The organism is Micromonospora alfalfae, from assembly GCF_022230925.1.
Classification (GTDB): Bacteria; Actinomycetota; Actinomycetes; order Mycobacteriales; family Micromonosporaceae; genus Micromonospora; species Micromonospora alfalfae.
Genome location: NZ_JAKKFH010000062.1, coordinates 173015 through 230685 on the forward strand (window position 1 = coordinate 173015; position 57671 = coordinate 230685).

The window sequence follows — 57671 nt, forward strand, 5'->3', positions numbered from 1 at the left end:
CAAGGGGCCGGTGGCGGCACACGCCGACGCCGGCGCAGGGTTGTTGAGCACCACCGCCACGGGTAGCCCACACAGCAGCAACGCGGCCACGATCACCACGCCGAGCCCGATCCATCCGCGGTTCACCGCGCCGCAGCCTCCTCGCGGACGCCGAGCGTGGCCACCAGCCACCGGGCGTCGCTGCGCACACAGACCACCCGCAACACCCCGGCGTCGGTGCTGACATCGACGTCGACCCGCTGCGCCGTGGCCGCCGCCGCCCGGCCCGCGCCAGTAACCCGGGCGGCGGGCACGTTGGCCGGCTCCACCGTGGCGAGCAGATCGGCGTAGGCGGGAACGGCGTAGGGACGCACCCCTGCCAACCAGCTTTCGGCGGGCAGGTCAGGGCGGGCCCAGGCCCGCACGAACCTCAGCGCGGTGGTCACCGCCGCCGGATCGGCCGTGCCTGGCGTGGCCGGCAAGACGCCGTCGGGATCCGCAGCCAGCGTCTCGGCCTGCGCCGCACCTTCGGGATGGGGGCCGGTGGCAGGCGTGTTACCACTCGCAGCGGGACCGCTCCCGGCACACGCGCTGAGCAGCAGCGTGGCAGCTCCCGCGATGGTCGCCCTGACGAAACGTGGTGTCACTGCCGCTCCTCGGGCGGGACCGGCTCGGCTGGCGACCGAAGCGCGGCGTTGAGTTGCTGTCCCAGCAGGCGCACCTGGTGGTGGATCTCCACGAGCTGCGGGCGCGCTTGCGGCTGGCCAGCCACGACCTCGACCAGAGCGTCGATGTCGTGGCGCAGCTGCTCCAGGCCGACGCCGATGCGGGCTAGCGGAGCGCTGGCGGTGCGCACGGTGACACTCATTCGTCGACGTCGCGGGTGTAGTCCCCGTCGAGGTGCCCGTCGCTGGCCCAGTCCAGCTCCGTCTCGCGCCGCGTCGTCTCGTCCAACTCTGTCCATTGCTGCCTTTCCTCCTGTTGGTCGTCGCGCCGGTCGTAGCGCGCGTTGTGTATTTCGGCGATGTAGTCCTGGAGCGAGTCGACGCCCTCGCGCAGCCCGAACAAGGCGGCCTCGAAGCGTTGCCAGTCCCAGACGTTGGTGACCTCTGCCGGCTGAGTCATGTCGTCCCTCCTTCTGAGCGCGCCGGCGCCGCATGCTGCCGAGCTTCGATGTCGCCGGTGACGGCCTGTTCGGCGTCGTCGGGCCATGGCGCGGACCAGACGGCGTCGGTGCTGCGGGGTGTGTGGTGCCCGTGCCGACAGCGGGTGCTGTCCCATGCCTGCCACCGGTGCCGGGCCCGGTGCAGCGCCTCATGCCAGCGCAGCGGCGCGTCCGGGTCGGCTTTGCCGGAGTACGCGTGGTGCCAGGACACGCTGAGCGCGGTCAGCTCCTCGACCAGGGCCGGGTGTGCTGGCCAGCACGCGCCGAGGTCCTGGGCGAGGCCGTAGCGGTCGACGAGCCACCGCGTCCAGGCGATCAGCCACGCCCACAGTTGCCGCGCGGCATCGGCGTCCACGTTCCGCCAGTAGTGGCCCGCCGGCGCCCATGCCGCGTCACCGTCGATCGCCTCGACGCGTTCACCGAGCGCGACGTGCGCCTCGGCGAGGCGTTCTACGCTGACACGCAGCGAGTCGATGAGTTCGGCAAGCTCAGCGATCGCCCGCTGCTCTCCCGACGCCTCGGCCGGGACATCGAACAGGAACGCGCGGTCGGTCATCAGCGGCGCCGCCCTTCGAGTCGGGCGGTAAACGCGGCCTGGGCGGACTTGAAACGATCGGCGTCGGGGCGCTCCCACCACGCCGGTTGCACGACTTCGACCGGTGGCATGTTGCCGAGCAACACCAGGGCGTGGCCGGTCGGCAGGGTCCGCAACTCGGCGAGATCGAGCAGGTTCTCCCGTCGAGCGTTCTCCTGCACGCTGGCGCGTCCTCCGCCCCAACTGGCCGCCGACGACAGCTCCTGCACCTGCCCGAGCAGCGACTGCGCGTCCTTGAGGGCCGCCACGTCCTGCGTGCCGCCCATCACGAAGCGGGCGTTCGCGCCGTCGCGCAGGGCTTGCCCACCGTCGCGGCCCCACCGCTCCTCCAATTGGTGGGTGTTCTGGCAAGAGATCGACAAGGCGATACCAGCGCCCCCGCCCTCAGAGGCCAGTGCGGGCAGCGACGGCAACGGCGCGATGTTCGTGATTTCGTCGCCGATCAGGTACAGGCAGGGCTCTACCCGTCCGCCCGGTGCGACGAAGGAGCGTTGCAGGGTGCGGTAGATGATGTCCTCGGCGATCGCGCTGAACAGCGGCGCGACCAGCGACTGCCCGCTGCGGGTGCCGACCAGATAAAGGGTGCCGGTCTCATCCAGCCACTGCTCGGGCTGGAACTGCTCGCCGCGCGGTGGGGAGCAGGCGCGCAAGATCCGGGCGTTGCTGAATGGATCCAGGGCTCCGAAGACGACCGACTGAATACTCTCGCGGCCACGGCCAGTGGACTCGCGGTGGAATGCCAACCGGTCGGCCCACGCCGTTTGCTGGTGATGGCGCAGGATCCGCTCGGCCCGCGGGTCGCTGGGGTTGGCCGCCCAACTGGCTACGTCGGTCAGGGTGGCCTTTTCATCAAGAGCGGCGGCGTGCAGCAGACCGCGGATGATCGATGCCGCCTGATCCTGGAAGTATTGACCGTTCTCTACATCACCCTTGAGGCCGGCACCGGCGGCGAAGCCCTTCGCGCGCAGCGCCGCGATGTCGGGATCGTGCGCCCCCTCGATCGGCGACCACCGCAGCCGGGGCAGTCCAGGTACCTGCTCCTGCGGTTCGAAGATCCATGTCGGACCAACCTCGGCGCGCAGGTAGTAGGTGACCGCCGCGACGTCGAGGCGGGTGGAGGTGGAGATCACTGCCCCTCGGGCGTCGGCGACCCGGGGCACGATGTAGCGCGACGTCTTGTTGGCGAACCGGGCGGCTCCGGCGAGGAGCTCGGTGTACTCGTTGGCGAGGTACAGCGGCTCCCCGGTTAGCGCGTGGTGCCCCAGGAACCGCGCCACCTCCAACGGGTCCTGACGGCGCTGGGCCTTTGCGTGCGCGCTCTCGGGGCGGTCGGTCGCTCGAATGGTCAGGCCAGGCCGAAGGATGTCGACGCGCCGAAGCACCGCCGACGCGGTCACCACCCGGTCAAGGTCCTTTCGGCCGGCGAACCCTCGCCGCTGCACCCGCCGCTGTACGAGCCGGACCGCCGGCATGCCAAGGCCAGCGAAGGCTCCAATGAACAGGCCGAACCACAGCACGTACAGCAGCGCGGTCGGGGGCAGGTCCGCCCGGGCCGCAGTGGGCCATGCCGCCGCCGGGTCGCCGCCGTTGAGGATCATCCGCCCGGCAATGCCGGGCGCGTCCGTCGGCGAGGTGTTCGGCCACGCGGCGTGGGTGAGCACGCCACCGACCTGCCCGGCCAGCCACAGAGTGAAGGTGCCCAGCAGCGTGCAGAACACGGCAATGCCCAGCAGAACCAGCCGGGCCAGGATGTCGGCGCGGGGCATGCCGCGGCGCGGCAGCCGGCTTCCGGGGGACATCAGCGAGCCGGCCATCAGCGCACCTGCCCCACCGCGGCGGACTCCCGCGCCTCGTACTCGGAGTCGGTCAGCTCCCGCGGTTCGTTCTCGGGGTTGTCGCGCATCCGGCTGTCGGTGTCGACCATGGCCTGCTCGACGCTGGAGAGCTGGTGCTTGACGACGTAGGAGCGCAGCCCGACCTTCCACAACCCGACACCACGGCGCAGGTGCAGCAGCAGATCTGTCTCCACATCGGTGGTGCCCAAGAATTCGCGGGCGGCGTCCAGCGAGCCCGGCGCCTGCCGGTAGGAGACCCGCACACCGGTGTCCTCGATGAGGCCCCGGGCGATGCGGACCTGCTCGGAGTCGGCGCTGCCACTGGCTGCTAAGTCCGAAAATCGGTGAAACGCCAGGATGTTCTCCGTGCCCAGCGCCCGGGCCAGCTTCATCTGCTCGCGCATCCGCCGTATCAGGCCGAGGTGACGGGTGATCAGCGCGAACTCGTCGTACAGGCACACCCTCGGTGGGGCGTCGGGGCGGGTGAGTTCCGCCTCCAGCCACGACTGGGCGCAGGTCATCGCCATCGCCGTCATCTGATCGGAGGTCCGCACCGCCCGCAGGTCGAGGATCGCCCCCGGCTGTTCGAAGTCCACCGTCAGCGTCGCAGCAGTCGGTGCGTCGAAGATTCCGCCGAGGACGCCGGTGATCAGCCGCTCTAGCGCGAGGCGGACCCGACGGCTATCGACGGCGAACTGGTCGATGTCGTAGTTCACTCCGGCAAGGCGGTGCGCCCATGCCTGCGGGTCACCCATCGCCGCGAGGACCAGCGACAGGGTCGGAGTGGCCAGCCGTTCGGCGCTGGTGCCGTCGTCGCTGTGGGTCACGGCGTCGAGGGCGTATTCGATCAGCGAGCGCTCTGCCTCGCTGAGGGCGCCGCCGAGTTGGATCTCTAGCAGCCCTTCGAGCAGCAGCAGCCGGCGGGCCCGTTGGATCTGCAGCCACTCCGGCTCGCCCTGCCCCGGCTGGCGGCGGATGCCCGCGAGGGGGTTCATCACGACACCCGCGCCGGGGCCGACGCGCACCGGCTGGATCCCGGCAGCGTCGGCGAGGGCGTCGTACTCGCCCTTGACGTCGACGACGAAGAATCGGGTGCCGAACGGGATCCCCCGGAATGCGATGCTCTTGAGCAGCGACGACTTCGCCGAGCCGATCTCGCCGGTGACCACCATGTTCGGTGCGCTAAGCAGCCCTGCCCGGTACAACTCCCGCATCGAGAACACGAACCCCGTCCGGGAGTACACCTCCTGACCGATGAGTGGTCCGTCCACCCCGAGGCCGGGGTCGGCGACGAACGGGTACACGCTGCACAGCTGCGCGCTGGTGGTCACCAGCGGCGGTAGCCGCAGCCGCCAGAACGCCCGCCCGGCGGCCCGGCCCAGCGCACCGCGCCCGTCAACCGGCGGTGCGCCCAGCAGCCGCTCCGATGTTCGGCGCAGAGCGCGCTGCTCGCGTTCCAGTTCAGCCTGCGCCGCCGCGAGATCCCGCCGGTCCGCGGACTGTGCGATGCGGTGCGCGAGCGATCCTTCTCGTTGCACCCGTGCGCGGCTCACGCGAACCATCCCCGCATTGGCTTGAGCCCGCGGGCCAAGGGAAGCGCCCCGGCGATGAAGCCCTGATCCTGTTCGCCGTAGAGCACCACCGCCTGGCAGCCGGTGCGGCCCAGCACCCGTTTGATCGCCCGCACGTCATGGCGGAGTTGTTCTTCGCTGTCGGCGGTGACGGTGACGAGGATCGCGTAGCGGTAGCGCACGTGCCCGGCCGCCTGCTCCCGGTCGACCTGCTCCACCGAGCGGGCCTCCTCGTCCTCCCGGGCGGTGCGAACCAAGCGCATCTTGCGTTTGGTGATCTCGTCGCCGGCGCGGGCGACCTTGTCCCGGCGGGTCGCCAATTGGGCGAGCTGCGCCGGTACCGGCTCGGCGATGACCGTGACCGCGCGTCGACCGACGGTGCGGGTGAACAGGGCGGTCATCCACGTCATCGCGACCGGTTGACGCGGCATCTCGTAGACCCACAGGCTCTGGGAGAACCCGGAGTCGTGGCGGTAGGACGACCAGCCGATATTCTCGGCGGCAATCGGCCCGGCCATGTGCGGTGCCACTCCAGGCGTGGCCGAAGCCCGCATGTCCACGTGCGGCTGGTCCTCGGGGTCGAACTGGGTGCGCAGCACCGCCGCGTACTCCCGGGGCGTCAACCAGCCGACGGTGTCGACGCCGGCCTCCGCGACCGCGGCCTGCACCCCGCCGATCTTGTCGAGCACGACGGTGGCGATGGCCGCGTCGGTGCCGCCCGCGTCGGTGATCTCCGCCGATAGCTTCTTGGTGTCGAACACGACGCTGAGGTACACCTCGTGGCGCTGCGTCGACGGCGCCGCCGCGGCGGTCAGTTCCGCCAGCGATCGGTACGCGCGAGTGTCGGTGTCGACCGCTTTCTGCACCAGGTAGCGCTGCGCCCGGTTACCGGAGTCCGGAACCGCACGGGCCGTCAGCGCCCACCTGGCCAGACCACTGTCGGCGTACTCGGTGCCCAGCAGGTTTAGCACGTCCGCCCACGCGGCCAGGCGCTGCTGTTGCACCGACGTGTCGGCCAGGACCAGGTTGCTGCCCGCGCAGAGCAGGGCGGCAGTGACGGTGCCCTCACGGCGGTGGTGCAGTAGCCCCACCTCGGTCAATCCGTCGGCGGCCACCGCCGGCAGCCAGCGGTAGCCGGCGGCAGGACCGGGCAGATGCAGATGCGTGCTGCCCGGGGTGGCGGCGAAGGCACCACCACGGTAGCGATCCTGACGGGCGGCGCGCTGCGCCAGCGCCCCGGCGACGATGGGCGCCCACTCGGTGACCCGCCGCCCGCGTAGCCGCAGCAGGCCTACCGTGAGCAGGAGCAGCGCCGCGAGCAGCATGCCACCGGCAGCGCCCTGCCGGCCGGTCGCGAGCAGGTTCGCGGCGACGACTAGGCAGATCACGCCGGCGACAGCCGTGCCGATCTGCCCTGCCGAGAAGCCCATGATCGAGCCACGCGTGGACCGCGGCGGAAACTGGAACTGGGTCACCTGGACTCCTCACCTAGACCGGGACGATGGGTACTTCGGCGGCGCCACCCGCAGCGGCGCCCCCCGCGCGACCTGCCCCGGCACCGGAGGCGGCACCGCCCTGCGAAGGCTGGCCCGAGCTGGACGGCCCGGCTGAGCCGGCTGCTGGGCTGTGCCCGGACGTCTCTGGCGTCGGAGCCGCCGGGGACGGCGAGCTGGCGGCAGAAGGTGCACCGGTCGGGGTGGCAGCGCCCCCGCCGCTCGTGGCCTGCGGGGCGTCCTCGCCCTGCGAGCTGCCGGCTGCCGCGCCGGTGGCCTTCTCTCCGATGGCGTTCGGTGTGACCGGCAGCGCGGGCTGCCCGCTGGCGTCTCCGGGCGCGGTGAGCTGCCCCTCGGCCACATCGGTTTGAGCGGTGCGGGAGTCGCGCTCGATCCCCTCAGCTTCTTGGGCGTTCTCTCCGCCGTCGTGTTCAGCCCCCGGTTCACCGCTCGGCTTTCCGACCTGGTCGCCGTCGCCGCTTCCTTGCAGCGCTTCCACCGCCTCGGGAACGGCGCTGGGCCGCGTGCCGAGCGGGCCAGCACCACTGGTGGGGTTTGTCGGAATCGCGTCGGCGTTGCCCTGCATCAGAGATGCGGCGTCTGGGCTGTCGCCTCCACCGCTGAGCGGATCGGCCAGGCGGCGGGCGGCGGCGTCCATACCGACCGCGCCGGCAGCGGAGGTCAGGAAGCCTCGGGCGTCGACGTCGGCCAGGTAGCCGTCCCACATGCTCGTCAGCCGCAGCAGAATCCACGGCGCGAGCACCATCAGGATGATCATGAACATGCCGCGCAGCACGTTGAGGACGTTGTCGCTCTCGTAGGTGCTGCGTGTGCCGTAGATCCACAGGGCGGCGATGAAGAACTTCGAGCTGGCCAGGGCGTTGCAGGTCCAGAACCACTTACGGCCCCAGGAGCGCGTCTCGGCCATCACCTGACCGGTCATCGCCATGGCCCCGAACAACGCTGCCCCGGCGGCCAGCAGGGAGCGGAACAACAGCATCACGAACACCAATACCAGCCCGATCACGCTGATCACCGCGACGACGAAGGCCAGCAGGATCGTGCTGGTGTCCGCGGTGAGCGCGTTGAGCGCGTCCACCCACATGCTCGGCTGCCAGTCGCGTTCCTGATTGCGGGCGATCAGCGCCACGGTCGCCTCGTCCCACGCGGCCATCAGGATGTAGGCGATGCCGCCGGCGAAGGCGATCCCGAACATCGCGCGCACCAACCCGCCGAGGGTGGCCAGGGGCCCGGGGCCGTTCATGCGCAATCCGTTGATCGCCGTGGAGATGAGGAAGATGAGCAGCACCATCAAGATCAGTACGCCGGAGATGTCGTTGTAGACGTCGTAGAACGGCTCGTCCGGCACGGCGGAGGACTGTTCGAACACCACCTCGGCCAGCTTGCTCAACGCCCAGGCGAAACCTGCCACGGCAATGTCGGCCAAGCCCTCGAACCCGGACCGAACGATATCCTTGGCCTTCTCGTCGACTCTGCAGCTCACACTGAGTTTGCAGCCCTCGGGCTTGACGGACGAGAACGGCAGCAGCGACGTACGCAACGCTTCGCATCGATTTTTCTTGGCGGTCCACCGTTCGGCGTTGCCCGCGTCCTCGGCGGCGCTGTCGGCGAACCGCTCGCACCTCACGGGCGAAGCGCCGTCTTTCGGAAACTGATCGTCGAGCACCGACGCCGTGTCCGCCGGCGGCGGTGACTGCAGGGTGAGCGACACCGCGTCGCAGCGTTCCTGCTCTACAGCACCGACAGCCTTACCGCAGTCGGTGATCCACCCGTCGCCGGACTCCCATTCAGCCCACCGCAGGCACCAGTTCACCTGCGGTCTCGCCTGCTCCTGGCCAGGTCCTGACGACTGCCCGTTAGACGACGACGCTGGGCACGGCTTGCCCGGGGCGGACGTCGGTGCGGGTGCTGCCGCAGCAGATTGCGCTGGCACTACCGCGCAGACCAAGGTCAGCACGCTGATCGCCACGCCGATCCCCCGCCAGGAAGCGTTGACCCAGGACATGAGATCAGACCGTCCCCGGCACCCACGAGCGACCGCTGAGCACGTCGAGCAGCGGCTGAGTGTCGCGCGGACCGCCGTCGCGTCGGGTGCCGCGCTGATCAGGCGGAGGTACCGGCAACGGCCGCTGCGCGGCCACCACACGCCAACGGTCGAGCGTCCAGCGCACCGTCACCGACTGGACGTACCAGCCACCCGCCAAACCCGCCTCCGGGCCGGCGACCACACCATCGGTCGCTGACCCGCTGAGCGCGCAGAGCAACAGCCGCGCCGTGACCTCGGCGCCCTGCTGCACCCGTGCGTCAACGTCCGCGTCGGGCACCCACACTCGGGCAGCCACGGTCTGGGAGATCCCCTCACCGTCGGCCGACGGTGAGCCGCCGCCCATCATCTCGGCCACCGCCGGGCCCGAACCGTCGACTGCGATCGTGTCCACCAGCGCCTGCCGCTCGACGTCCGGGCGGCCCGCCGCGGCGGACACCGCCACCACGTACGCCGCCGCCGCGTCACCGGCGCCGCGAGGCGTGCCAGCGAAGCCAACCGGCACTCCCCGGACGAGACGGTCGCCGTAGCGCTCAGGCGCACTCGACTCGGGCGCACTCCGCTCGGGTGCGCTCGCCCGGCCCGCAACGAAGACCGCCGCCCCGGCAACCACCACGCAGAGAACCAGCGACACTACGGCCGATCCGCGTCCGCCGTCGGTTGCCTTGTAAGTTGCTCCCCGCACGCGGGGCACCCCCTAAATCTCGCTCAACAGGAAGCCGATGATCGATGTCGCCGAACCCACGACGATCGCCACGAGGCCCGCCTTCCACATCATCGATTTGCCTCGATCGCTGATGATGTGCGCGCCGAAGATCGGTCCGATGCCGAACGCGATCGCGCCGGCCGCGAGACCAGCGACGGCGGAAATCACGCCAAGGAACAGCGCGGCGTTTGCCAACTTGTAGAACAAGTCCGAACGCGGCACCGCCGCCGGGTCAGGGCTGATCCGACCGAAGTCGAAGCCCCCGGACGGCGTCGGCGTCGGCGTCGGATCAGGCGCCAGCGCGGCCACCACCGAAGGTGCCCGCACCGTCATCACGGCAGCTACCCAATGCACGATCACAACTAGTTCCTCCCCCGTGTGAAGTCACCGTCCTCAGGCGACAGAAGCCCTCTCGCGTGATGGACCAGGATCAGCGGGGCAGTGTTCGACGACGATCGAGGCGACCTCTGTCAGCGCGGTCCGCGTGGTCTTGCTCAACGACCGCGGATCGAGCGGGTCGGGGCGTGCGAGCACCGGATCGAAGGGAACCCGCACGAGATGCGTCGCCGCCTTTCGCGCCAGGTGCTCGACCGCGCGAACCTCGCGAGCGGTGGAGTGTGTGGTCGTCATGACCACCACCACCGCCGACTCCGCCACCTGATCGAGTCCCGCAGCGCGAAGATGCGCCAGCAACCGCATGGTGTGCTGCAACGCATCAACGGTCGCGCGGGTCACCAACACCGGCACCGTCGACCACCCCAACGCCCGCCAGGTCGGCGTGTTGTCCGCCGCAGGGAGATCCAGCAACGCCATGGTGTAAACCGACCGCAAATGGCCGATCACACCGAACGTCTCCGGCCAGGTAGTTGGACGCCGCTGCGCCGTCATCTTGCTCTCACCGACCAGAACGCGCAGGTCAGTCGGCCCTCGCTGCATCAACCCTTCAGCGACCAGAGGGTCAGCCAGCCGCTCCTCCGCAGCCACCGCGTCCCACGTCGATGCGGAGTTGCCCCGGGCCACACGGTGGCCCAGCCCACCCCACGCACGGCCGGTTGCGTCCATCGCCACGATCGGAGCAGGGCTGGCAAGCGCCAGCACACCACCGAGCGCCGCCGTGAGCGTCGATCGTCCGACACCGCCGTCCGCAGACGACAGGGCCACCAAGGGACACCCCGCCCGCAGCGACGCCGCACGCAGCCACAGCGACTCCACCTGACCGCCGCCGCCGAACTCGCGGGGAATCTCCCGCGGCGCCCGCTCTGCTTCCCGCGACCACCACGGGCCGCTCTTCGCAGTCGCAGCTGGCACGACAGATCGGCCGGGTCCGCCTGGCGGAGCGGGTGATGCCCGCTCCGCCAGTGCCCTCCACTCGCCGGTCTCCGGCACCTCCGAAGAGGTCCCGGAGCCGGCGAGGTGGCCTGATCGGTCAGTCGATAAATCTGACACGTCCGCCTCCCCCGAGGGCTTGCCGCACAGCACTGGCCAGCGACGGCAGGACGCTGCCGCAGGCCGGTCCCCCGTTACTGTCACGACCTGGACGTCGACCACACGATCAGGCCAAATCGGAGTCCGCTTCGCCACAGGGCGTCACGTCCTCACGAACGCATCGCGGGCCTCGCAACCCCTCCGTGGAGGCCGACCGATGCGCTACCCTCAACCGACCAAAGTTGGCGCGAGTCCAACTTTGTGTGGATCGGGCACTGAGAGTCAAGCACAGATCACGGCAGGGTTCCACACAAACTTGGATGTATGGCCAACTTTAGTTGGATTGTGGGGTCACGATGGGACAGAACGAGGAGCCACCAGGCGGGCCAGGCTCAGCGCTGATCAGCCAACGGCTTCAGTCGCTGTACAAGAACCATCGCCCAAACCGTCCCTACAACGACACCGAGGTGGCGGAAGCCCTCAAAGCCAAGGGATACGGCACCTCAGGGGAGACCCTCCGACGGCTACGGACCGGCGAACACGCCAATCCGAAGGCATCGACGCTGACAGCCTTGGCCGAGTTCTTCGGCGTCGGTGCGGGCTACTTCCTTGACCCGGAGCCGGTCAGCGCGAAGGTACAAGTAATGACGCGCTCCATCGAACAACTATCCGACGGGGCAAAGGAAGGCATCGACGCGATCATCCAAAGCACTTTGAGGATGGAGCAAGCCGCGCGGGAGGCCGCCCAACTCGCCGCCGAGCAAGCCCGGCGAGACGCACACTGATCTTCGCTGCCCAGGACGCCGTGCCGACAGGGATGTTCGCCACGACCTGGCTCAGGTCGTCGTGGACGATGCGAATCGTCGGATGGTCACCGGCGTGCAGCTCCAACTCGGCGAGGAGCTTGGCGCTGCTGTCGACCGCGAGGATGCTCGGATAACCCATCCTGGCCAGTGCGACCGACTGCAAACCCGAGCCGCAGCCGAGGTCGACCGCGAGGCCGGTGCCGTTCGGGCCGGCGACGCCCGCTCGACGGAGAGCATCGAACTGCTCCTCGACGAGGGTCATGTAGGGCGCACCGAAGATCCAGGTGTAGTGGTCGGCGAGAAAGCCGCCATAGTGCGGGTTCATCAGCGCTCCACCCTGCTTGGCAGTTGGCCTTAAGTACTTCAACGATGAGGAACGGACCAGCCCCCGGCGACGGGACCGCATTCCCCCGCGCAGGGGAGGAGGAGCCGCTCGCCGGTGTCGAGGCCACGCTCCTACCCATCCGGGGGGCGGGCGCGGCGCAAGGGAGTGGGGTCCACGGACCAGAGCAGGCGGCGCCACCAGGGGCGGGCGGAGCGCAGGGTGGCCACCTAGACAGTGGACACTTCCGCGGCGCGAGCGGCCTCGTCGGCTGTCGCGACGCCGGGAGCGAAGCCCGCCTGATTGAGCAGTGCCGCCAACACGTCGACGGCCGGCGCGACGCCGGTTGTGCCGCCGCCGGTCGCAGCCGCTCGGGCATCGGCGAGGGCCTGGCGGGCGTGCCCGGCCACCTCGATCGCGGCTAGATCGTCCCCCCACCTGTCGACCGGCGCGGCGAACCAACCCAAACTGGCCGACTCGCCCGCAGCAACAATCTGGCCCGGCAATCCCACGCCCTCGCCTGCACCGCGACGCCCCGCCGCGCGCCTGCGGCGACTGCGGGCTACCCGTCTGCAGTTGTCAACCTGCTCGAATCACGAACCGAACCAACCAATGGTGGCCGCATCTCCACGTACGCCAAAGCCGCAGGTCACCGTCGCCGCCGACACCTCGAAGGCGCATGACAAGCAGGTGCACGCCTGGCCAGAGCTGAGGTTCATCGCTAGCGTCACGAGGCTCCGACGCCAGACGGCGTCAAGAGCCACCAGTAACGCCACGGCCGGAAGGGGCGTATTGCATGGTAGATCGATGGGCCGTAGAGCGTGCAGTTCGAGACGCTGACTGTTGCCTTAGCCCTTCCGGGCGCCACCTTATCCTGACGCTCTTGACCTGGACCGATACCGCAACCGCAGTGATCCCTCCGCAATTCTCGCCGAGCTTGACAGACCTGGAACGTGCGACAGGTTTGGCCCGCTCCACGATCGGAGTCTGGCTGAATCGACTTGAGAAATTGGGCTGGGTCATCCGGTTCAGGCCAAAAGTGGAAGACGCTCGCCGCAGAAAAGCACGAACCGCCTATCGCCTTCGAGTTCCCACCGGCTCAGGGGTTGGTACGGCCACAGCACCACCGCTAGTCCGGCAGCCGGACAGATCTAGTACGGCTGCCGGACTGGGTCCAAACAACAAACATCGTCCCACCGCGCGAAGCTCATCGAACACCCGCCCAAGTCACTCCTACACCCCAGGAGCCAATGGCTACTGCTCTTATCCCGATTGCGGCAAGTCCGCACCGCTCCATTGAGCAGATGAAACGGTCGTTCGGAACACCGCCAAGGCGGACGCTAATGACTTGCGGAGTCTTACCTTCTTCGAGATCATTGTCAGCCGTCTCCGACGGCGTGCCAGAAGTCGTAGTCGAGCATCACTACGCAGACCGCCGTGGGAGTGACCGACACGGCGACCAATGGGACCCAGTCCGCAAGCCATCCAGCACCAGACAGAAGCGGGCATACCAGGTCGAATCCGACTACGGCCGCCAGTCCAAGAGCAGGGGGAACGCAGTGCTCAAGCTTCAATTTGCCGAGTCGATGCGCGAGCCTGCGGGATCCTGCCATAGACCTCGTTCATGAGGCGTAATAGGTGATCAGCAGCGTGTAGCACTCCCGCAGGCTTCTGACGCTCAGGGAAGTTCCGGCTTGCCCATGTATTAAGCGCGACTGCGGCGAACGTCGAGAGCTGAGCGAGAAAGGCCATAGGATGCTCGATCTGATTATCCGCTGACCGATGACTAGAAAGCATCTCCGTCAACCGGTAAATAAAATTGAACCGTTCAGTGAAGTCCGGATGCGTTGCGGCGCTATCAAGTTCCACCCAAGAGTCAGTGACATGCGCATGTGTAACTAGCGCAAGGGTCGCCCCCGCCACGGCCCTGTAAATGTCGGGAAATTGAGGCGTGCCATCCAATGCCTGCGCAACAATCAGATAGGCCAGAATATCGGCTTGAAGTTCCTCGCGTTGCGACTGATTGAACTGAGACATCATGTGAAAGGCACCCAGTTGTTCGATCGCTTCGTCAACCGCAACCTTGGCCTTTCGCTTGTCTCGTCGAGAGACGGTATGCCCCAGAAGGTGGTGAGCCAACTCGTGCGCGATTACGAAAGACTCGGCCGCGTCGACCATATCCTCCTGCAACATCTCCCGACCCTTGGCCCAGCGAGCGGCGACAGGGTTAGCAGCTACCAACAGTCGCCTGTCCGCCCAATCAGATCGCGCAGTATCGAGCTGCTCCCAAGGCTCGGCGAATCGCTTGTCGAGTTCATGCACCATAGATTCGAGTCCAGGACGCTTCGCCGCAACATCCCCCACGAACGATTTGAGATTGTGAAAGAACTCATCGTAGGCGGCGGCATACGCGCTCAAGGTGAAGGAATACTGGACATTGATTTCTATCACCCCAGCCTTACGTTCAGTCCAAGCCATCGCGTTCAGGTCACCCTTAAGCACTCTACCCACGAAGAGGTTATTCGCCAGCGCTCGCCACTCACCGGGGACCGATTCGATCAATTGCTCGATGGTGATCGTCAACTGTGGGCAGTTCGACCGGTCCGGCCTCCACTCCAACGCCCGCTCTAGGACATTATCGTCGACCGGGAGAGGTCGATTCGCGTAACGGAAAAGATGAATCCAAAAGTTCAACTCCTGCGGCATTTTGTGTTCGTGAAAGAACTTGCCCCGAGAGTTCTTCAGAGTAGCCACAAGGCATCACCTTACCGACCATCCTTGATAGGACCTAGACAACGACACGCGTTCGAGTCTAGCTAATCCTCTTATGTCTGTTTACCCACTGGGTGCGCCTACCAGGCTGCGGCAAGCGCCCGTTTTACCTCTCAGCATGCCTCCCCGGACACCTCCACTAGTGAACGCCTGCAAGAATATGGCGTGGCCGGATTCGACTTTCAGTTCACGTACACCGAAGTCCAGGAGCCCATCGTTCGGGTATGCCAGGCTGCGGCCAGAGCACGCGCACGAAGGCTTGGGATCTCATGTCGGTGGAGAACTCTCGATGACCGCCATATCCTCGCAACGGTTGACGGAAACTCTCGACGCACCGACCTACTCGGGTACCGTCTGGAGCGCGATCTTCCATTAGGACGCCCAACTAACGGTCGAGTCCCAACTTGTACCTCCATGCCGCCGACAGATCCCACGGTGGGGTCCGGCCCTGCAAGACCGGGCCCCACCAGATGACTAGGCTAGAGGGTGCGGCTCATTGGTAAGCGCTGACACGGCAGCGGCGATTTCCTGCGGTGTTGCTTTCACGTAGGTGGCTGTAGTGCCAGCGTCGCCGCCGCTCTCCGAATGGCCAGCATAGGCTCGCGCGATAGCGTAGCCAAAGTTCCTTTCCACCCATGTCAAAGTAGTGTGACGTAACCAGTGGGTGCTGATCTGTTGCACGTAGACCCACGGCAGGTGCTCGCCGATGCGCACCCACAGATGGTCGTAACGCCGGCGCGTGATGGGCGCACCGTCCCGATAGCGCAGCAGCTGCCCCGCCGCCGTCGCGCCCCGCTCCTCAGCATGGCGCTGCAGGTATCTCATCAGCGTGGGGGAAACTGGTTGCCAACGCACCGAGTCCCCCTTCTCTCGCAGCAGAATCAAACATTGGTCCGGGTCAAGGTCAACCGGACGGAGCGCCAGAGCTCCACCGCGCCGACACGCCGTTTCGGTGTGCAGCCGCAAGAGCAAGGTGTCGAGGGCCGGATCGTTGCCTGTGCTGGCCGCAACCTCGTTTATCTCGGCCAGCCGCGTGTCCGCCACCGCCCGACGCGTGCTTGGTAGACGCCGCGGCTTCGCCACCTTCAAAGCAGGGTTGTCAGCCTCTGCGATGAAACCATCGGCTACTGCCCTTTTGTAGAGACACCGCAAGGCGGCAATCAGATGCTCCGCCGCGCTTCGGCCTCCGCGGGCATTCCGCCGAGCCACAACGTGCGCCTTGACGTACTCCGCCAACTTCTCAATTTCCGACGGCGTGGGCTCGTCGAGCCTGCGTTGCCCCCAGTGTTCCACCACACGGTTCCAGTAGGAGCCATAGGCACGTTTCGTACCTTCCGAGACCGCAGCCGCCACCACGGGAACGTATTCGGCGAAGGTCGGCGACGGAGGCCGAGCCACGGCGGCCTCCAGAAGGTCGGCAGGCGAGATGCCCATCCGAGCAAGAAGGAGCCGAGCCGCTGCCACCTCAGCTTGACTCGCCGATGCGTCACTCATGCTCGCCCCCGAAGACCGCATCGTGAGCCTGCCCGATCATCTCGTCGAGCTTTGCAGGCGGATGAACCACCAGGCGGTTGCTGGCTGGTTCAGCCACGATGAGTACGCGGTCGCCGGCGGCGAGGCCGCACCATTGACGGACCACTGCCGGCAGTCGGATGTGGCCTTCCTTCGTTACCTTGAAGACGCCTTGCTTGTCAGCTGATACGACGATCAGCCCTCGACGCTCCCGAATGCTCAGTCGCAATCCGGGGGTCCACTGGAGTTCCTTCATCGCGCACCGGTCGGCGATCCGACCACGCGAGTCGAGCGTCGCCACACCATAGACAGCTGCGCTGCTTCGCGTGGCGGCAAGACTCGGAAGTGGTAGCGGAGGACGCCTCATGGACGCCGAGGGGGAGCCAGAAGCAACGCGCACGCCAGGTGCCAGACCGGGCAGAGCAACGGCGGGAATCACTGACGAGCCGCCGCGCGTCATCGCGGAGTTCGTCCGGCGCTGGTCACTGAGAGTAGTGCCAGACGGAGTGTCTGATGGGTTTCGGCGGTGGTCAAGCATCCTTGACCACCGCTACGTCTACGTCGCACATATGAGACGTACTGGTGTCCGAGGGGGGACTTGAACCCCCACACCCTATACGGGTACTAGCACCTCAAGCTAGCGCGTCTGCCATTCCGCCACCCGGACCTGCACGTTCAGCCTACCTTGCCGACCAGATGATCTTTCCATCCGGTGGTTGGCACTGTGGGCCGCACGGGGAGTTACTGTACACGCCGCTCGTGGATCATGCACATTGCCTTCCGGCGCCTCCCCCGGGCCGCTTCCGCCGCTGCGCAAGCCGCCTCAAAACGGCCACTCCGGCACACCGTCGGAGCGTGTCCGGGTAGCGTCCGGCGGCCCTGTGACGGCAGCATTGCCACGTGTCCCATCCCTCCCCCCTGGCAGCCGCCCAGCACCGAGCCCTCGCCCTGCGCGCCGCGGGCGATCTCAGCGCCGCCCGGCAACTGCTCGCGGAGGCCGTCGAATCCGCTCCCCCGCCGTACGGTGCCGACCATCCCGAGGTGCTGCACACCGCGCATCTGCTGGCGCGGCTGCACCGGGAGGGGGACGATCCGCTCGCCGCCCGCCGGGTGTTGGAGGAGGCGTTCGCGGCGGGCGAGCGGCGCTGGGAGCACTCTGACCCGCTGATGCTCGCGCTCGCCTTCGAGCTCGCGGAGGTGGCGGAGGAACTCGGCAACCGGCACGAGGCCCGCCGCAACTACACCCGCGTCGCCACCGCCGGTCCCGCCGCGCTGGGGGAGAACCACCCGGCGGTACGCGCAGCCCGCGACTACCTCGGCCCACTCCCGTCGACGTCGGGCGAGCAGCACCCCACGCCGACACCCGGTCCGGTCCCGGTGACCGAGCCCGGTGCCCGGTCGGCGCTCTCCGGCCCCACCCTGTCGCTGGCGACCCTCGCCGCGATGCGGCCCTCCGCCGGTGGCCCGCCGCCCGCCGTCTCACCCTGGGCGCCGCAACCGCCGGCCGCACCCCGACAAACCCCTCCAGCGGTACGCGCACCAGCCACACCCACGTCGCCCGGCCACGCCACCCCGGCACCGGTCCCAGCCCCTCGGGCGACGCCCGTTCAGCCGGCAGCTTCCTCGATCGCGCCAGTCTCGATCGCGCCAGTGCAGCCCGGCCCGCCGACAGCCCCACCCAGACCCGCGACTCCGCCCCGCCCGCTCGCCGACGCGCCACGGCCGGCGAATGCGATGCCACCCCGTCAACGTCCCGACGAGCAACCGTCCGGACCGGCCCGGCCAGCGGTGGGTCCGGTGCCCCGGCCGAGGGCTGAAGGCCCGCCGACGACGCCGGCCGCGCAGGGGTCACCAGACCGACCGCCGTCCGGGCCGGCCGTGGCACCACGTCAACGGGTGGGTGACCACGCGACCCCGCCGGTGGCCGACGTGCCGCCCCCGCCGTCGACCCCGACTGCCCCGGCGTCGACCGCCCCGCCGACGACACCGGCGGTGCCGGCACCTCGCTGGGACAACCCCACGATCCAGGTACGGCAGATCGAGCCACTGCTCGCCGAGGAAGCCGCCCGAGCCGTCGACCGGCCAACCGCTCCGAGCGAATCGCACAATGTGTCCGGCGCCGAGGCGTCATCATCGGGCAGGCCCTCTCATACCCTTGGCCAGCCGGGGCCGGCGTACCCGGTGAGCGGACCACCGACCCAGCCCATCGGCGCCCCGCCGGTGACCCCGCCTCCGATCTCCGCGCCCCCCAGCCAGCCGTATCCGGTCTCGGGACCACCGGCCCAGCCATACCCGGTCTCGGGACCACCGGCCCAGCCGTACCCGGTCTCCGCACCACCCGGCCCCGCATCGCCCGGCCATGCTCAACCCGTGTCCGGACCACCCGGGCACACCTACCCCGTGTCCGCGCCACCCGGCTACGCCCAGCCCGTGTCCGGACCACCCGGGCACACCTACCCCGTGTCCGCGCCACCCGGCTACGCCCAACCCGTGTCCGGACCACCCGGGCACACCTACCCGGTGTCCGCGCCGCCGGGTTTCGGGCCGCCCGCCTCAGGGCCGCCGTACGGACCACCAGTCTCCGCGCCTCCGGTGAGCGCGCCACCAGTGCCGCCCTGGGGGTTGACCGCGCCACCCTGGAGCAGCAGCGCCCCATCACAGCCCCTGCCCACTCCAGGCACCGACTCCCCCGCACAGACCACGACGCCTACGCCGACCACGGCGGCTGCGGAGGCCGGCACCGCTGGGCAGCACACGCCCGCTGGGCAGCACACGCCCCCTGGGCAGAGCAAGCCCGTCGGGCAGCACACGCCCGGCGGGCAGACCATGATGGACGCGGGCGGCACCGGTGCGGACGGTGATTCCGGGCTGGGCATCCTCGACGCCCCGGTGGTGCCGCCCCAGCGGGCCCCGAGCACGATGTCCGACCAGACCGTGGTGCTGCCGTCAGTTCCGGCGGATGGCAGCCCGGCTGCGGGCGAGGCCAGTCTGGGCTGGCGAGCCGCGGCCCAGCCCGCTCCAACGGTCACCCCGGCAGGCACCGTCGTCGCGCAAACGCACTTCACGGCCGCCCAGGCACACCCGAGCATCGCTCAGGCGAGCCCGATGGCCGGGCAGTCGAGCCCCGTCGCGCAGCCGGTCTGGTCACCGGGCGTCGGCGCGGACCCGACGCTGGTGCCGCCGGCCGCACCGCCGCCGGCCCAGCAGTACCACCACCAGCCACCCCCGGCGCCGTACCCGACCCAGGACCAACACCAGGCGCCGTACCCGGCCCACGACCAATACCAGGCCCCGTACCCGGCCCACGACCAGCACCAGGCGCCGTACCCGGGTCAGCAGTACCACCCGGTCCCGGACGCGTACCGGGCGGCGTACACCGATGATGGTGGGTCGACGGGCCGCAACCGGGCGGCGGTGATCGGCGCGGTCGTGGCCGCCGGGGTGGCCGTCGTGGCGGTGGCGGGCCTGGGCGCGGTGATGCTGACCCGCGACGATCCGCCGCCGGCCGGGACCGCGCCGACGGCGGCGGCGCCGACGGCTGCCGGGCTTCCGCCGGGCGACCTGAAGTTGCGCGACGATTCGGCCACGATCACGTTGACCTGGACGGACCCGACCGGTGGCGCGGTGCCGTTCATGGTCGCCGCCGGGCGGACCGGGCAGGCCCTGGGCGTGATCGCCACGGTGGACCCGGGCCGGACCAGCTACACGGTCAACGGATTGAACTCCCGAGTGGATCACTGTTTCACCGTGTTGGCGGTCTACTCCACTGACAGCTTTGCGACTTCCGCGCAGGTCTGCACCGCGCGGGAGCGCCAAGCCACACCAAGTGGGGAGCCCTCCGGCCGACCGTCGCCGCGCTGAGCCGAGCCGGAACCGCGCCGAGGCGAGCGGAAACCGGGCTGAGCTGGAGGTCCACAACGCACACTCTCGGTATCCACAGGGGTGACGGTGCGGGTTCCCCCGCCACCACCAGCGCCATATGATGGCACCCGGCTCAGGGCAGGGGTCACCGGAAGGCGCGCCACCTGCCACGACTCAGGGGAGGCAGCCGGCTGTGGCCAGCATCGACGACGCCGTACCGACCGAGGCCCCCCGCTCCCGGTCACGGCTGCGCGGCGGGCTGGTGACCGTCGGCACGGTGGCCGCGCTGCTGGCCGCCATGGGGTTGACAGTCCTCGGGTTGGGTGCGGCGGACAACGCGGTGGCCAACTACGACGCGAGTTCCTGGCTGTGGAGCGCGGCGCGCAGCGAGCTGGCCCGGGTCAACGGGGTCACCGCCCGGGTGGACACCCGCACCGAGATCCCCGGTGCCCGGCAGCACCCGATGCAGATCACCCAGACCGACCGGCTGCTGATCCTGCGGGACCTTCAAACCGGGCAGATCAGCTCACTGGATCTGGCCACCCTCCAGCTCAGCGCGACCACCCGGACCACCCCTGGCCTGGGCGTCAGTGTGGCCCTGCACGAGGACTCGGCGTTCGTCGTCGACGCCGTGCAGGGCATCGTGCGCCAGCTCGACCCGCGATCGTTGACCCCGGTCGGCGAGCCGGTTCGCTATCCGCCGGGCATCGCCGGCGGCACCTTCGACGGTAAGGGTCGACTCTGGATCGCGGTGCCCAGCCAGGGCACTGTCTCGGCGATCACCGCCGCCAAGCTGCCGTCCGCGCCGGCTTCGGCCGCGCCCGCGGGCGCCGGGCTCAGCCCGCAGCGGGTCGAGTCGTACGACGTCGCCGACGCCAGCCACGAGCTGGTGGTCTCCACCCTGGACGACGGGGTGGCGGTGCTCGACCGCACGGCCGGGAAGCTGGTGCGGGTGCAGCGCGGTGAGGTGCACCCGACGGCGTTGACGCTGTCCGGCCCGGCGGCGCTGCCCGCGCGCACCAGCGGTCCACGGGTGCCGGTGACGGTGACCGCCGACCGGCGGGTGCTGCTGGTGGGTGACGGTGGGCAGGAGAGCGCGTTCACGGTGCCGGGTGAGGGGGATCGGCTCAGCGCGGCGGTGGCCTGGGCGAACCGCTTCTACTGCGCCGACGAGGCCACTGGCACCATCTACTCTTTCGACGCGGCGGGTCAGCTGGTCGAGACCATCCGCGGGCGGGCCAACGGGCCGCTGGAGTTGGAGGTCCGGGAGAACCATCTGTTCATCAACTCCCCCGACGCGGCGACCGCCCGGGTCGTGGACGACAAGCACCAGGTGCGTGAGGTCAACAAGTACGCCAACGACGTGCTCGGCGGTGACCCGCCGCCGGTTCCCCCGCCGCCGCCTCCGCCGAAGAAGCCGCGGGTGGGCAAGCCGAGCGCGCCGCGCGGCGTCACCGCAGCCGCCGGCAACGCCCAGGCGCGGGTGAGTTGGCGGCCGGCCGCCGCCAACGGCGCCGAGATCATCAAGTACGTGGTGCAGGGCGCCGGGCAGCGCCTGGAGGTGGGCGCCAACCAGCGTGCTGTGGAGGTGAAGGGTCTGACCAACGGCGAGACGTACCGCTTCGCGGTGCACGCCGTCAACGCCAAGGGCGACGGCCCGCCGCGCAACAGCAACCCGGTGACGCCGACCGCCGCGGTGCCCGATGCACCCGCGAGCGTCACCGCGCAGGAACGGCCGGACGGCACGGTGCTGGTCAAGTGGCCGGCGGCGAACGGGCAGGGCAACACCATCGCGAGGTACGCGGTGACTGCCAGTTCGGCGGGGACGAACGCCCCGGCGGGCGAGTCGACGAAGACGGAACTGGTGGTGCCCGCCGGTGAGTTGGAGTTCGGCACCCAGTACGCGTTCACGGTGGTGGCTGTCAACAGCAAGGGCGCCGGGTCGGCGGCGTCCCCGGTCAGCAACACCGTGGTGCCCTTCGCGGCGCCCAGTCGACCGCTCAACCTGCGCGCCGGCACTGTCGCCAACCAGCCGGGCGCGGTGACGGTGCAGTGGGCGCCGGCCGAGGCCAACGGTCGGCCGGTGACGAAGTACCTGGTGGACGTCGGTGGGCGGGTCAGCGAGGTGACCGACACCCGTACGACCGTCACCGGGCTGGGCAACGGCCAGAACGTCACGGTGAAGGTGAAGGCGGTGAACGAGGCGGGGCCGGGCCCGGAGGCCACCGCCACCGCCCGCACGGTGGCGGAGCCACGCGTCACTGTGACCGGCTCGTCGTCGACGGCGACCGGGGCGACTGTCACGTTCACAGTGGACGCCGGTGGCGGGCAGGCCACCTGCACGCTGACCACGACGGGCGAAGCGGCGAAGGCCGGGGCGTGCTCCAGCATCACGATGACGGGCCTGACGCCGGGCACGAATTACAGGTTCACTGTGACAGCGAGCAACGCCGCCGGTAAGGGCACCGCGAAGAAGGCGCAGGCCACCCAGCCGCTGTTCGGGATCGCGACCTGCCGCAACGGAGCGTCCGGGCCCGAGTCGACCTACTGCGACAGGGACGTGAGCGGCCGCAACGGTAATGAGATCTTCTCGGTAGCCCGGCAGGACAACGACAAGCAGGTGGGCTGGGCGAAGCCGGGCCGCCGGTTGCAGGCGTACTGCAAGAAGTCGGGCGAAGAGGTGTACGCCTACATCTACAACAGTGACAAGCGCAGCACCTGGTGGGTGCAGGTGAACTACGAGGGGAAGAACTACATCCCCTGGGCCTGGCTCAACCTGGAGGGCGGCGACAACATCAACGTCCTGCCCACCTGCTGAACCACCAGGCGAGGAGCACCACCGACAGTGAACACCCACGAGCCGCTCACCCAACCGGAGGTGCAGGGTTTCGCCGCCCTGGCCGCCCGGCTGGCCGAGAACGTCAACGCGGTGGTGCTCGGCAAGCCGCAGGTGGTGCGGTTGGCGCTGACCGCGCTCTTCGCCCAGGGTCATGTGCTGCTGGAGGACGTGCCAGGGGTCGGTAAGACGACCCTGGCGCGGGCCATCGCCGCCACTGTGAAGGGTGAGTGGCGGCGCATCCAGTTCACGCCCGACCTGCTCCCCTCGGACGTGTCCGGCGTGACGATCTTCAACCAGGCGACCCGGGACTTCGAGTTCCACCCGGGGCCGGTCTTTGCCAACATCGTCATCGCCGACGAGATCAACCGGGCGTCGCCGAAGACCCAGTCGGCGCTGCTGGAGGTGATGGAGGAACGGACCGTCACTGTGGACGGGGTCCGGCACCCGGTGCCGTCGCCGTTCCTGGTGGTGGCCACGCAGAACCCGGTGGAGATGGACGGCACCTACCGGCTGCCCGAGGCGCAGTTGGACCGGTTCCTGGTGAAGCTCTCCGTCGGGTACCCGGACGAGGCGGTCGAGGTGGAGGTGCTGCGCGGCGCGACAGTGCGCTCCCCCGAGGCGCTCGCCCCGGTCACCGACACCGCCACCGTCGGGGAGATGGTCCGGATGGCCCGCCGGGTGCACATCGCCGAGCCGCTCTACGCGTACGCGGTCCGGTTGGCGGCGGCCACCCGCACCCACCCGCAGGTGCGCGTCGGGGTCAGCCCCCGGGGCGTGATTGCGTTGACCCGGGCGGCGTGCGCGTACGCGCTGATCGACGGGCGGGGCTGGATCATGCCGGAGGATCTGAAGGCGCTCGTCGAGGCGGTGTTCGCGCACCGGTTGCTGCTCACCCCGGACGCCCAGGTGCGCGGGATGACCCCCGCGGAGGTGCTGCGCCAGGCCGTCGCCTCGGTGCCGGTGCCGCTGCCGTCGGGGCAACCCGCTCCGGTGCAGGGCTGACCGGCAGCAGCGCGATGGGGATCACCGCCCGCGGGGTCGGGCTGCTCGTCGCCGCCGTGGCGCTGCTGGGGGTGGGTTTCCGGTTCGCGTACCCCGAGTTGACGCTGCTCGGCGCGGCGGCCGGCGCGGCCGTCGGCTACGCGGCGTTGGTCGCGGCCTGGCGGCCCCGGCTGACGGTGACCCGACGCGCGGACCCGGACCGGGTGGCGCGCGGCGAGCCGGCGAGCATGACGTTGACAGTGCGCAACACCGGGCGGCTGCGCTCGGCGAACCTGCTGGCCGAGGACCGGTGCGGTGAGCGGACAGTGCCGGTGCCGGTGCTGCGCCTGCGCCCCGGCCGGGACACCGACGTCCGCTACGACGTGCCGACCGACCGTCGTGGGGTGGTGCCGGTCGGTCCGCTGCGGGTGACCCGACGCGACCCGCTGGGGTTGGTGGCGTTGGCCCGCCCGTACGGCGCGGCGGTGCCGGTCTGGGTGCACCCCCGGATCCATCCGCTGACGGCGGTGCCCCGAGGCTCGGGGCGCAGCCTCGACGGCCGGGTGGACGGGGTTCCGCACGGGTCGATCACGTTCGACTCGCTACGGGAGTACGTGGTTGGCGACGAGCTGCGCCGGGTGCACTGGCGCACCAGCGCCAGGGTGGGTGAGCTGATGGTGCGGGAGAACGTGGACACCAGCCTGCCGCGCCTGGTCGTGCTGTTGGACAACCGTGCCGCCGCGCACCCGCAGCGGGTCGGCGGGGTGGCGGAGTCGTTCGAGTCGGCCTGCGAGGCGGCGGCGTCGGTCGTCACCGCGGCGCACCGCGCCGACCTGCCGGTGCTGTTGCTGTTGGCCGCCGCGGAACCGGCGGAGGTGACGACGCCCGACGGTGACGCCGACGGCACGCTCGGGCCGCTGGACCGGCTCGCCGCCGCCGACCTGTCCGCCGACGGCGACGCGGTGCGGGCGGCCACCACCCGGCTGCGGCAGGACCGGCTCGGCGACACCCTGATCTTCCTGACCGGGCCGGGTGGCCGGGCCGAGCTGGGGCACGTGGGGGCGCTGCGCGGGGCGTACCCGTCGGTGGTGGTCGGGGTGTTCGGCGCGGCGGAGCCGACGCCGCCGGGCACCGCCGGCCTGGTGATCGTCGACGCGGCCGACGGCGCGCAGTTCGCCGCCGAGTGGGACGGGGTACGCCGGTGGTGACGGTCGCCGTGCGGGTGCTGCGGGCGGCGGTCCTGCCGCTGGCGCTGATCGGGCTGACGGCGCTCGCCGGGGTCGTGCTCGGCCGGGTGTACGCCGGTGGCCTGCTGACCTGGCTGGTCGTCGGCGCGGCGGCGGGTTCGGTGCTGGTCAGCGTGGCGGCCCGGCGGCTGCCGTCCTGGCTGGTGGCGCCGGTGTCGGTGGCCGCGATGGCTGGCTGGACACTGTGGTCGCTGCGGCTGGCCGCGACCCGCGCGCAGTTGCCAGGTGGCCTGTTGGAGGTCACCGCGGACGCCGCCCGCAACGGCATCCCCCGGTTGCTCACCGCGATGATCCCGGTGGAACCCACCCCGGACACCGTGCTGGTGCCTGTCGTCGCCGCCTGGCTGGCCGGGCTGACCGGCGCGGAGGTGGCGCTGCGCACCGGTCGGGTGCTGCTGGGTTACCTGCCGGCGGCAGGGCTCTACGCCGCCGCCCTCTATGTGGTCGGCCCGAACGCCGAACCGGCGCTGGGGTCGACGGTGGTGTTCGTCGCTGTCGCGGCCCTCGGCCTGGCGACTCCCACCCGGACCGCGCCCGACGGTGGCGATCCGAGCGCCGAACTGGCCCCCCGGGTACGGGCGGCGGTGCGACTGCGCCTGGCCACCAGCGCGGCGCTCGGGGTGGCGGTGGTGGTCGGGCTGGTGGCCTTGCTCGGCCCGGTCGTCGCGGAGCAGGTCGACGGGCGGCCGGTGGACCCGCGCCGGTACGTGGAGCCGCCGCAGGTGCAGACGCTCGACGAGAACCCGTTGATCCGGATCTCCGGCTGGGCGCTGCACCCGGAGCAGAAGCTCCTCGACGTGAGCACCGAACGCCCCGACGCGCCGCCCGCCGACGCCCCGCCGGAGGCCGACCCGACGGCGGACACCGCGCGCAGTGTGCGGATCCGGTTGGCGGTGCTCAGCGACTACGACGGGGTGACCTGGCGGGTCGGCGCGACGTACCGCAACGCCGGACGGATCCTGCCGGCCGCGACCGCGGCCCGCGACAGCACTGTGCAGACGGTCCGGCAGCAGATCAGCGTGGCCGAGTTGAGCGGTCGGCTGCTGCCCGCGGTGGCGACGCCCAGGGAGGTCAGTGGGGCGCGGGTGGCGTACGACCCGGCGAGCGGAACGCTGATCCGGCCGGAAGGGCTGACGCCGGGGCTGCGGTACTCGGTGACCTCCGCCGAGGAACGGCCGGACGCGAACCTGTTGGCCAGCGCGAACGTGCCCGCCGGCGACGAGGTGGCCCGGGTGCTGCGGGTCGCCGACGGGGTGCCCGACCCGATGCGCCGGCTGGCCACCCAACTCGCTGAGGAGAACGGCGCGCCGTTCGCGCGGGCATTGGCGATCGAGCAGTTCCTGGCCGAGCACTACCGGGTGGTGGCGGACGCCCCGAGCGGGCACGCGTACCCGAATCTGGGGTTCTTCCTGTTCGGGCCCCGCAACGGCGGCGGCCAGGAGGGCACCTCGGAGCAGTTCGCGGCGTCCTTCGCGGTCCTCGGTCGGCTCTCCGGGCTGCCCACGCGGGTGGTGGTGGGCTTTCGGACCAGCGGGCAGGGGCCGGTGCTGGCCGGTGACGCGTACGCCTGGCCGGAGGTGCTCTTCGACGGGCTGGGGTGGGTGGCGTTCGACCCGCTGCCCCGCCCCGATGACGAGCCGAGACCGGTGGAGGAGGATTTCCGCCCGACGCCGGAGGACCCTCCGCCGTCGGAGGCGCCAGCGCCGACAGCGGAGCCGAGCGCCTCACCGGAGCCGGCGGACGCCGCCGACGCCCCGCCCGGCCCGGACGGGGTCTCCACGCCGGTGCTGGTCGCCGGCGGCAGCGGCGGTCTGCTGCTGGTGGTGGGGGCACTCCTGCTCACCCTGTTGGCGATGCGCCGTTCCCTCACCCGCAGCCGGCTCGTGCGGGGCGACCCCGGTCAGCGCATCGCCGGCGCCTGGCGGGAGGTCACCGACGCGCTCCGGCTGGCCGGCAGACCGGTCGGTGACGACCTGGCCGCCACCGAGATCGCCGGGCACGCCCGCCGGACCCTCGCCGACGCCCGCCTCGGCCGAACCGGAGGCAGCGCGCCCGATGAGCCCGCCGAGCCGGTCACCGTCGCACCCACCGTCGGCACAGCGGGGGCAGACGCATCCGGCCCGGCGGTCGACGAGTTGGCGGCCCTGCTCAATCAGGTGGGCTTCGCCCCCGCCGCCGCTACTCCCGAGCAGGCGGCTAGGGCCGCCGAGGTGGCCACCGCCTACGTGGCCACCCTGCGCTCGGCCCGCCCCTGGTGGCGCCGTCTGCTCTGGTCGGTGCACCCCACTCCGCTGCGCCGCGCACGCCGCTCCCCCCGATGAGCAGGCGCACGGCGGAAACACCGACGGTCGGCTCCTCCCCCGCGCAGGGGAGTGCGGTCCCGCCGCTGGGGGATCCCCGCGTCCTTCATCCTGTGAACTACTCGAAGACCAACTGCCGACCACTGTGGAGCGTTGATGAGCCCGCACTATGACCGCCACCCGCCAGCGGTAGTGACCGGCCAGCTCGGCGCGTGAAATCAGGTGGCCCGTGCGCCGCACACCGTTGACCATCAGAGCGTGGATCAGCATTCGAGCGACATCGTCGACTACTACACGCAGCGCTACCGCGAAGACCAGCGGCTCACCGCCCGCCCACAGGCGCGACTGGAGTGGATCCGCACGACGCAGCTCCTGCGGGATCTCCTACCCGGCCCTGGTGCCCGGGTGCTGGACATCGGTGGGGGCACCGGCGAGTACGCACGGGCCCTCGTCTCCGCCGGCTACCAGGTCCGCCTCGTCGATCTGGTGCCCAGCCACGTCGCGCAGGCCCGCGATGGGCACCCTCCGGTCGAGGCACAGGTGGCCGACGCGCGTGCGCTTCCCGACGCCGACGACGTATACGACGCCGCGCTGCTGCTGGGCCCGCTCTATCACCTGGTACGCAGCGCCGATCGGCTCCAGGCGCTCCGCGAGGCGGTCCGGGTGACCCGCCCCGGCGGTCTCGTCGTGGCCGCCGTCATCTCCCGCTTCGCCGGCCCGTTGGACTTCGCGGCCACCGGACGACTCGACGAACGGCTGCTCGACGAGGCCAGGGCGCTGCTGAGCGACGGTGTCAACGATCCGCGGATCGGGTTCACCCACGCCTACTTCCACCGGATCGAGGAGATCACCGACGAGTGCGCGGCGGCGGGGCTGACCGATGTCGTCGTACACGGGGTGGAGGGTCCGGCATGGACGGCGGCGGAGGCGGCGGCGGACGGGCCGGCGCGGGACGCGGTCTTCGCCGCGGCGTTGGACCTGGCCAGGCTCTACAGCAGCGAGCCGGCGCTGATCGGTTCCAGCGCTCATCTCCTGGCCGTGGGGCGCGTTCCGATGCGGTAGCGGGTCAGGCGGTCAGCCGGCGGATGAGTTTGCGCATGCCGGCCTGCCACCCGTCCGGGTCCTCGGCCCGGCGGCGCGCGTAGTCGGCCACCTCGGGGTGCGGCAGGATCAGGAACCTCTCCTCGGCCAGCCCGGCGATGGTCGCGTCGGCGACCTGGTCCGGGGTGAGCACCGCACCGGACGCGGCGACCACCCGGGCGCCGAGGTGACCCTCGGCGAGCCCGTCGGCGAGCATCGGGGTGTCCACCCCCTGCGGGCACAGCGCGCTGACCCGGATGCCCCGGTCCCGGTAGGTGATGGCCAGCCACTCCGCGAACCCCACCGAAGCGTGTTTCGTCGTCGTGTACGCGGCGTCGCCCACCGCTGTCAGCACACCGGCCGCGGAGCAGGTGTGCAGCAGGTGCCCGCCGCCGCGGGCGAGCATTCCGGGCAGCACCGCGCGCGCGGAGTAGACGTGGGCCAGCACGTTGACCCGCCAGGAGCGGTCCCAGCCGGCGTCGTCGACCTCCACTCCCCCGCCGGTGGTCACCCCGGCGTTGGCGCAGAACAGGTCGATCCGGCCGTACCGCTGCTCGGTGTCGGCGACCAGCGCGCGGACCTGCTCCTCGTCGGTGACGTCGAGGGCGCGGGCGTGCGCGACCGGGCCGATGCCCTCGGCCACCGCGCGGGCCGCGTCGGCGTCCAGGTCGGCGACCACCACGGCGGCGGCCCCCTCGGCGGCGAACCGGCGCGACAGCGCCGCGCCGATGCCGCCGGCCCCGCCGGTGACCACCACGATCCGGTCGGTGAGGTTCACGCGGACGCCTCCACGACGTTGGTGCCCAACCGGGCGATGAGGCTGAGCAGCGCTGCCGCGCCGCCGGCGGTGACCTCGGGGGTGGGTAGCAGCGCGACGATCGGCACGTCCACCCCGTTGTCGGCGTAGCGGCGCACCTCGGCGCGGCACCGCTCCGCGGAGCCGTGCAGCACCAACGCGTCGACCACGTCGTCGGGCACCGCCGCGTTGGCGCCACGCCGGTCACCGGCGGCCCAGGCCGCCCACATGGGCGCGAGCGCCTCGTCACGGCCGAGCCAGCGGTGGAACTCGGCGTACGCTCCGACGGTGAGGTAGCTGGTGATGAGCCGACGGCCCAGCGCCCGGGCGTACGCGGCGTCCTCGGTGGGGCAGACGAAGATCCGGGCGGCGACCTCGAAGCCGGCCCGGCGCTCGCCCAGCTCGGCGAGGGCGCGCGGCACGTCGTCGGCGCTGAGCCAGTTGAGGATGACCCCGTCGGCTTCCGCACCGGCCAGCCGGAGCATCCCCGGGCGCAGCGCGGCGAGCAGGATCGCCGGCGGCACCGCCGGCGGTCGTTCCAGCGTGAACCGGCGGACGGCGAACGTGTCGTAGACCTCGTCGACTGTCTCGCCGGCCAGCGCGGCGCGCAGGAAACGCAGCACGTCGCGGGTGCGGCGGAACGGCTCGTCGAACGGCACCGCGTTCCAGTCCCGTACCAGCACGGGTGAGGACGCGCCGATGCCGAGCGAGAACCGACCCGGCGCGGCTTCGGCCAGCGTCGCCGCGCTCATCGCCAGCAACCCGGGGCCCCGGGTGAAGACCGGTGTGATCGCGGTGCCGAGCCGCAGGCCGGGCTGCCAGGCCGCGGCCAGCGCCAGTGGGGTGAACGCGTCGGTCCCGGCGACCTCTGACGACCAGACGTCGGTGAACCCGGCTCGGTCGAGGGCCGCGTAGGCCGCGTCGTGCTGCGCCAGCGCGATCCCGCTCAGCGGCACCGTCATGCCCCATCGATTCGTCACCGGTCGATCGTGCCCGTTGACGCGGGCCCGAGCAAGATCCCTGGGTTGGGCAGAATCGCCGGTTTCCGCCAGTGCGCCCCAGCACCGGGTGCTACGACTTCGTGGTGGACCGGACCGACGGCGCAGGCCGCTGACCATGGGTTCCAGGGCAGCGGGACACCTGGAACCGGTCCCGGCGGCGGCCGCGCCCGGCCGGGCGACGTTCCTGGAACTCTTCTTCGATCTGGTGTTCGTCTTCGCGCTGACCCGGATCTCGGCGCGCGCGTTCGAGGACCTGACCCAGGACCCGGGCCGGGAGCACGGCTGGGCGACGATCACCGGCGGCGGCAAGACACTGCTGTTGCTGCTGGCGCTCTGGGCTGTCTGGCAGGGCACCGCGTGGACGACCAGCCGGTACGACCCGTACCGGGCGCCGTTGCAGACCGTGGTGCTCACCGCGCTGGTGTGCAGCATGGTGATGGGGGTGGCCATCCCCCGGGCGTTCAGCGAGACCGCGCTGATGTTCGCTGTGGCGTACGTCGTCGCGCAGGTGACCCGGCCGGTGATCCTGTCGATCGTGCTCGGGCCGCACCCGTACCGCCGGTTGAAGGTGCGCATGGCGGTGATCTTCGCCGTCAGCGGCGTGCTCTGGATCAGCGGCGCGATGATGTCCACCAACGCTCAGGTGCTGCTCTGGTCGGCGGCGCTGCTCACCGAGTACCTGGCTGCCCGCTGTGGCTGGCCGGTGCCCGGCCTGGGTCGTTCGACGATCTCCAAGTGGGAGATCGCCGGGGAACATCTGGCCGAGCGGTACCAGCAGTTCTTCCTCGTCGCGCTGGGCGAGACGATCCTGGTGGCGGGTTTCTCGTACAGCCGGGGGCCCTACGAGAAGGGTCACGCCTGGGCGTTCGCGCTGGCGTTGGCCACCTCGATCATGCTGTGGCGCATCTACGTGCAGCGGGCCGGGCGGATCCTGGGCGAGGCGGTGATGAAGGCCCGCCACCCCGCCACCATCGGCCGGTCGGCGGCCGACACCCACCTGGTGATGGTGATCGGTCTCGCTGCCACGGCGATCGGGTACGAGCTGATCATCGATCATCCGTTGGAGCGGATCGCGGGACCGTGGCTGGCCATGGTGCTCGGTGGGCCGGCCCTGTTCCTGGCCGGCCGGGCCCGCCTGGAGTACGAGGTGTTCGGGCGGGTCTCCCCGTCCCGGTGGGTCGCCCTCACGGTGCTGGTGGCGTCGTCGGTGCCGCTGCTGCACCTGCCCGGCGTGATCGCGACAGCGGCCGCGGTGCTGGTGCTGGGCGGGGTCGCGGTGGCCGACGCCCGTCGGGCCCACGGCGCCCCGCCGGAGGCCGCCACGCCGCCGTTCTGAGCCTCGCACGTCGATGTCGCGTCGGCGTGGACGGTTACTCTCGGCCGGTGACCTTCTCGCTCGTTGCCCGCTCCGCCGACGGCCGCCTGCACGGCGTGGCCGTCGCCAGCAAGTTCCTCGCCGCCGGGGCGCTGGTGCCGGCCGCCGCCGCCGAGGTGGGCGCGCTGGCCACCCAGGCGCACGTCAATCTCGCCTACCGACCGCAGGGCCTCACCCTGTTGCGCACCGGGGTGGCCGCCGCCGACGTGGTGGCCGGGCTGGTCGCCGCCGACCCCGAGCGGGAGCACCGTCAGCTCGGCGTCGTGGGGGCAACCGGCGCGGGCGCCAGCTGGACCGGGCCGGCCTGCCACCAGTGGGCCGGCGGGCGGACCGGCGACGGCTGGGCCGCGCAGGGCAACGTGCTCACCGGCCCGGAGGTCGTCGACGCCCTCGGGGCGGCCTGGCTGGCGGGAACGGCGCTGCCCTTCGCCGAGCGGCTGGTCGCCGCGCTGCGGGCCGGCGACGAGGCCGGTGGCGACCGGCGTGGCCGGCAGAGCGCCGGCCTGCTCGTGGTCGAGCGCGGCGGCGGGTACGGCGGCACCAGCGACGTGGTGGTGGACCTGCGCGTGGACGACCACCCCGACCCGGTCGCCGAGCTGGGTCGCCTGCTCGCTGTGCACACCATGCTGTTCGGCCGGCCCGACCCGGCCACCCTGCTCGACCTGAGCGGCGCGGTCGCCGCCGAGGTGGCGGCGTTGCTCGGCGCGCTGGGCCATCCGGTGCACGAGGACGGCACCGAAGCGGCGTTGATCTCCTGGGCCGGTTTGGAGAACCTGGAGGAGCGGCTGGTGCCGGGGCGGATCGACCCGGTGGTGCTGACACACCTGCGCGGTGTCGCCCCGCACGTCCCCGCACCCCGCGCAGCGAGCTGACCCCGGCCGTCCCCACGCGAGGCGGCTGAGCCGGGCTGGCTCAGCCCTTGACCCGGGGCACCAGCCGGTGCACGACGGTGAGCGCCAACGCCATCACCACCGCCATCGTGCCGGCGATCCCGGCGGCGCTGCCCGCGTACCCGACGAACAGGGGACGGCGGGCCAGCTCCTCCGGCCCGGTGTCGCGCAGGTCGAGCAGCCAGGACAGGGAGATCCCGCAGGCCACCAGGGCGAGTACACCGCCGAGCCCGAGCACCAGCGCCGCGATCCGGTGCGCGTCGCCGTGGGCGATCTCGGCCTGCTCCCGCTGGGTGACCAGCAGCAGCAACCCGGCCAACGCCGCCCACACGCCGACCACGAGGTACGCGGCGACGGCGTCGCTGGGTCGGTGCCAGCCGGCGGAGAGGGTGGCGACCCCGGCGACGGCGGCGTAGGCGGCGCCGATGAAGGCACCGGCGGCCCGCACCTTGCGCGGCAGCACGAGCATCAGGGCGACCGCCACCGAGGCGGCCACCGTGGCGTGCCCGCTCGGAAGGCTGTTGCCCACCGCGGCGCGTTCCGGGTCGACACCGAAGTCGGGCCGGCTCAGCCCGTACTTGAGCAGCTGGGTCGTGACGTTCGCTCCGGCGATCAGCAGGGTCGCGGTGATCGCCAGGGCGATCCGCCCCCGGATCAGCGCGATGAACCCGATCGTCGCGGTGGCGGCCAGCAGCGAGACCACCGACATCGCGTTGAGGATCCGGTCGACCGGACCCTCGATGGTGTCCTGCCCGATCCGGTTGCCGGTGAGGGCGACTGTGTCCACCCACTGACCGATCTCAAGGTGCACGGCCACCCGCCACACGGCGAGGAAGGCGGCCGCCTGGACGAGGGCCAGTACGACCAACCAGACCGCGGTCCAACCCCGTGCCGTCGCGCGCATCCGCACACCGTAGCGGCAGGTGTCGGCGCTCCGACCGGTGGCCCGCCGCCAATCGCCGGTTAGGTTGTGCCGGAGGCGAGGAGGCGGTCGTGAGCGGAACACCGGAGCGCGACAGCGGCCCGGCCGAACCCGGCGCGGAGCAGCGTGAAGGCGACAACCCGGGGTCGGGAGGGCCGGTGCGGGCCGGCGTCGGCACCGGTCCGGGTGGGCCGGCGCGGGCCGAGTCGCTGACGGATCTGCTGGGCGGGCGACGCGGCGCCATCGATGCCACAGTGCCGCCGCTGGCGTTCGCGGCGGGCTGGCTGCTCGGTGGCGAGTCGCTGTGGGGCGGCGTCGGTGCGGCGCTGGCCGCGGGTGCGGTGGTGACCGGCGTACGGCTGCGCCGGGGTGACCGGCCGCGCTCGGTGCTGATCGGACTGCTGGCCGTCTGCGTCGCGGCGTTGATCGCGGTACGTACCGGCCGGGCCGAGAACTTCTTCCTGATCCAGGTGCTGTCGAACGCCGCGAGCGCTCTGGCGTGGACGGTCAGCATCGTGGTGCGGTGGCCACTGCTCGGTGTGCTGGTTGGCGCGGTGCTGGGCCAGCGGGCCGGTTGGCGGCGCGACCCGGTGCTGCTGCGCGGCTACGGCCGGGCCAGTTGGGTGTGGACGGCGACCTACCTGCTGCGGCTGGCCGTGTTCGTGCCGCTCTACCTGGGTGGGCAGGTGCTCGCGCTGGTGGTGGCCCGGGTGGCGCTGACCTGGCCGCTGGTCGCCGCGGCGCTGGCGCTGAGCTGGGTGGTGCTGCGGCGCTCGCTGCCGGCCGGGCACCCGGGGCTGCGTCACCCGGTCGCGCCGCCTCGCTGAGACCGGCCCCGCGCGGCCCGACTCGGGGCGGGGAGGCGGCCGGACTCGGGGCAAAAAAGTGGAGAGGCCGCCACGGGGGGAGCGGCCTCTCCGGTGACGTACGTTACTCCGTCACGGACCTCGGTGTGATCCCGCGACGGCCCGAATTTCTGGGCTTTTTCGCGGCTGGCTCCAGTCCGGGCGGTGGGGTGGGCCAGCCGATCCGCTGCGTCGGCCAGATGGCCGGCCCACCCCGGCCTGACCGTGGGTGTCAGGCCGTCCCGCCAGCCCGGGTCCGTCGTTCCCCGGACCCGGGCCGGATCCCGGGGTGGGCGGTCCACGCCACCCACCCCGGGTCGTCTCAGCCGTTCGGGAACATGCTGCCGTAGTCGGCGTACGCCATGGCGACGTCAGCCTGCGCCCAGAACCGGTGGTAGTTGAACTCGGGCTCCGCACCACCGTTGAGGTACGCCTGCACCTTGGGCCAGTCCGGGTCGTTCTTGTAGAAGGACCGGATGTCGAGGAAGCTCTTGCCGGCGGCGATGGTGTCACCGTTCGGCATCTTCCCGGTCCAACCCGACGGGACGTAGAGGCCCTGCCCGGTGGACGCGTTGTAGACGTCGTCGAAGCGCCGGTAGTCGCCACGCTTCTCGGTGGTGGAGACACCCTTGGCGTCGCTGGCGGCCGACAGCGCGTCGAGCAGCCCCTTGGCGGTGTCCTTCGCCGCCACGTTGCCCGACTTGGCCGCGTACGCGATCAGGATCCGGGCGTAGGCGGCGGTGACGCCGACGTCCTGACCCTTGCTGATGACCTCGACGTGCAGGCCGGTGTTGGGCTGCGGGTTGGACGGGTTCCAGGTGGTCGGCTGACCGGTCCACGCCATGTCCGACGGGATCGACCAGTTGGTGCCGAGGGTGGTGTTGGCGATCGCCCAGGGAACCCACTTGTCCAGCAGCGCCTTGGCCTTCGCGTTGCCGGTCTGCTGGTACAGCTCGGCGATGCGCTGCATCGACCAGGCCTGCATGCCGAACCACTGGTTCGACGGCGGGTCGTTGTAGACCGGGTCGACGTCGTAGAACATGCCGTAGAAGGTGCTGGTGCCGGCCGGCGGCTGGGCGTAGCTACCGTCCCAGCTGTTGGTGGCGCCACCGGCGATGCCGCCCTCGGCGGACTGCAACCAGGTGTAGAACTCCAGCTGCCGCTCGAAGCTCTTGGTCCAGTCGGCGACAGCTGTCGACGACTGCGGCTTGAGCTCCGGGGTGTTGGTCAGCGCCCAGGCCGCGAACGGGTTCTGGTAGCCGAAGTGGTTGTGGCTGGAGCCGATCCGCCAGGACCAGTTCTGGCTGGCGTCGTACGCGCCGCCCCAGGCGTAGTACCAGGACAGCAGGTAGTGCGCCGAGTCCTTGCCGCTGCCGGCGGGGCAGGTGCTGGCCCCGACGCAGTTGCCGATCTTCTTGAAGTACTTGTCGAACATCGCGTACCGCAGGTAGTCGCCCATCTTGGCGGCCTTGGTGATGGTGGCGGCGACGTCGGCCTGCTTGTTCTGCGCCTTGGACCAGGTCAGCGCCCAGTACGCGGCCTGCACGGCGCGGGCGTCGGCGTCCGGGGCGTTCGTGTACTTCCACTGCTTGGCGGGGGCGCCGGTGTCCTTGACGAACAGGTCGAGGTAGCCGTACTGACCGCCGTGCTTGAAGGTGTCGCAGGAGGGCTGCGGGACGGTCTCCCACACCGACTCCTGGGTGCCCCGCTGGAAGGTGTTGATGTAGGCCGGCTTGGTGGTGCCGTCACCGCAGTGGCCGAAGCCGTAGGTGTTGTCGACGTCCATCAGCCAGTGCATGCCGTAGATGTCGCCGGTGCCGTAGGTGGACTGCAACTCCGAGCGGAGCGGGTCCTGGCCGACCGAGATGTTCGGGTTCAGCGCCGACGGGTACTGGCTGGGCAGGTTGTACTCCGCGGCGTACTGCGGGGTGCCCGCGGAGCCGGCGGTCGGCTGGTCGGCGTGCGTGGGGATGATGTACTTCTCCATCACCGTCCAGGCGTTGTTGAACGGGGCCCAGTTCTGGGTGACCTTGCCGTAGTAGGCCTCCAGCCAGAGCCAGAAGCTGAACGCCTCCGAGGTGGTCTCGTGGCCGTGGTCGGGCGCCTCGACGATCAGCGTCTCCACCGAGTGGTACGGCACGCCCTCGGGGCTGAAGTAGCCCGAGTTCTTGATCTTGCCGTACTGCTCGAGGAACTTGGCGGTGTAGGCGTTGTCGCCGCCGGGGGTGTCGTTGTCGATCTCGGTGGCGCTGACCGCCAGGGAAGCGAGACCGGTGGCGGAGGCGGTGATGGTGGCGGCGCCACCGACGGTGTCGGCGTCCTCCGCCGCGGCGACGGTGACGGTGACCCCGGTGTTCCAGTTGCTCGGGGTCAGCGTGGCGGTGGCCGGCGAGACCGTGACGTCGGTGTCACCGCTGCGGGTGAGGGTGACCGGCACGTTGGCCGTCGGGGCGGCGCTGAGCTTCAGGTTGAAGGTGGCGCTGCCACCCTCGGCGACGCTCACAGCGGACGGGGTGGCGACAAGTGTCGGACCGCTGGCGGCCCCGACGGTGAACGCCTTCTCGTCGACCCCGATGCCGTTGGCGTTGTCGTACGCCTTGGCCTGGACGGTGTAGCTGCCGGCCGGCAGGTCCTCCTGGGTGTACGCGTACGGAGCGGAGGTGTCGGTGTTGATCAGCAGGCCGTTGCGGTAGAACTCGACCTTGCTGATCGTCCCGTCCGGGTCGCTGGCGGTGGCCGTCAGCGGCACGTCGGCCGGCGCGGTGAACGGCCCGGTCGGCAGGCCGAGGGAGACCGTCGGCGGCTGGTTGGCCGGGGTGCCGTTGCAGGGGGTGCCGTTGAGGGTGAACGAGGTGGGCTTCGGGTTGCTGCCCGAGTGGGCGCCGTTGAAGCCGATGGTGGTGGAGGCCCCGGTGGCAAGGTTGCCGTTGTACGACTCGTTGGTCGCGGTGACCTCGCTGCCGGTCTGGCTGAATCTGGCCGACCAGCCCTGGGTGACCCGCTGACCGCTGGTCGGGAAGGTCCACTTGAGCGTCCAGTTGCTCACCGGGTCACCCAGGTTCTTGATGGTGACGTTCGCGGTGAAGCCGGTGTTCCAGTCGTTGGTCGCGTAGACCACGTCACAGGCGGGTGCGGCCTGTGCGGCGCCGGCAGGCAGGGTCACCCCGCCGATGGCGAGCAGCGCGGCGGCGGCGAGCGCCACGCGCCGGCGTATTGCCAGTTGTCTCATGTGCGCGGTGTCTCCTCGGACCAGGCCGGGATGGTCCCCGGCGAGGCGCCTGCCCGCGAGGGTGGTGGTGGTCCGCGGGGATGTCGAGGCGCCGGGAAGGTGGTCGTGCCCGGGCCCGGCCGGGGTAGGGCGTGCGGCCCGCACGGGAGGGGGTCCCGCCGGCTGCGCTCGGGTGACCGTGACCGGAGCTGGTGCTGCCGGTTGCCCTCGGTGGACCCGCACTCACGCGATCTGGCTCCTGTCGCGTCGAATCGACAGTGTGCCATGGAAGCGCTCCCACAACAAGCGCACGGAGCGCCGGATCAGCTCCTTGTTTCGATCTCGTTTTGGGTCTTTCACAAAGGCGTGACGGGCGTTACAGTCGCAACATCGGTCGATGGGAGCGCTTCCATCGACAAGGTTCCAACAAGAAGATCGCTGGGGTCGTTTCTGACGGGCCCAGGGAACCAGACCGAGGGCCGACGACGGGCCAGCCCGGACGCCGTCGTCAGCCATCGTCCCACCACAGGGAGGGAGGTGGAACCAGAGCCACTCGCGTGGCCCGGCTCCCGCGCGACACGCACGGCAGGACCCAAATCTCGCCCGTGTGTGTGCAGTTACGGTGGGGACGGGGGTTGCCCTCCCCCGTCCCCACACTAAACCCCCGTACACGATAGGAAAAGAGGCCGACGGGACAGGCGCGCCGCGCCGCCCGGACGGCCTCGTTCGCTGCTCGGGGCCAACCACCCGCCTCCCACCCGCCAGCGCCGGCCGTCCTGACGGCCGGCTGACCGGCAGGCAGCGTCTGCCCTATCATGGGAGCGCTCCCGAATCTTTCGGCGGTGGCCCCGTATCCATGAGGAGAATCCATGTCGATACCTACCGGGCCCGCCGGCCCGCTGCGCTTCCCGGACAACTTCGGCTGGGGCGCGGCCACCTCCGCCTACCAGATCGAGGGCGCCGCCAAGGAGGACGGGCGCGGCGAATCGGTCTGGGACACCTTCAGCCGCGTCCCAGGTCGCACCCGAAACGGCGACACCGGAGACGTGGCCATCGACCACTACCACCGCTACGCCGAGGACCTCGACCTCATGCGCGACCTCGGGTTGCGCAGCTACCGCTTCTCCATCTCCTGGCCCCGGATCCAGCCCGACGGCACCGGCACGCCCAACCAACGCGGCCTCGACTTCTACCGCCGCCTCCTCGACGGCCTGCACGAGCGCGGAATCACCCCGATGGCCACCCTGTTCCACTGGGACCTCCCGCAGGCGCTCCAGGACGCCGGCGGCTGGGAGTCACGCGACACCGCCCACCGCTTCGCCGACTACGCCGACGTGGTCTTCCGCGCCCTCGGCGACCGGGTGCCGGTCTGGCTCACCATCAACGAGCCCAAGACCGTTGTGCAGAACGGCTACCTCACCGGCCACCACGCCCCCGGGCGGCAGGACCCGGACGCCGCCTACCTGGTCGCCCACCACCTGCAACTCGCCCACGGGTACGCCGTCGCCGCGCTGCGGGCCACCGGCAGCGACAGCCGCATCGGCCCCGCGCTCAACCTGCACCCCTGCTACCCCGCCGACGACTCCCCGCAGGCCGCCGCGGCCGCCCACCTCTACGACGCCTACGAGAACCGGCTCTACCTCGACTCGCTGCTCAAGGGCAGCTACCCCGAAGACCTGCTGGCCGACCTGGGCCCGCAGAGCCGGATGGTCCAGGGCATCCGCGACGGCGACCTGGAGACCATCTCCGCGCCGGTCGACCTGCTGGCCGTGCAGTACTACACCCCGATCTACGTCACCGGCGACGGCGGCACCGCGCACCGCTGGGCGACCTCCGAGGCCGAATGGCAGCAGATCTACCCCGAGGGGATGTACGACCTGCTGACCCGGATCACCCGCGAATACGGGCCCATCCCGCTCACCATCACCGAGAACGGGCTGCCCACACCGGACACCCTGGGCGCGGACGACACCGTCCAGGACACCGGGCGGATCAGGTTCCTGCGCGACCACCTCACCGCGGCGCACCGGGCCATCGCCGACGGAGTGCCGCTGGAGAGCTTCCACGTCTGGTCACTGCTAGACAACTTCGAGTGGGACCAGGGCTACGACCAGCGCTGGGGCCTGGTCTACGTGGACTACGCCACCCAGCGTCGAGTGCTCAAGAACTCCGCCACCTGGTACCGCTCCGTCATCGCCGACGGCGGCTTCTGACCGCGCCGCCACCCGGATGGCCGGGCCCGGACGGCTCGGCTCGGGTGAGCCGTGACCGTCCGGGCCCCGGCCGGCTCACTCAGCGGGGCAGCGCCTGCTGCAACTCCGCCCGCAGGGCCGGGGTGAGCATCTCCCCCGCCTGCTTGGCCAGCCGGGCCATCTCGTAGCCCACCACGCCGATGTCCGCGTCACCGGCGGCCAGCGTGGCCAGAATCGAACCGTCGCGGATCTGCATCACCAGGAAGTAGCCACGGCCCATCTCGACCACCGTCTGCTTGACGACATCGCCGTCGAACATCGAGGCCGCGCCCGCGGTGATGCTCATCAGCCCCGAGGTCACCGCGGCGAGCTTGTCCGCGTTGTCACGCGGCAGGTGATCGGAGATCGCCACCAGCAGCCCGTCAGAGGAGACCACCACCGCGTGCGCCACACCCGGCACCCGCTCCGCGAACGCGCTCACCAGCCAGCTCAGGTCACGCGCCTCCTGGCTCAACGTCGTCACTGTCGTCGTCCCCCTTCGTCGTGCCCCCCGGACGGTGGCACGGGTATCTCGGTGGTGTCCTCAGCCTCGGCGCGCCGTACTCCGCTGTAGAGCCGCGAGAGCATGCCGCCGACCGCCTCCGGGTCCGGGTCGGTGCGGGTCGGTGCCGTCATCGGTTGTGCCGAACGGGTGACAGCGCTCAACTGCGCCATCGGCACCCGCACCGGCAATCCCCGCTCATTGGTGCCGGCGGTCACCGGGATCGTCGGTGGCGCCGCCGCGGCGGGCACCACCGGCGCGGTCGGGCCCTGCCGCGAATACCAGCCCCCGCCGGCACCGCGAGCAGCGGCGGGGGTCAACACGTCCTCGGCGCGTACCGGCACCGGGCGGCCCTGACGCGGCACGCCGACGCCCGGCGGGCGGCCGGCCACCGGCAGGTCCCGCACCGAGCCGTTCAGCATCGGGGCAGGGACCGGCCGGGCTGCCCCGGACTGCGGAACCATCCCTCGCGCCGCGCTCGCCGCCAACATCCGCGCCGACGGGGGCGCATCCAGCTCCACACTGCCCGGCGGCGCCAGCAACACGGCGGGCAGGGCGAGCCGGGCGACCAGGCCGTCCTCGCCGCCCTCCAGTCGCACGCGGACGCCCAACCGGGCCGCGAGGTGACTGACCACGAAGAGCCCCATCCGCTCCACCGCCGCGACGTCCGCGGCCGGAGGGCTGGCCAGCACCTCGTTCGCCTGCACCAACGCGGTCGGGCTCATACCCAGACCCCGGTCGACGATCTCGATCAACGCACCCCCCGCCTCGACTCGGGCGGTCACCACCACGACGGTGTCCGGGCGGGAGAAGGCGGTGGCGTTCTCCAGCAGCTCGGCCAGCAGGTGCACCAACTCGCCAACAGCGTGCCCGACCAGGTGCACATCGGCCACCGACTCGATCCGGACCCGCTGGTACTGCTCGATCTCCGCGGCGGCGGCCAGCAGCACCGCACCGAGCCCGACCGGCCGGTTCCACCGGCGGGTGGAGTCGGTGCCGGCGAGCACCAGCAGGCTCTCGTCGTTACGGCGCATCCGGGCGGCCAGGTGATCGAGCTTGAACAGGTTCTCCAACTGGTCCGGGTCGCTCTCCTCGCGCTCCAGGTCGTCCAGCAGCTCAAGCTGACGCTCCACCAGCACCTGGCTACGGCGGGCCAGGTTGACGAACATCGCGTTGACGTTGCGCCGCATCAGCGCCTGCTCGACGGCGACGGTGACCGCGCTGCGGTGCACCGCCACGAACGCCTCGGCCAGCTCGCCGATCTCGTCGAGTGAGCGGACCACCGCCGGCGCGACATCGATGCGCGGCACCCCACCGGTGACGGTCTTCAGTCGGTCCAGGGCGTCCGGCAACTCGACCTGGGCGATCCGCAGCGCCTGGCTGCGCAGCATCCGCATCGACCGGGCGACCGACCGCCCGATGAGCAACGAGATCAGCAGTGCGGCCAGCAGGACCGTGACCACCCCGCCGACGACCAGCAGGGTCGTCCGCAGCTGATCGTCGCTGGCCTCCTCGGCCTGCCGGACAGCGTCGTCGAGCACACCCGCCTCAAGCTGACGCAGCAGCTCCTGACGCTGCTGGCTGGCCGACCACCACTGCTCCGACGGCAGCACCTGCGGCGACGCGCCGCCGGAGGACAGGCTGCGCTCCTCCAACCCGGTGGCGACCAGGAACATCGGCGACACCGAGGTCTCGTCGTAGCGGCGGATCTGCTCACTGGTCGCGGCCACCCGGAACGCGCCGAGCGCGGTGAGCTGCTGACCGCGCAGGTCGGCGAGGACCACCCGGTCCTCGGTGCCGTACGCACCGGCGCGGGCTGCGGCGTAGAGCTGGGCCCGCACCCGGGAGGAGAGCTCCTTGACCCGGGCCAACTGGACGTAGCGCAGCACCGCGTCGTTCAACGCCGGCTGGTTCTGCCCCGGCGTCGGTTCGGCGAGCAGGTCGAGCAACGCCCCGACGGCCCGGTGGTAGTTGCCCAGGATGGTCTCGGTGCTGAGCACCGCCGGCGGGATCGCCGAGCGGATGTCGACCACCTGGTCGTACGCCTCCAGCGCCTCGGAGAAGGCCACCCGCCAGGACGCGTCAGCGTCAGTCAACGGCTCGGCGGCCCGGCTGAGGTCCACGATGGCCTTGTCGGTGGCCGCCTGCAACGGCTTCAGGTCGTTCGCGGCGGCCTGCCGGTCACCACCCTTACGCAGCTCGCCCAGCTCCCCCGCCGAGCGGTCACGCTCCTGCTGGAGCTGGTGCACCGCCGCGGTGATCTGCCGGCCGATGCCAACCTGACTGGAGAAGTCGTTCAACGCCGTCGTCCGCCCCACCAGGGTGCTGGTCTGCACCCCGGCGAGCAGAAGGAACGCCATCGACGGCACCAACAGCACTGTGGCGAGCTTCGTGCTCATCCGCCAGTCGCGCAGCCGGAACGGTGACCGCCGTCGATGCGGAACGACTCGGACATCGAAGCGTCGTCGGCGATGGTTCGACACCGCGCCGTTCGCCGGGTCGGGACCTGCCGCCACCCTGCCTCCTCCGTCCTACCGCGTCCACCGCGGTCGGGGGAGCGCAGTCCATCCAACCAGGCTCGGTACCGCTGTCAACGGCCCGGGCGAGGCCAAGGTTCAGGAAGGATACTGCGGGTGGGAACCTCCTGCCGTGGTCGGTAAAACCAGCTCGTCCGTCCGGCCGATGTCGGCGAGCTCGATCGCCTCACCGAAGCGCCCCAGCGCCACCAACGCGGCACCGGTGGCGCCGATCTCCGGGTTGCGTTGATGCGACACCGGTCGCGGTGCGAGCGCGGTCGCGAAGGCCTGCCGCCACCACACCGAGGCCGCCACCGCACCGCCGCCCAGCACCACGCCGACCGGCTTGTCGATGGTGGACTCCAGCACCCCGAGATCCTCGGCGACCAGCTCACACAACCCCTGCATCAGCCCGGCCAGGATGTCGACCGAGGTGGTGCTGAAGCTCAGACCGCGCAGCTCACCGCTGCCCGCCGGCGCCAGCCCGGGCGCCCGATCGCCACCGAAACGGGGATCCGCCGGCCGGCCACCGCCCGTCGGCACCAACGCCAGCGCCGCGTCCAGCTCGGCACCCCGAGGCAACCGCAGCTCCCGATCCGCCCAGGCGAAGAGATTGCCCCCGTTGGCGTACGCGGCCCCGGTCACCACGTGGTCGTGGTCGACCCGGTACCGCCACAACCGTTCGGGCAGGCGCGGCAACGGCTCGCCCGCCGGGATCCGCTGCATCAGCCGTACGGCCGCGGAGGTGCCCACTGTGACGGCGGCCCGGCTCGGGTCGACGCAGCCCGAGCCGACGTTCGACGCCCCACCGTCGCCCACCGGCGGCGACCACCGGGCCTGCGCCAACTGCGGCCACCGACGGGCCAGGTCGGCCCGGAGCCGGCCGTGCCAGTCCAGCTCGCCCAGCGGCGGCAGCTCCGCCGGCCGCGCCTCGGCCAGGGTCAGCGCCTCCTCGTCCCAACGCAGGGTGCGTAGGTCCAGCAGACCGGTCCCGGAGGCCTGGGAGATCGACATCGGCGCCGTGTCGAGCAGCTTGCCCAGCACGTACTCCGGCAGACCCACGAACCGGGCGATCGGGGTGCCGGACTGCTCCCGCAACCAGGGCAACCGCATCGACCAGTACGAACGGTGCCACCAGCAGCCGGTGCGCTGGTGGAAGCCGTCCGGGTCGGTCGGTCCGGCGGTGCGCCCGACCGGGGCGGGCCGGGTGTCCAGCCAGGTGACCACCGGGCCCAAGGGGGCGCCGTCGCGGTCCAGCGGGAGCACCGAGTGCCACTGGGCGGAGACCGCCACCAGGCCGACGTCGTGCAGGTGCCCCGAGTCGGCCAGCTCGTCCAGGCACTCGACCAGGCTCGCCAGATAGTCAGGACCGGACAGCGTGCCGGTGCCGTCGTCGCCGATGGCGAGGTCGACCTTGCGGCGGGCCAGTGCGCCGGGCAGCGGCTGGGTGTCCGCGTCCAGCACCAGCCCGCGTACCGAGGAGGTGCCCAGGTCGAGCGCGAGAATGTTCATCGCCGGTCAAGTTACCCCGTGCCAGCCGGCCGACGGGCGCGTAGGGTGGATCACATGCTCGCGCAGTTGACCAGTTGGTGGCCCGCCGACCCGGCGGCCATCTCCCGCGCGTAGCTCCATCCACGCGGCCGCCATCGAGGCGGTCGCCGGATCTCCCGGCCGAGGGGCCGCCCGACGGCGGCACCCAGCCCGACGGAGACTCCGATGACCCACCTGACCGACCTGCTCGCCGCCGTCGCGCGCGGCGTCGACCCCGGCCCCTTCGCGCTGCTGCGCCGCGAGGGCGCTGACGAACTGGACCTGTTCACCGGCCCGGTCGACACAGTCGAAGTGCTCGCCGACCTCCCGCTGCCGGCGGGCCCGCCCGGGGCGCGGACGCTGGCCCTGGTGCCGTACCGGCAGATCACCGAACGCGGCTTCGCCTGCGTCGACGACGCCGCCCCGTTGGAGTTCCTCCAGGTCCGCGAGCACCAACGGATCACGCTGACCGACGCCCTCGCCGCGCTGCCCGACGAACCGGTGCGCACCACCGACGCCGGCTTCGACGTCAGCGACGAGGAGTACGCGCGGACCGTGCAGCGGGTGCTGTCCGAGGAGATCGGCCGCGGTGAGGGCGCGAACTTCGTCATCCACCGCGCCCTGCACGCCACGGTGCAGGGCCCGCCGCTGGGGGCCGCGCTGGCCGCACTGCGCCGGCTGCTGATCGCCGAACGAGGCGCGTACTGGACGTTCGTGGTGCACACCGGCACCCGGACGCTGGTCGGCGCCAGCCCGGAGCGGCACGTCAGCGTCGACGACGGACTGGTGATGATGAACCCGATCAGCGGCACCTTCCGCTGCCCCGGTGGCGTCGCGGACCGGTCGGCCCTGCTGCGTTTCCTCGCCGACCCGAAGGAGACCGAGGAGCTGTACATGGTGCTCGACGAGGAGCTGAAGATGATGGCCACCGTCGCCGAGCACGGTGGGCAGGTGATCGGACCGTACCTGAAGGAGATGTCCCACCTCGCGCACACCGAGTACCTGCTCGCCGGGCGGGGCACCCGCGACGTGCGGGAGGTGCTGCGCGAGACGATGTTCGCCCCCACCGTCACCGGCAGCCCGATCGAGAACGCCTGCCGGGTGATCGCCCGGCACGAACGCCGGGGCCGGGGCTACTACGGGGGCGTGCTGGCGCTGCTCGGCCACGACGAGGCCGGCCGGCAGACGCTCGACGCCCCGATCCTGATCCGGACCGCCGAGATCTCCCCCGCCGGCCGACTGCGGGTGCCGGTCGGCGCGACCCTGGTCCGGCATTCGACGGCGGCCGGCGAGGTGGCCGAGACGCACGCCAAGGCCGCCGGGGTGCTGGCCGCGCTCGGCCTCGGGCCGGCGGCGTCCGTCGGCGACCGCGGGCCGGTCGCGCGGCTGGCCGACGACCCGGCGGTACGCGACGCGCTGGCCGCCCGCAACGCACCGCTGGCCCGGTTCTGGCTGGACCAGCGGTCACCGGACGCGCCCGGACTGCCCGGGCTGGTCGGCCGCCGGGTGTTGATCGTGGACGCCGAGGACACCTTCACCGGAATGCTGGCCCACCAACTGAGCGCGTTGGGTCTCGCGGTGACCACCCGCGCCTGGCACGCGAGCGGCCCGGTCGACGACTACGACCTGGTGGTCGCCGGTCCCGGGCCGGGTGACCCGGGCAGCCCGGACGAGCCGAAGATGCTGGCGCTGCGGAAGCTGTTGACCGGGCTGCTGACCACCGGCCGTCCCACCCTCGCCGTCTGTCTCGGCCATCAGGTGCTGGCCGGGCTGCTGGGGCTGACGCTGCACCGCCGGGACGCCCCCTACCAGGGGTTGCAGCGGGAGGTGCCGGTGTTCGGCCGCACCCGCAGGGTCGGGTTCTACTCGACGTTCACCGCCCGCGCGGACGCCGACCGGCTGGCCACCGCGTACGGGCAGGTGGAGCTGGCCCGGGACCCGGGCGACGGCGCCGTGCACGCCCTGCGGGGGCGCGGCTTCGCCGGGGTGCAGTTCCACGCGGAGTCGGTGCTCAGCCCGGACGGTCTCGCCGTGCTCGGCGAGTTGCTGACCGAGTTGCTGCCCGCGTCCCGTCCGGATGAGTTGTCCGCTACGCGCGGAGGCGCATAGTGGCCGCGGCCCGGGGGTAGGGCTGGATGGACCGGTGGCGTGGACGGGCCGAGAGCCCCCGCCCGCGCCACCGGTCGCCCTCGGTTGTCAGTCGGTCAGGCGGCCAGGCCCGCCTTCAGCGCGGCACCCATCTGCACGGCCCGCCGGGCGGTGAGCGCGCAGGCCCCGAGCGCCACGGCGTCCGGGGCGATCTCACCGTTGTTGCTGGTGTGCGAGGGGCCGTACGGGTTGCCGGCGATGAACTGGCTGGTGTCGGTGTAACCGGGGGTGACCACCACACCGCCCCAGTGGTAGAAGACGTTGAAGAGCGAGGTCAGCGTGGTCTCCTGACCGCCGTGCGACGTCGCCGTCGAGGTGAAGGCGGAGTAGACCTTGTTGGCCAGCGCACCCTGCGCCCAGAGCGGGCCGGTGGTGTCGATGAACTGCTTGAGCTGCGCCGCGACCATGCCGTACCGGGTCGGCGCGCCGAGGATCACCACGTCGGCCCAGGCCAGGTCGTCGACCATCGCCTCGGGCACGTCCTGAGTTTCCAGGCGGTGCGCCTGCCAGCCGGAGTTGGAACGGATCGCCTCGTCCGGCGCCAGCTCGCGCACCTTGCGCAGGCGCACGTCGGCACCGGCGTCCCCAGCAGCCTCACACACGGCCTGCGCCATCTGGTACGTGATGCCGGTGGCGCTGTAGTAGATCACCGCTACCTTGGTCTGGGCAGCCATCAGAGTGTCCCCTTCTCGTCTCGGATCAGCTCCCGCGACTACCCGCTGTGGGCGCGCTCTAACGACAGCCCCGGCGCCCCGCCTACCGGTCCGCCGGCTCAAGTTTTCCGCAACTTCCCGGTCGTTCCGGCCCGACGTCACGCGCGGACGACGATCCTGATGCCATCGGTGCCGGCGGGATCGAGCCGCCGCCCCGCACCGGGCACCTGAACGGGGGATCGCGCTCCGCCGGCAACGGCGCTGGCGTAGCGCGATCAGGGGACGATCACCGCTCCCGCGCCTCGGCTCAGCGGACCAGGGTCGCCATCAGCCGGTCCAGCTCGGCCGCCGGGTCGACGGTGAGACCGGTGTGCACCGGCCCCGTCTGGATCATCGTGCTGCGCGGCGCGGCCAGCCAGTGGAACCGCTCACCGAGGCGCATCCGGGTCGCCGGCCCGTCACCGGAGCAGGTCCGGTCCCAGGAGTCGAGCACCGCTGCCACCGCGGGCAGGTCCACGTCGGGCGCCAGCGCCCGAACCCGGTCGGCGTCCAGGTGCGTCCGCGCGGCCAGGAAGTCGCGCTGCTGGCAGTAGAGCAACACCCCGACGTTGATCTGCTCACCGCGCTCGATGCGGGGCACGAGCCGGATCAGCGCGTACTCGAAGGGTTGCCTCATGCCCCGCTCCCCGATGGCAGCCAGTCGGCCGTGCGGGCGACCCGGCGGGTCAGGTGATCCAGGTACGCGCCGCGCGCCGCGTCGGCCGTCTCGAAGTCGGCGGCGGTCAACCACTCCCCCGGCACCAGGGCCAGCACCTCGGTGAGCAGCTCCGGGGTGACCTGGGGGGCCAGCTCGGCGTCGGCCTCGGCCAGCCGCGACGCGAACGGCGCCAGCACGTGATCCTCCGCGCGGTAGGCCCGATGCACAGCTGCCTCGGCGCGCGGCCAGTTGTGGTGGAAGTACAGGGAGGCGCCGTGGTCGATCAGCCACAGCTCCCGGTGCCAGACGAGCAGGTTCGGATTGCGCCAGCTCCGGTCGACGTTCTCCACGTACGCGTCGAACCAGAGCACCCGGGAGGCCAGCGCCGGGTCGACGGGGTGCGCCACCGGGTCGAAGCCCAGCGCCCCGGGCAGGAAGTCCATCCCGAGGTTGGCGCCGCCGCTGCTGCGCAGCAGCTCCTGCACCTCCTGGTCGGGCTCGGCCCGCCCGATCACCGGGTCGATGTCGAGGACCACCAGCGGCGGCACCCGCAACCCCAACCGGCGCGCCAGCTCACCGCAGACCACCTCGGCGATCAGCGCCTTGGGCCCCTGCCCGGCGCCACGGAACTTCGCCACGTAGGTGCCGAGGTCGGCGGCCTCCACCACGCCCGGCAGCGACCCACCCTCGCGCAGCGGGGTGACGTAACGGATCGCGGTGACCTGGCGGAGCACGCCGCCCACCCTACTGTGGCCGCCCGGGACGGGTGGCAGGCCGGCCCAGACCGGCACGCGCGGCTCAGTCGAGCTTGTCGCGCAGCTTGTCGACCTGGGTCTGCAGGCGGTCCACCGCGTTCTCGTTGTTGACGAACGTGGTGATGCCCGCGGCCAGACCGAGCCCGATCAGCACGGCCAGGATGCTGAGCACGAGGCCGCCGATCGACACGCCACGACCGGTGACCCCGGGTCGGCGCGCCATCTTGAGCCCGACGATGCCGAGGATGATCCCGATGATGCCGAGCACCAACCCCAGCCAGGCGAGGATCGCCGTCAACACGCTGAACAGGCCGGCCACTCCGAACACCAGAGCGAAGGTCGCCGCGGCGCTCGTCTTCGCGCGCGCGTCCCCCCGATGGCCGCGGGACCCGGCCGTTACGCCGGCGCCCCGCGCCGGCTCGCTTGCGGCAGTCATGAGATTCCCTTCCGTACGCGCGGCGCGCGCACTTCCGGCGAGCCGCATTCCCCCGACGACCACCGTTACGCCTCCCACCAGCAGGAGTGTCGGTGGTCGGCCCTAGGCTGGCCGCCCGGCCAGGAAAAGGAGCGCCCGATGCCTGTCGACCTCAGCGCGGCCGACGCGCTGGCGCTGCGGATGACCAGCCTGCTGCTGCGCCCACACCCGAGCGTCCGGCCCGGCACCGTCGCCGAGGTGGTCGAGTGGTTCGGCGCGATGCAGGCACAGGATCTGGCCAGCGGGCTGTGGTCGCTGGGCGCCCGGCTACCCGGTCGCGGCATGGCCGACGTGCAGGCCGCGTTGGAGCAGCGTGAGGCGCTGCGCACCTGGCCGATGCGGGGCACCGTGCACCTCGTCCCGTCCGCCGACGCCCGCTGGATGCTGGAGCTGACCGGCGTACGATCCCTGGCCGGCGTGGCGACCCGGCGGGCGCAGCTCGGCCTCACCGAGGCCGACGCGGACCGGGCGGTGGAGGTGCTCGGCGCCGCACTGGCCGGCGGCGGTCGACTCACCCGCGCGCAGTGCCTTGCCACCCTGCGGGAGGCCGGCCTGGGCACCGACGGGCAACGTGGCTACCACCTGCTGTGGTATGCGAGCGTTCGCGGCGTGACCTGCGTGGCGCCGAACGTCGGCACCGACCAGACCTTCGCCCTGCTCGACGAGTGGGCGCCCACGTCCCACCGGCTGGAGCGGGACGAGGCGCTGGCCCTGCTCGCCCACCGCTACGTACGCGGGCACGGGCCGGTCACCGACCGCGAGTTCGCCGGGTGGAGCGGCCTCACGCTGACCGACGCACGGCGCGGCCTGGTCGCCGCTGGCGACGCGCTGAGCACGGTACGCGTCGACGGCACTCCGATGTACGTCGACGCAAGCCTGGCCGACGTGCCACGCACCACGCCGGACGACGTGTTCGCGCTGCCCGGCTTCGACGAGTATCTGCTCGGTTTCCGGGACCGCACGTTGATGCTCGACCCCGCCCACCAGGCGGCCGTGGTGCCGGGCAACAACGGCATCTTCCAGGCCACGGTGGTCCGCGCCGGTCGTGTGGTGGGCGTGTGGAAGCGCAAGGTCGGCCGCACCGCGGTCACCGTGACGATCCAGCCGCTCACGACGCTCGACGTCGCCGCGCGGGCCCAGGTGGAGCAGGCGCTCGGGCGTTACGCCGACTTCCTCGGGCTGCCGGCCCGCTTCGACTGGCTGACCTGACCCGGCGGCGTCACTGCTTCGGCGGTGCCGGGTCGGCCGGTCGTGGGCGGGCGGCGCTGAGCAGGTCGACGATCCGGGCCACCCGGGAATCCGCGCGGATCTGCGCCACGCTGGCCGGCAGCGGCAGTCGCCAGTTCGGATACTCGTCCACAGTGCCCGGCATGTTGGGTTGGCGCACCTCGCCCAGCACGTCGTACAGGGAGACGCCGAGCAGCCGGGTCGGGCTGGCCGCCAGCGCGGCGTGCATCGCCACCACCACCTCACCGTCGTCGGGCGTCGTCGCCGGTTCAGCCGACCCGGAGCCCGGCGTCGGCTCGGGCAGCAGGTTCTCGGCGGCCAACATCGTGAGCAGCCGGTCCCGATCGGCGGCGGCGCGGGCCCGTTCCACAGCCACGTCGGTGCCGAGCAGCTTCAGCTCGTCGCGCACCCGCACGTGCTCACCGGTCAGGAAGCCCGGCGCGGTGGGCAGGTCGTGGGTGGAGATGGTGGCGAGGGCGTTGCGCGGCCACCGGGCCGGTGGGACGAAATCACCGGCCTCGTCGCGTGCGAACCACAGCACTGTCGAGCCGAGCATGTTGCGCCCCCGCAACCCTCGGGTCACCGCCGGTTGGACCGTGCCGAGATCCTCACCGACCACCACCGCGCCGGCCCGCTGCGCCTCCAACGCGAGGATGCCCAGCATCGCCTCGGCGTCGTAGCGCACGTAGGTGCCCTCGGCCGCACCGCCGCCCGGCGGCACCCACCACAGTCGCCACAGGCCGGCGACGTGGTCGACCCGCAGGCCACCCGCGTGCCGCAGGACGCGGCGCAGCATGTCCCGGTACGCGGCGTAACCGGTGGCGGCGAGCCGGTCCGGGCGCCACGCGGCGAGCCCCCAGTCCTGGCCGAGCTGGTTGAAGTCGTCCGGTGGCGCGCCGACCCGCACGCCCTGGGCCAGCACGTCGGCGAGCTGCCACCCGTCCGCGCCGCCCGGGTCGATGCCGACAGCCAGGTCGTGCACGACACCGACCGGCATCCCCGCCGAGCGGGCCGCCGCAGTGACGGCGTCGAGCTGCTCGTCGCAGAGATGTTGCAGCCAGGCGTGGAAGGTGACCCGGTCGGCGAGGCGCCGACGCTGCTCGGCGACCGCCGGGGCGTCCGGGTGGTGCAGATCCGCCGGCCAGGCCCGCCAGTCGTTGCCGTGCCGCTCGGCGAGCGCGCACCAGGTGGCGAAGCTGGTCAGCGCCGGGTCCGCGGCAAGGTCCACCGGCTGGGCGTACGCGTACAGCAACTCCAGGGCGCGCCGCTTGGCGGCCCACACCTCGTCGTAGTCGATCAGAGGCCCCCGGTCCGGACGCAACGCGTCGACCACCGCCCGGGTCGCCGGGTCCGCCGCCCGGTACGCGGCGGTGTCACCGACCCGCAGGTAGAGCGGATTGACGAAGCGTCGACTGGCCGGCGAGTACGGCGAGGTGGCCACCGGGTGCGCCGGCCCGACCGCGTGCAGCGGGTTGAGCAGCACCAGCCCCGCCCCGGTGGCACCGGCCCACCCGGTGAAGTCGGCGAGGTCACCGAGGTCACCCATGCCCCAGGAACGCTCCGAGGTGAGCGCGTAGAGCTGGAGCATCCACCCCCAGCTCGACGGCGGCACCGGCAGCCGGCGCGGCACCACCACCAGTGTCACCTCGCGGTCGGCGCAGGCCAGCCGGTGCCAACCCAACGGCAGGTCCGCCGGCAGCTCACCGTCGACAGCGCGACGGCCACCGTCCTCCAGGATCACCACACCCGGGCCGGGCAGCGCACGGCCGCGACCGTGGGTGAGCACTATCGTCTCCGGCAGGGCGCTCCGGTCGACCGCACGGGCGGCGGCGAGCGCGTCAGCGATCGCCGACGGGCTGGTGGCGTCCACGCCGAGCAGCCCCAGCACACCCACCACGGTCTCCGGTGCGACAGCGACGCGGCGGTGCCGCCAATCCTCGTACCAGGTGGAAACACCGTGCGCGTTGGCCAGCGCGGCCAATCGTCGGTTCATCCCGTCCCCCGCTTCACGACGCGACCTGCAACCACCCTGCCACGCCCACCCAAACCCCGCAGAACACGCCACCCCGTGCCCCGTCCCGCCCCGCCCCGCCCCGCCCCGCCGATCTTGCACTTACTGTCCCGACACAAGCGGCATTCCACCTGTATCGACAACCGAAAGTGCAAGATCGGCGCGTGCTGGGCGTCAGTCGGCGAGCGCGCCGGCCGCTCGACCCTCGTGCAGGGTCAGGTTGCGGCCGTTGGCCGGGTCGAACAGGTGGATCTTCTCCAGGTTGAACCAGACCCGTCGCGTCTGCCCCTCGGCGACCGGGGACTCGGCGGACAACCGGGTCACCAGGTTGCCGCCGGCACCGGCGAAATCGGCGGCGCCCGCGTCGGCGGCCAGCTCCTCCAACTCGGCGGCGCTGGCCTTCTCACCCTCGACGGTGAAGTAGACGTACTTGTCCGAGCCCATCGACTCGACGATGTCCACCGGCGCCTCGAACTCCATGCCCCGCCGACGGGTGTCGTCGTCGACCAGTTCGGCGTCCTCGAAGTGCTCGGGCCGGATGCCGAGGATCAGCTCGCGGGGCGCGTCGGCCGCCTCCAACTCCCGGCGGACCCGGTCACCGATCGGCACTTTGCCCAGGGCGGTGTGCAGCTCGCCGTCCTGCACGGCGGCGTGCAGGAAGTTCATCGACGGCGAGCCGATGAAGCCGGCCACGAAGAGGTTCTTCGGGTGGTCGTACAGCTCCTGTGGCGGCCCGACCTGCTGCACCGCGCCCCCGCGCATGATCACCACGCGGTCGCCGAGGGTCATCGCCTCGGTCTGGTCGTGGGTGACGTAGACGGTGGTGGTGCCGAGCTGCTTCTGCAGGCGGGACACCACTGTGCGCATCTGCACCCGCAGCTTGGCGTCGAGGTTGGACAACGGCTCGTCCATCAGGAACGCCTTCGGCTGGCGGACGATCGCCCGGCCCATCGCCACCCGCTGACGCTGGCCACCGGAGAGGTTGGCCGGCTTGCGGTCCAGCAGCGAGGTCAGCTCCAGCACCTTCGCCGCCTCGTCGACCTTGCGGTCGATGGTCTCCTTGTCGAGCTTCGCCAGCCGCAGCGGGAACGCCATGTTCTCCCGCACTGTCATGTTCGGGTACAGCGCGTACGACTGGAACACCATGGCGATGTCCCGGTCCCGGGGGGCCTTGTCGTTGACCCGCTGCCCGGCGATGCGCAGCTCACCGGAGCTGATGTCCTCCAGCCCGGCGATCATGTTGAGGGTGGTGGACTTGCCGCAGCCCGAGGGCCCGACCAGGATCACGAACTCGCCGTCGGCGATCTCCAGGTCGACGTCCTGCACGGCGACGGTCCCGTCCGGGAAGCTCTTGCTCACCTTGTCCAGCACGATGTCAGCCATGACTACCCACCTATCCCTTGACCGCGCCGGAGGTCAGACCGGACACGATGCGACGCTGGAAGAAGAGAACGAACAGGATGATCGGAACGGTGATCACCACGGCGGCGGCGCAGATCGCCCCGGTGGGATCCTCGAACTGCGACGCGCCGGTGAAGAACGACAACGCGGCCGGCACCGTGCGGGACCGCTCGGTCGAGGTCAGCGAGATCGCGAACAGGAAGTCGTTCCAGCAGAAGATGAAGACCAGGATCGCCGTGGTGAACAGGCCGGGCGCTGCCAGTGGCGCGATCACCCGGCGGAACGCCTGCCCCTGGGTGGCGCCGTCCATCTTCGCGGCCTTCTCCAGATCCCACGGGATCTGCTTGAAGAACGCCGACAGCGTGTAGATCGCCAGCGGCAGCGCGAAGGTGATGTACGGCAGGATCAGCCCGAGCCAGGTGTCGAAGATCTTGAGCTGACGTTCGATCTCGAACAGCGGCGACACCAGTGACACCTGCGGGAACATCGCGATCAGCAGGGAGACGCCGACCAGCAGCTTCTTACCGGGGAAGTCCAGCCGGCTGATCGCGTACGCGGCCATCGCACCGAGCACCACAGCGATCAGCGTGGCGATCAGCGCGATGCCGATCGAGTTGACCAGTGCCCGGACGAACTGGTCGGTGTCGAAGATGGTCCGGTAGTTGTCCAGCGTCCACTCTCGGGGGATGAAGTTCCCGTCGGTGAGGGTGGCCGGCGTCTTGAACGACAGCGACGCGATCCACAGCACCGGGACCAGCGCGAAGACGACCACGAGGACGTCGAGCAGACCCCAGCGCAGCTTTGCCCTGGTAGTGGTTTCGACAGCCATGTCAGCGCCTCTCTCCGTCGTCGCTGCCCGGAGCAGCGGTGCCGAACAGCTTCACGAAGACGAAGGCGATGATCGCCACGGTGATGAAGATCAGCACCGACATCGTCGAACCGATGCCGAGGTTGAGGCCCCGGATCAGGTTGTTGTAGGCGAGCATCGACACCGACGACGTCTCGTTGCCTCCGGCGGTCAACACGAAGATGTTGTCGAAGACCCGGAACGCGTCCAGGGTGCGGAACAGCAACGCGACAAGGATCGCCGGCTTCATCACCGGCAGCATCACCTTCGTGAACTTCTGCCAGGCGGTCGCGCCGTCGGTGGAGGCCGCCTTGAGCAGGTCCTCCGGGACCAGCGCCAGGCCGGCCATCAGCAGCAGCGCCATGAACGGGGTGGTCTTCCAGATCTCCGCCAGCATGATGATCGCCAGGGAGCTCGCCCGTTCGGTGAGCGGCGCGCCGTCGCTGAACAGGTCGGCCAGGTAACCGGTGCCGGGCGTCCAGGCGTACCGCCAGGAGAACGCGGCGACCACTGTGACGATCCCGTACGGGATCAGCGCCGAGGTCCGGACCAGGCCGCGCCCGACCAGGGTGCGGTGCATGATGATCGCCAGGCCCATGCCGAGCACCAGCTCGACGGCGACGGTGACCACAGTGATCAGCGTGGTCACCCCGAACGCGGTCCACCAGAACTCGTTGGTGAGCACCGTGACGTAGTTCTCCAGCCCGATGAACTCACGCTGGTCGGGGAAGCGCAGGTCGAAGCGCTGCAACGACAACCAGACCGAGTAGATGATCGGGTACGCGGTCACCGCGATCATGACCAGCGCGGCCGGTGCGCAGAGCAGCAGACCGAGCCGGCGTTCGGCCTTCTTGTTCTCGCTCAACGGGGGCTTGCGACGGCCACCACGCTGGGTGGGCACTGTGGCGCGCTGGCCGGTGGCTTCGCTGGTCTCGTCGGCGGCGACATCGGCGCCGGTCGGCGTGGCGTTGATACTCACGGCAGGACCCCCTTGGACTGGAGGGCGTCGGCGATGGCGCCGCGCAGTTCGTCGGCGGTCTGCTGCGGGCGGATCCCCGACGGTGGCGACAGGATCGCCGACATCACTGTGGAGATGCTCTGGTAGGCGGGGGTCAGCGGACGCGTCGCCGGCTCCTTCAGCTCTTCAAGGATGGTGTCCTTCATCGGGTACGCCTCGGTCATCTCCGGGTCGTTGAAGACGGCCTCGATGGTCGGGGGCACACCGTCGTTGATGGCGGAGAACTTCTGGTGCTCGGCGCTGCGGATGCACCGGGCCGCCTCGAAGGACTGCTCCGGGTGCTTGGAGTAGGAGCTGACCGCGAGGTTGACCCCACCGATGGTGACCTTGCTGGGGGTGCCCTCGTCGATGCCCGGAATCCGCGCCCAACCGACCTGCTTGGCCAACTCCGGGTTCGCCTCCTGGAGTGCCGGGTAGACGAACGGCCAGTTCACCTGGAACGCGCCAGCGCCGGACTGGAACTCCAGCCGGACCGGGTCCTCGGTGGCGTTGCTGAACGACGGCGAGGTAACGCCCGACGTGGCGAACTTCTTCAGCTGCTCCAACGCCCGGACAGTGCCGTCGTCCATCACTGCCTTCTTGCCGTCGTCGCTGAGGATCTTCCCACCGGCGCTCTCGGCCAGAGTGTTGTAGAGGACGACAAGACCCTCGTACTGCGCGCCCATGGTGAGCACCTGGTACGGCTTGCCCTGGTCCTTGAGCTGCTGGGCCGCGCTGATCATCTGGTCCCAGGTGGTTGGCGGCTGCGGCACCAGGTCCTTGCGGTACCAGAGCAACTGGACGTTGGTGTTCTTCGGCGCCGCGTACAACTTGTCCTCGTACCGGGCGGTGTCCAACGGCCCGGCGAGGGTGCCCTGCTCGACCTCGGCCTTGTCCTGGCCGGTCCACTCGCGGATCCAGTCGGCGCTGGCGAACTCCTGGGTCCAGGTGACGTCCAGCCCGAGCAGATCCATCCCGTTGTCCTCGGCGGCCAGCCGGCGCACCATCTGCACCCGCTGGTCGTCGGCCTGCCGGGGCAGCACCCGGTAGGCGATCTCGTACCGTCCCTGGGCCTGCGCGTTGCAGTCGTCGACGACCTTCTGCAGGTTCTGCTCTGGCGGGTAGTACAGGTTGATCGTCGGTGGGCCACCAGCGTCGTCAGCGCCACACGCGGCCAGCGGCGCCACGAGTGCCAGCGCGGCAGCCGCCGCGCCCAGCCGAACAACTGGCCGGCGTCGGTGTCGAGCCGTTTCGGGGTCCGTCATCGCCCTCCCCCTCTCCTCGGCGAAAGACCGGGGAGGGCATCCGTGCCCCGGCGCACGGCGAGCCGATTCCGAGTCGGCAAGCTGCGGAAACTCCGGCCCGGATGCTCTGTAGCGGCTACTCTGCCCCACCCGCGAAGTCGCGAAACCTGGCTGTCACACCGAGAGTGCACACAACGATCGACCCTCGGTGCCGTGCGCTCCGACCGCGCGTGTTCGCGCTGGCAGCGGAGGGTTCGGCAGTAACCGACGGGCGGTGTGAGCATGATCGGCGCGCGGGCGGGTAGCGGCAGCGCACCGACTCCTCGCCAAGTTTGGAAGGCGCCCATGCGAACACCGCTGTGTCGAGGTTCGAGACCTACGCGAAGTCGGTCAACCTCGGCCGGGCGGGGATCAGGCCGATAGGCACGAGCATTGCCGGTGGCACCCCGACTCGCCGCGCCGCGCCGCACAGGCCCGCTCAGGTGACGTGCAAGACATCGGCGACCCTAGACGCCGATACCCCCCGGGGGTATGTTGAGGGCGAGGAGGCGATCACGATGTCGCACGACCACCAGCACCACAAGATGAACACTTCCACCCAGGCGACAGACCGGATGAACGGACACGGTGACCACCCCGGTCGCTCGAAGGAACCCGGCGGGCGTGACGCCCCCGCAGGGAAGCACGACGCGCACGCCGGGCATGACAAGCACGCCGGGCACGACCCAGAGGCGTTTCGGCGCAAGTTTTGGCTGAGTCTGGCGTTGACGGTGCCGATCGTGGTGACCAGTCACATGGTGATGGACTGGTTCGGCTATCAGTTGGACTTCCCGGGCATCGGGTGGG

The 57671-nt window shown here is 71.0% G+C and carries 47 protein-coding genes and 1 tRNA gene (2 of these 48 running past the window's edge); 15 read left to right on the forward strand and 33 right to left on the reverse strand.

The features are described from left to right. Both MED01_RS33750 and MED01_RS33755 read right to left on the reverse strand, forming a co-directional pair. On the reverse strand, window positions 1–126 hold the beginning of the coding sequence (locus tag MED01_RS33750) for a M23 family metallopeptidase (protein WP_238672527.1). 957 nt of this gene lie to the left of the window's left edge; 126 of the gene's 1083 nt are visible here — the first part of the coding sequence; its start codon is at window positions 124–126; its stop codon lies beyond the left edge, outside the window. Beyond that, window positions 123–626, reverse strand: coding sequence for a hypothetical protein (locus MED01_RS33755; protein WP_238672528.1), 504 nt, complete (start codon window positions 624–626; stop codon window positions 123–125). Before MED01_RS33755 ends, MED01_RS33750 begins: the two co-directional genes overlap by 4 nt. On the opposite strand from MED01_RS33755, the gene MED01_RS33760 reads away from it, so the two are divergent. Beyond that, entirely contained in the window at window positions 620–814 is a 195-nt protein-coding gene (locus MED01_RS33760) for a hypothetical protein (protein WP_238672529.1), read from the forward strand. The genes MED01_RS33755 and MED01_RS33760 overlap by 7 nt on opposite strands. A 29-nt stretch (window positions 815–843) precedes the next feature. Here MED01_RS33760 and MED01_RS33765 read toward each other — a convergent pair whose 3' ends face one another. From MED01_RS33765 to MED01_RS33805, 9 genes are all read right to left on the reverse strand, one after another. Beyond that, window positions 844–1104 (reverse strand): hypothetical protein, encoded by a 261-nt coding sequence (locus MED01_RS33765; protein ID WP_238672530.1) that lies wholly within the window; start codon window positions 1102–1104, stop codon window positions 844–846. Next, window positions 1101–1700, reverse strand: coding sequence for a hypothetical protein (locus MED01_RS33770; RefSeq protein WP_238672532.1), 600 nt, complete (start codon window positions 1698–1700; stop codon window positions 1101–1103). Before MED01_RS33770 ends, MED01_RS33765 begins: the two co-directional genes overlap by 4 nt. Beyond that, window positions 1700–3553 (reverse strand): type IV secretory system conjugative DNA transfer family protein, encoded by a 1854-nt coding sequence (locus tag MED01_RS33775; RefSeq protein ID WP_238672533.1) that lies wholly within the window; start codon window positions 3551–3553, stop codon window positions 1700–1702. The genes MED01_RS33770 and MED01_RS33775 overlap by 1 nt, the downstream gene beginning before the upstream one ends. Further along, window positions 3553–5127 carry a putative type IV secretion/conjugal transfer ATPase gene (locus tag MED01_RS33780; protein ID WP_238672535.1) on the reverse strand — a complete coding sequence of 525 codons (1575 nt, stop codon included), beginning with the start codon at window positions 5125–5127 and terminating at the stop codon, window positions 3553–3555. Before MED01_RS33780 ends, MED01_RS33775 begins: the two co-directional genes overlap by 1 nt. Beyond that, window positions 5124–6620 carry an SCO6880 family protein gene (locus MED01_RS33785; protein WP_238672537.1) on the reverse strand — a complete coding sequence of 499 codons (1497 nt, stop codon included), beginning with the start codon at window positions 6618–6620 and terminating at the stop codon, window positions 5124–5126. Before MED01_RS33785 ends, MED01_RS33780 begins: the two co-directional genes overlap by 4 nt. Window positions 6621–6633: 13 nt before the next feature. Continuing rightward, window positions 6634–8472: a hypothetical protein gene (locus MED01_RS33790; protein ID WP_238672539.1), complete on the reverse strand. Its 1839-nt coding sequence runs from the start codon at window positions 8470–8472 to the stop codon at window positions 6634–6636. Between the two features lie 196 nt (window positions 8473–8668). Next, entirely contained in the window at window positions 8669–9337 is a 669-nt protein-coding gene (locus MED01_RS33795; protein ID WP_238672541.1) for a hypothetical protein, read from the reverse strand. 63 nt (window positions 9338–9400) lie between these two features. Next, window positions 9401–9769 (reverse strand): hypothetical protein, encoded by a 369-nt coding sequence (locus tag MED01_RS33800; protein WP_238672542.1) that lies wholly within the window; start codon window positions 9767–9769, stop codon window positions 9401–9403. Window positions 9770–9802: 33 nt separating this feature from the next. Next, window positions 9803–10621, reverse strand: coding sequence for a MinD/ParA family ATP-binding protein (locus MED01_RS33805; RefSeq protein WP_238672544.1), 819 nt, complete (start codon window positions 10619–10621; stop codon window positions 9803–9805). A 569-nt stretch (window positions 10622–11190) separates the two neighbouring features. Here MED01_RS33805 and MED01_RS33810 point away from each other — a divergent pair. Beyond that, a complete protein-coding gene (locus MED01_RS33810; protein ID WP_238672545.1) occupies window positions 11191–11619 on the forward strand; it encodes a helix-turn-helix domain-containing protein in 429 nt (142 codons plus the stop codon). Here MED01_RS33810 and MED01_RS33815 read toward each other — a convergent pair. From MED01_RS33815 to MED01_RS33840, 6 genes are all read right to left on the reverse strand, one after another. After that, a complete protein-coding gene (locus MED01_RS33815) occupies window positions 11534–11965 on the reverse strand; it encodes a class I SAM-dependent methyltransferase (protein ID WP_238672547.1) in 432 nt (143 codons plus the stop codon). The two genes, MED01_RS33810 and MED01_RS33815, sit on opposite strands and share 86 nt — an antisense overlap. A gap of 227 nt (window positions 11966–12192) precedes the next feature. After that, window positions 12193–12474: a hypothetical protein gene (locus tag MED01_RS33820; RefSeq protein ID WP_238672548.1), complete on the reverse strand. Its 282-nt coding sequence runs from the start codon at window positions 12472–12474 to the stop codon at window positions 12193–12195. A 1051-nt stretch (window positions 12475–13525) separates the two neighbouring features. Next, entirely contained in the window at window positions 13526–14716 is a 1191-nt protein-coding gene (locus tag MED01_RS33825) for a phage exclusion protein Lit family protein (protein ID WP_238672550.1), read from the reverse strand. Window positions 14717–15208: 492 nt separating this feature from the next. Next, entirely contained in the window at window positions 15209–16228 is a 1020-nt protein-coding gene (locus tag MED01_RS33830; RefSeq protein WP_238672551.1) for a tyrosine-type recombinase/integrase, read from the reverse strand. Beyond that, complete coding sequence (locus tag MED01_RS33835; RefSeq protein ID WP_238672553.1) at window positions 16221–16547, reverse strand: AbrB/MazE/SpoVT family DNA-binding domain-containing protein; 327 nt, start codon at window positions 16545–16547, stop codon at window positions 16221–16223. Before MED01_RS33835 ends, MED01_RS33830 begins: the two co-directional genes overlap by 8 nt. A 279-nt stretch (window positions 16548–16826) precedes the next feature. Then, a tRNA-Leu gene (locus MED01_RS33840) sits at window positions 16827–16913 on the reverse strand. Window positions 16914–17146: 233 nt separating this feature from the next. On the opposite strand from MED01_RS33840, the gene MED01_RS36430 reads away from it, so the two are divergent. The 6 genes from MED01_RS36430 (at window position 17147) to MED01_RS33870 (ending at window position 28536) form a co-directional block, all read left to right on the forward strand. After that, window positions 17147–20107: a tetratricopeptide repeat protein gene (locus tag MED01_RS36430; RefSeq protein WP_274526653.1), complete on the forward strand. Its 2961-nt coding sequence runs from the start codon at window positions 17147–17149 to the stop codon at window positions 20105–20107. 193 nt (window positions 20108–20300) lie between these two features. Beyond that, entirely contained in the window at window positions 20301–22925 is a 2625-nt protein-coding gene (locus MED01_RS33850) for a fibronectin type III domain-containing protein (protein ID WP_238672555.1), read from the forward strand. 27 nt (window positions 22926–22952) lie between these two features. Beyond that, window positions 22953–23948, forward strand: a complete 996-nt coding sequence (locus MED01_RS33855; RefSeq protein WP_112583044.1) for an AAA family ATPase — start codon at window positions 22953–22955, stop codon at window positions 23946–23948. A gap of 14 nt (window positions 23949–23962) precedes the next feature. After that, window positions 23963–25135, forward strand: coding sequence for a DUF58 domain-containing protein (locus MED01_RS33860; protein ID WP_238672557.1), 1173 nt, complete (start codon window positions 23963–23965; stop codon window positions 25133–25135). Further along, complete coding sequence (locus tag MED01_RS33865; RefSeq protein ID WP_372493787.1) at window positions 25132–27495, forward strand: transglutaminaseTgpA domain-containing protein; 2364 nt, start codon at window positions 25132–25134, stop codon at window positions 27493–27495. The genes MED01_RS33860 and MED01_RS33865 overlap by 4 nt, the downstream gene beginning before the upstream one ends. Before the next feature lie 237 nt (window positions 27496–27732). Beyond that, entirely contained in the window at window positions 27733–28536 is an 804-nt protein-coding gene (locus tag MED01_RS33870) for a class I SAM-dependent methyltransferase (RefSeq protein ID WP_238672560.1), read from the forward strand. Between the two features lie 4 nt (window positions 28537–28540). On the opposite strand, the gene MED01_RS33875 is transcribed toward MED01_RS33870, so the two are convergent. Both MED01_RS33875 and MED01_RS33880 read right to left on the reverse strand, forming a co-directional pair. Next, entirely contained in the window at window positions 28541–29332 is a 792-nt protein-coding gene (locus tag MED01_RS33875; protein ID WP_238672561.1) for an SDR family oxidoreductase, read from the reverse strand. Next, entirely contained in the window at window positions 29329–30312 is a 984-nt protein-coding gene (locus MED01_RS33880; protein WP_238672705.1) for an LLM class F420-dependent oxidoreductase, read from the reverse strand. Before MED01_RS33880 ends, MED01_RS33875 begins: the two co-directional genes overlap by 4 nt. Window positions 30313–30466: 154 nt before the next feature. Here MED01_RS33880 and MED01_RS33885 point away from each other — a divergent pair, with 154 nt between their 5' ends. Together MED01_RS33885 and MED01_RS33890 are read left to right on the forward strand one after the other, a co-directional pair. Then, window positions 30467–31687 (forward strand): low temperature requirement protein A, encoded by a 1221-nt coding sequence (locus MED01_RS33885; protein WP_238672562.1) that lies wholly within the window; start codon window positions 30467–30469, stop codon window positions 31685–31687. 47 nt (window positions 31688–31734) lie between these two features. Continuing rightward, the gene (locus MED01_RS33890; RefSeq protein ID WP_238672563.1) at window positions 31735–32598 is read left to right on the forward strand and encodes a DUF1028 domain-containing protein; all 864 of its coding nucleotides are present in this window, start codon (window positions 31735–31737) and stop codon (window positions 32596–32598) included. Between the two features lie 40 nt (window positions 32599–32638). On the opposite strand, the gene MED01_RS33895 is transcribed toward MED01_RS33890, so the two are convergent. Further along, window positions 32639–33526 carry a phosphatase PAP2 family protein gene (locus MED01_RS33895; protein ID WP_238672564.1) on the reverse strand — a complete coding sequence of 296 codons (888 nt, stop codon included), beginning with the start codon at window positions 33524–33526 and terminating at the stop codon, window positions 32639–32641. A gap of 170 nt (window positions 33527–33696) precedes the next feature. Here MED01_RS33895 and MED01_RS33900 point away from each other — a divergent pair, with 170 nt between their 5' ends. After that, window positions 33697–34365 carry a DUF3159 domain-containing protein gene (locus MED01_RS33900; protein ID WP_238672706.1) on the forward strand — a complete coding sequence of 223 codons (669 nt, stop codon included), beginning with the start codon at window positions 33697–33699 and terminating at the stop codon, window positions 34363–34365. Window positions 34366–34705: 340 nt separating this feature from the next. Here the strand turns inward: MED01_RS33900 and MED01_RS33905 are convergent, their stop codons facing one another. Continuing rightward, window positions 34706–37612, reverse strand: a complete 2907-nt coding sequence (locus MED01_RS33905) for a glycoside hydrolase family 48 protein (protein ID WP_238672565.1) — start codon at window positions 37610–37612, stop codon at window positions 34706–34708. Between the two features lie 848 nt (window positions 37613–38460). On the opposite strand from MED01_RS33905, the gene MED01_RS33910 reads away from it, so the two are divergent. Further along, window positions 38461–39804: a GH1 family beta-glucosidase gene (locus tag MED01_RS33910; RefSeq protein ID WP_238672566.1), complete on the forward strand. Its 1344-nt coding sequence runs from the start codon at window positions 38461–38463 to the stop codon at window positions 39802–39804. Between the two features lie 79 nt (window positions 39805–39883). Here MED01_RS33910 and MED01_RS33915 read toward each other — a convergent pair whose 3' ends face one another. The 3 genes from MED01_RS33915 to MED01_RS33925 form a co-directional block, all read right to left on the reverse strand. After that, entirely contained in the window at window positions 39884–40306 is a 423-nt protein-coding gene (locus MED01_RS33915) for a roadblock/LC7 domain-containing protein (protein ID WP_088988684.1), read from the reverse strand. Beyond that, window positions 40303–42840 carry a sensor histidine kinase gene (locus tag MED01_RS33920; RefSeq protein WP_238672567.1) on the reverse strand — a complete coding sequence of 846 codons (2538 nt, stop codon included), beginning with the start codon at window positions 42838–42840 and terminating at the stop codon, window positions 40303–40305. The genes MED01_RS33915 and MED01_RS33920 overlap by 4 nt, the downstream gene beginning before the upstream one ends. A gap of 99 nt (window positions 42841–42939) precedes the next feature. Further along, window positions 42940–44352 carry an FGGY family carbohydrate kinase gene (locus tag MED01_RS33925; protein WP_238672568.1) on the reverse strand — a complete coding sequence of 471 codons (1413 nt, stop codon included), beginning with the start codon at window positions 44350–44352 and terminating at the stop codon, window positions 42940–42942. Window positions 44353–44556: 204 nt separating this feature from the next. On the opposite strand from MED01_RS33925, the gene MED01_RS33930 reads away from it, so the two are divergent. Beyond that, on the forward strand, window positions 44557–46479 hold the full coding sequence (locus MED01_RS33930) for an anthranilate synthase family protein (RefSeq protein WP_238672569.1): 1923 nt from the start codon (window positions 44557–44559) through the stop codon (window positions 46477–46479). Between the two features lie 95 nt (window positions 46480–46574). Here MED01_RS33930 and wrbA read toward each other — a convergent pair whose 3' ends face one another. The 4 genes from wrbA to MED01_RS33950 form a co-directional block, all read right to left on the reverse strand. Further along, window positions 46575–47192: an NAD(P)H:quinone oxidoreductase gene (wrbA, locus tag MED01_RS33935; RefSeq protein ID WP_091404121.1), complete on the reverse strand. Its 618-nt coding sequence runs from the start codon at window positions 47190–47192 to the stop codon at window positions 46575–46577. A 286-nt stretch (window positions 47193–47478) separates the two neighbouring features. Further along, on the reverse strand, window positions 47479–47847 hold the full coding sequence (locus MED01_RS33940; RefSeq protein ID WP_091404117.1) for a DUF3037 domain-containing protein: 369 nt from the start codon (window positions 47845–47847) through the stop codon (window positions 47479–47481). After that, window positions 47844–48602, reverse strand: coding sequence for a HipA family kinase (locus MED01_RS33945; RefSeq protein ID WP_238672570.1), 759 nt, complete (start codon window positions 48600–48602; stop codon window positions 47844–47846). Before MED01_RS33945 ends, MED01_RS33940 begins: the two co-directional genes overlap by 4 nt. Window positions 48603–48666: 64 nt before the next feature. Then, complete coding sequence (locus MED01_RS33950) at window positions 48667–49122, reverse strand: hypothetical protein (RefSeq protein ID WP_238672571.1); 456 nt, start codon at window positions 49120–49122, stop codon at window positions 48667–48669. Between the two features lie 75 nt (window positions 49123–49197). Between MED01_RS33950 and MED01_RS33955 the strand changes: the two genes are divergently transcribed. Beyond that, window positions 49198–50307: a winged helix DNA-binding domain-containing protein gene (locus tag MED01_RS33955; RefSeq protein WP_238672572.1), complete on the forward strand. Its 1110-nt coding sequence runs from the start codon at window positions 49198–49200 to the stop codon at window positions 50305–50307. 10 nt (window positions 50308–50317) lie between these two features. Here the strand turns inward: MED01_RS33955 and malQ are convergent, their stop codons facing one another. The 5 genes from malQ to MED01_RS33980 all read right to left on the reverse strand — a co-directional run bounded on the left by malQ (window position 50318) and on the right by MED01_RS33980 (window position 56846). Continuing rightward, a complete protein-coding gene (malQ, locus tag MED01_RS33960; RefSeq protein ID WP_238672573.1) occupies window positions 50318–52318 on the reverse strand; it encodes a 4-alpha-glucanotransferase in 2001 nt (666 codons plus the stop codon). A gap of 192 nt (window positions 52319–52510) precedes the next feature. Next, complete coding sequence (locus tag MED01_RS33965) at window positions 52511–53719, reverse strand: ABC transporter ATP-binding protein (protein WP_238672574.1); 1209 nt, start codon at window positions 53717–53719, stop codon at window positions 52511–52513. Between the two features lie 10 nt (window positions 53720–53729). Beyond that, window positions 53730–54566: a carbohydrate ABC transporter permease gene (locus tag MED01_RS33970; RefSeq protein WP_091404101.1), complete on the reverse strand. Its 837-nt coding sequence runs from the start codon at window positions 54564–54566 to the stop codon at window positions 53730–53732. Between the two features lies 1 nt (window position 54567). Then, window positions 54568–55563 carry a carbohydrate ABC transporter permease gene (locus MED01_RS33975; RefSeq protein ID WP_308193592.1) on the reverse strand — a complete coding sequence of 332 codons (996 nt, stop codon included), beginning with the start codon at window positions 55561–55563 and terminating at the stop codon, window positions 54568–54570. Continuing rightward, entirely contained in the window at window positions 55560–56846 is a 1287-nt protein-coding gene (locus tag MED01_RS33980; protein WP_238672575.1) for an ABC transporter substrate-binding protein, read from the reverse strand. Before MED01_RS33980 ends, MED01_RS33975 begins: the two co-directional genes overlap by 4 nt. A 593-nt stretch (window positions 56847–57439) precedes the next feature. On the opposite strand from MED01_RS33980, the gene MED01_RS33985 reads away from it, so the two are divergent. Next, window positions 57440–57671 carry the beginning of a heavy metal translocating P-type ATPase gene (locus MED01_RS33985; RefSeq protein ID WP_372493793.1) on the forward strand. The gene runs 1859 nt beyond the window's last position, so only the first 232 of its 2091 coding nucleotides appear in the window; its start codon is at window positions 57440–57442; its stop codon lies beyond the right edge, outside the window.

Excerpts from the sequence above, each read along its gene's own strand:
- MED01_RS33810 (WP_238672545.1), top strand. The coding sequence starts at position 11,191 with ATGGGACAGAACGAGGAGCCACCAGGCGGGCCAGGCTCAGCGCTGATC.
- MED01_RS33770 (WP_238672532.1), bottom strand. The coding sequence starts at position 1,700 with ATGACCGACCGCGCGTTCCTGTTCGATGTCCCGGCCGAGGCGTCGGGA.
- MED01_RS33860 (WP_238672557.1), top strand. The coding sequence starts at position 23,963 with ATGGGGATCACCGCCCGCGGGGTCGGGCTGCTCGTCGCCGCCGTGGCG.
- MED01_RS33970 (WP_091404101.1), bottom strand. The coding sequence starts at position 54,566 with ATGGCTGTCGAAACCACTACCAGGGCAAAGCTGCGCTGGGGTCTGCTC.
- MED01_RS33885 (WP_238672562.1), top strand. The coding sequence starts at position 30,467 with ATGGGTTCCAGGGCAGCGGGACACCTGGAACCGGTCCCGGCGGCGGCC.
- MED01_RS33830 (WP_238672551.1), bottom strand. The coding sequence starts at position 16,228 with ATGAGTGACGCATCGGCGAGTCAAGCTGAGGTGGCAGCGGCTCGGCTC.
- MED01_RS33765 (WP_238672530.1), bottom strand. The coding sequence starts at position 1,104 with ATGACTCAGCCGGCAGAGGTCACCAACGTCTGGGACTGGCAACGCTTC.
- MED01_RS33815 (WP_238672547.1), bottom strand. The coding sequence starts at position 11,965 with ATGAACCCGCACTATGGCGGCTTTCTCGCCGACCACTACACCTGGATC.
- MED01_RS33965 (WP_238672574.1), bottom strand. The coding sequence starts at position 53,719 with ATGGCTGACATCGTGCTGGACAAGGTGAGCAAGAGCTTCCCGGACGGG.
- MED01_RS33910 (WP_238672566.1), top strand. The coding sequence starts at position 38,461 with ATGTCGATACCTACCGGGCCCGCCGGCCCGCTGCGCTTCCCGGACAAC.
- MED01_RS33930 (WP_238672569.1), top strand. The coding sequence starts at position 44,557 with ATGACCCACCTGACCGACCTGCTCGCCGCCGTCGCGCGCGGCGTCGAC.
- malQ (WP_238672573.1), bottom strand. The coding sequence starts at position 52,318 with ATGAACCGACGATTGGCCGCGCTGGCCAACGCGCACGGTGTTTCCACC.
- MED01_RS33955 (WP_238672572.1), top strand. The coding sequence starts at position 49,198 with ATGCCTGTCGACCTCAGCGCGGCCGACGCGCTGGCGCTGCGGATGACC.
- MED01_RS33925 (WP_238672568.1), bottom strand. The coding sequence starts at position 44,352 with ATGAACATTCTCGCGCTCGACCTGGGCACCTCCTCGGTACGCGGGCTG.
- MED01_RS33905 (WP_238672565.1), bottom strand. The coding sequence starts at position 37,612 with ATGAGACAACTGGCAATACGCCGGCGCGTGGCGCTCGCCGCCGCCGCG.
- MED01_RS33880 (WP_238672705.1), bottom strand. The coding sequence starts at position 30,312 with ATGACGGTGCCGCTGAGCGGGATCGCGCTGGCGCAGCACGACGCGGCC.
- MED01_RS33980 (WP_238672575.1), bottom strand. The coding sequence starts at position 56,846 with ATGACGGACCCCGAAACGGCTCGACACCGACGCCGGCCAGTTGTTCGG.
- MED01_RS33775 (WP_238672533.1), bottom strand. The coding sequence starts at position 3,553 with ATGGCCGGCTCGCTGATGTCCCCCGGAAGCCGGCTGCCGCGCCGCGGC.
- wrbA (WP_091404121.1), bottom strand. The coding sequence starts at position 47,192 with ATGGCTGCCCAGACCAAGGTAGCGGTGATCTACTACAGCGCCACCGGC.
- MED01_RS33940 (WP_091404117.1), bottom strand. The coding sequence starts at position 47,847 with ATGAGGCAACCCTTCGAGTACGCGCTGATCCGGCTCGTGCCCCGCATC.